This window comes from Ectothiorhodospira mobilis, from assembly GCF_016584115.1.
GTDB lineage: Bacteria > Pseudomonadota > Gammaproteobacteria > Ectothiorhodospirales > Ectothiorhodospiraceae > Ectothiorhodospira > Ectothiorhodospira mobilis.
This window is the reverse complement of the sequence record NZ_NRSK01000003.1, coordinates 55,967-109,756: the sequence shown is the minus strand read 5'-3', so window position 1 is coordinate 109,756 and position 53,790 is coordinate 55,967. Positions and strand designations below refer to the sequence as shown.

Genomic DNA, 53,790 nt, shown 5'->3' with positions numbered 1-53,790 from the left:
GCGCACCCGGGTACGCACCAGCTCCAGCAGATCGGTCCGGGTGAAATAATCCAGGCTGGAGAAGGGCTCATCCATGAGCAGCAGATCCGGTTCCATGGCCAGGGCCCGGGCGATGCCCACGCGCTGGCGCATGCCGCCGGAGAGCCGCGCAGGATACTGCGCCTCCGCCCCCTCCAGGCCCACGGCATGCAGCGCCTCCAGGGCCCGCACCCGGTCGCGACGCTGCAGCACCAGCTCCACATTACGCAGCGCCGTCAGCCAGGGCAGCAGATTGGCCTCCTGGAACACCATCCCCAGGCGCCGGTACTCGCGGCGGATACCCCCCTCGTCCGGCTGCTCGCGCCCGGCCACCAGACGCAGCAGGGTGGACTTGCCACAGCCGCTGGCACCGCAGATCCCCACCACCTCGCCACGGCGCACCACAAGGTCCACCCCCTTCACCCCCTGACCACCGGGGAAAATGCGGGTCACCCCCTCCAGGGTGAGCAGGCTCGGGGCATCGGACACCCCGTCCTCGAAGGGACAGCGGAATTCGGTCTGCAGGTCACTCATGTCGCAAGCGCCTCTCGATGCGGTGGCGCACCGGGTCGATGAGCAGGTATTCCAGGGCCAGCCCCAGCAGCACGATCCACAGGATGGTGGCGTAGACGTCGTCGATGGCCCCGTAGAGATAGCCGCCCCAGAGGGACTGCCCCAGACCGGCATCACTGGAGAAGGCCTCGGCCATGATGACACTGCGCCAGGCCACCGACAGGGCACTGGAGGCGGCCCCCGCCAGGGTCAAGGCGAGATGGGGCAGGAAGATGTACCACAGCCGCGTCCAGCGGGAGAGGCGGTAGACATGGGCCATGTCCAGCAGCCCCTGGTCCACCTGGGAGATGCCATGGGCGGTGGCCATGTAGACCAGCGGCAGGGCCATGCTCACCCCCACCAGCACGGGGGGGCCGGCCCCGATCCCCAGCCAGAGCACCGCCAGCACCAGCCAGGCGATGTGGGGTGCGGCCTCCACCACCACCACCACCGGATGCAGGGCCCGGCCCAGGGCGGGCCAGCGCCCCACCCCAAGCCCCAGGGTCACCCCGCCCAGCAGGGAGAGGAAGAAGGCCAGCAGCACGTTACGCAGGGTAACGGCCGTATCGGCCCAGAGGGCGCCCTCCCCCAGAAGGGATGCGAGCCGTCCGGCCACGACCCAGGGGGCGGGGAGGATGGCGGCGGGCAGCTGCAGGGCGGCCAGGCTCCAGAGGAGCACCAGCCCCGCCAGGCCCGCCGCCGGGGGCGCCAGGCGCCTCCACGAAGCAGAAAGACTCATCGGCTGAACAGGGCTTCCGGCGCCCGGATACCGAAGACCGAATCCAGATAGCCCTCCATGGACGCACGCTGCTCACGGGGGGAACGCAGATCCCACTGCACCCGCTCCTGAGCCAGCATATCCCGCAGGGCTGCCGCCTCCACGGGCATGTTGAAGAAATCCCGGAAGCCCCGGGCGGCGACACGGGCCGCCTCGGCGTGATGCGCCGGATCACCCAGCCAGGCGGTGACCTGCTCCAGGGCCCGGGTCAGGGCCTGCCGCGCCTCGGGAGACACCTCGTCATGCACCTGCCACAGGGCCCCCAGGGGGATCTCCCCGCCCAGGGCCCCGGCCGGGTCCATACCGACGCGCCAGCGCTGTCCCCAGTCCTGTTCCTCCTGCAGATGCAGGATCAGGCTCACCAGGGGCTCCGGTGCGGCCACCGCCGCCGGGGCCCGACCGGGGGCGCGCATCTGTGCCATCAGGGCCATGCCGCCGCCGCTGCTGCCGAAACGGGCCTCGATCCCCTGCCGTACCAGGGCCTGTTCGGTGACGATATGGGGCGGCGTGGACAGCCCCGGGGCCACCAGCACGCGCTGCCCGTCCAGCCCCGCCAGGTCATGCGTCTGCCCGGGCACCAGCAGATAGATGCCCTGCCACACCCAGGGCCCCACCAGCTGCAGCCCCTCCAGACCGCCCTGCAGGAAGCGCACGCCCCCCACGAGGTTGAAGAAGGCGAAATCCATGCGGCGCCCCACCATCATGGCCCGCATGGCCGAGGGGTCCCCCGCCGGATTGGCCACCAGTTCCAGTTCATGGTCCGGCAGGAAGCGGTCCTGGTACTCCGCCAGGACAAACACCGGCAGGGCGTTGGGGTCGGGGGGCATGGCCACGCGGATGGGATCCGCCGCCAGGGCCGGGGTGAGCCCGCCCAGCAGCACCATCAACAGCGCCATTTGCATCCATCGCACAGGACGCATCATCAGTACTCCCTGAATTGCTGATATTCGGATGCAAATGATAACGCTTTTCAGGATGACGTCAATGCACCCGAACGGGCCCCGCCCAGGGTATGCCCTGATTCAGCCGCCGTGTCCGGACGGCTCCTGCGCCGCCTGTGCATGACGGAGCCGGTAGAACAGCCCACGGGCCAGGCGCACCGGCTCCACGCGGCCGTCCGCCTCCAGGGCGCCCAGATACTTGTTCACCTCGTTGGCATGCAGCCCCAGAATCCCCTCCAGATCCTCCACGGTACAGGGGCGGCGGGCGATGGTATCCAGGATGGCCGACTCGGTATCGCGGCGGTAGGCCGGGCCCTGACGGCGGGCCACGGCGGCGATGATCTCCACCTGGTCCAGGCCCCAGTCCTGCCGGATCCGCTCCAGGGTCTCGGGGGACACCGCCTGCAGGTCGGCAAGGACTCCGGGCCGATCCAGGGTGTTGAGCTGGATGCGGTCCGGGGCGATGCGCACCAGGGCCTCACGCAGCCGCCGCAGGTCCTCAGGGTTGTCGTTGTAGCCCGCCAGGAGCATCACCTCCACCCAGATGCGCCCGGAGAATTCCCGGCGGAAGTCCACCAGCCCCTGGATGCAGTCGTCCAGGCGCACCGCGCGCACGGGGCGATCCATGCGCCGGAAGGTGGCCTCGGTGGCGGCGTCCAGGGAAGGAAGCACCAGGTCCGCCGGCAGCAGTTCCCCGCGGACCTTTGGATCGGACAGCAGACTGCCATTGGTGAGCACCGCCACGGGGATGTCCCGGGACTGGGACTTGATGAACCGGATCACCTCACCGATGCGGCTATTGAGGGTGGGCTCGCCGGAACCGGAGAGGGTGATGTAATCCGGTGCGGGGTTTTCCTCCAGGAAACGCCCCAGTTCCGCCAGCACCTCGTCCACGGGCACGTATTCATCCCGCCGTGCCGTGGGGGTGGTGGTCTTGCCGCACTCGCAATAGACGCAGTTGTAGCTGCAGACCTTGGGCGGCACCAGGTCCACCCCCAGGGACATGCCCAGGCGGCGCGAAGGTACAGGGCCGAACAGGTGTTTGTACATGCAAACCTCGCGTGACTGGAGGTGGAGCAACGCCGCCCTCACTCAAAGCGCTGCAGTTTCCCCGACTTCCAGGCCTCATAGGCCCGTTCCACCGTCATGCCACCGGCGCCGATGAAGGTCTGCACACCGGATCGCTGCAGTACGGAGGCGGCATTGCCACCGGGTCCGTTGCCGGTCACCAGGACCTGCGCCCCCATCTCGAACAGCCTGCGCGCGGTCTGCACCGCCGCGCCGTGGGCCACGCCCTCCACCTGCCGGTTGTCGCAGTGTTCATATTGCCCGCTCTCCTCATCATACACGAGCAGAAAGGCGGTGCGCCCGAAGCGCGGGTCCATGAGGGCATCCGGCGTGGTGCCCTGACTGGTGAATGCGATCTTCATGGGTGATCTCCTGTGCGTTCTGTCTCCAGCAGGGTGCGCAGCCTGGTCCAGCTCTCCTCCAGGGCCCGGGCCAGGGGGCTGCCCTGCTTCTCCACCACGGTGCAGCCCTCCACCATGGCCTCGGTGAAGGCCTCGTCGTAGGGCAGGTCCGCCAGATGGCGGATGCCCGCCTCCTGCAGAAAGGCGTGCACGTGGCGGGTCATCTCCGGGTTCAGATCGGCCTTGTTGACGATGCAGGCGGTGGTCATGTCGAAACGGCGCACCAGGTCGTGCACACGCCGCAGATCATGGAAGCCCGAGACCGTGGGCTCGGTGACGAACACCACGGCGTCCGCCCCGGAGAGGGAGGACATGACCGGACAGCCGATGCCCGGGGCGCCATCCACCAGGATCCATTCCCGACCCTGCTCGCGGGCCGCCTCCCGGGCCTCCTGCTTCACCTTGGCCACCAGCTTGCCGGAATTCTCCGCGCCGATGTCCAGACGGGCGTGGACCATGGTGCCGCCGGTGCGCAGACGGGAGCGGTACCACTGCCCCACCCTGCGTTCCTGGAGCAGGATCGCCCGCTGCGGGCAGACCCGGGCGCAATAGCCGCAGCCCTCGCAGTCCAACTCCCGTATATGGTGATGCCCGTCCACCATATGCACGGCATCGAACCGACAGACCTCGGCACAGATCCCGCATTCGTCGCAGCGCGCGGGATCGATGCGCGCCAGCAGGCCGCTGTGGAAGTCCTCGGCGTGGGCGAAATCCGGCGCCAGCAGCAGATGCAGGTCGGCGGCATCCACATCGCAGTCGGCGGTGATCACCTCCTCGCCCCCCAGCAGGGAGAAGCTGGCCGAGATGGAGGTCTTGCCCGTGCCCCCCTTGCCGGAGATCACGACGATCTCTTTCATGCCGCCCCCTCCTGCTCGATGCGTTGGATGAACTCCGCCACCATTTCCAGCTGGGCGGCCACTTCCGGGACATGGGGATGGATCCGTTCCCCCCGGGCGTAGCACCGGGCCGCCTCGCGGCTGTGGGGCAGGCGCGCCGCCACGGGGATCCCCTCCTGACGGCAATAGGCCTCCACATCGGCATTGCCCAGTCCATGGCGGTTGATCACCACGGCACAGGGCCGCCCCAGGCCACGCACGGTCTCCACCGCCAGCTTCAGATCATGCAGACCAAAGGGGGTGGGCTCGGTCACCAGCAGGACGAAATCGGCGTCCTTCACCGCCTCGATCATGGGGCAGGCGGTCCCCGGCGGGGCATCGCACAGGATCAGGGTATCCCTGGAAAAACGCTCTCCCAGGTAGTCCAGGGTGCGGGCGATGAGGGGTACCGCCTGCTCCTGCCCGATATCCAGACACCCCTGGACCAGATCCAGCGCGCCGGTACGGCGATGGGACAGATCCCCGATCTTCATGGGGGTCATGGGCAGGGCCTCCACCGGACAGAGCTCGGAACAGGCGTAACAGCTGTGGCACAGCTCCCGGAACACCATCACCTCACTGCCGGTCTCGATGAGGGCGTTGAACTGGCACACCTCCTGACAGACCCCGCAGAAGGTGCACTGATCCGCCTCCCAGGACGGGACCATGCGGTGCACCGCCTCCTGATGCACCGTTCCGGCCTGGATGAAGAGACCGGAATTGGGCTCCTCCACATCCAGGTCCGCCAACACCACGGGGCGGTGCTGCGCCAGAAGGTCTGCCAGGTTCACCGAGACGGTGGTCTTGCCGGTCCCGCCCTTGCCGCTGGCGATGGCCACCCTCATGACCGGCCCTGGCGCTTCTCGTTCAACAGTTCCTCGCGGATCATGGTGTGACCGCACTGGGGGCATTTCACCTGGGTGCAGGACATCCCCTGCTCATGGGGGATCCGGGTGCCACACTTGGCACAGATGCACTGACCGCCGGGACCAAAGGCCCCACCCACGTTGCGGCCGAGCCGCTGACCACCGGGACCCGCCCCCAGGCCCCGCCCGCGACCGTAGCCCGTACCGGCCGGACCGGTTCCATCTCCTCTTGGCATGGCGTTCACCTCCTCGACTGGACGCTGCCGCCGGGACCTCTCCCGGCACTGGAGAAGGAGGTTAGTGCACATATGATCATATCGTCAAGCGCACAGCCCCCGGGATGCCACCCCGGCAAGGGAGGCGGCATCCGGAGGCCATGGATCTCAGACGGGGCTGTCCTCGTCCCGGGCGGCCCAGGCCCGCTTCAGCCGGGCCAGGTCGCCGCGAAAGGCCTGGGCGCGGTAGCCGTCGGCCTGCAGGCGCTCGGCCAGCACCGCCGCCTGGGTTCCCCGGCTGCAATAGAGGAGATAGGGATCTTCCCTGGGTAACCGCGCGAAGCCCTCCGCCAGTTCATCGGCGGGATGGCTCTCGGCACCGGGCAGGTGCCATTCCCGGTACTGGCTGCGGGGGCGGCAGTCGAGGATGCGGGCGTGCGCAGGCAGGGTATCGGTGAAGATCCCCGGATCCACCAGTTCCTCGTCGGACAGGGCCAGGAGATCCCGTTCCCGGGCCGTCTCCACCGCGCGGCGGAGCAATGCCCCGTCCAGGCGGGCCTCGTGGTGATCGATGCGGTCCCGGCGGGTGCTCACCACCGGCCGGGCGGTGGTGAGGGCGCAGAACTCGGGGACGCCCTCGGACAGGGCGAAGGTGCCGATCTCCCGGGCCCGGTCCATGATCTCCTGCTTGTCGAAGCCGATGAGGGGGCGCAGCACCGGCAGGTCCGAGGCCGCATCGATGCTGTTGAGGTTGGACAGGGTCTGGGAGGACACCTGGCTCAGGGCCTCCCCGGTCACCAGGGCCTGGGCCTGGATGCGGTGGGCGATGCCACAGGCGGCGCGGTACATGAGCCGCTTGATGAGCACCTGCCACAACTCCTCGGGCAACGTGGCCTTGAGATCCGCCACCGGCTCCCGGAAATCCACCACGAACAGACGCGGACGCGTGCCCGCGGCCCAGCGTTCCGACAGCAGCCGCGCCACCTGCACCACCAGGTGCTCATGGGCGGCCCCGCCCACGTTGCAGAAGACGAAATCCACCGCCGTCCCCCGGCGCATGGCATACCAGGCCGCCACCGCCGAATCGAACCCGCCGGAGATCAGGGCCAGGGCCCGCCCCTGCACCCCCACCGGCAGGCCGCCGGCACCGGGGATGCGGCGGGCATGCAGATAGGCCCCATCCGGCTGCAGCTCCACCCCCACCACCACCTCCGGGTGATCCAGGTTCACCTGACCGGGACCGTCCAGCACCGCGCCGACCCGGCGCTCGATCTCCTGCGTGGAAAAGCGCTGCTCCCCCTGACGCACGCAGCGCACCGCATAGGTACGGCCCCGCACCACCCCGGTGAAGCGCTCCCGGGCCACACGGCAGATCGCCTCCACCTCCCCCGGCACCACCGCCTCCACCGGGGAGAAGGAGCTGATGCCAAAGACCCGGGGAAGCACCTCGGCGGCCATCTCCGGCTCCGGGGTACGCAGCAGCAGACGCCCCTGGTTCACCCGCAGGCTATGGGGGATATCCGCCAGGGCGGCGCGCAGGTTGCGCCGCAGGGCGTTGCGGAACTTGCGCCGCGTGCGCCAGGACTTGAGATGCATCTCCGGTGCCTGACGGATGATGATGGGGAGCGTGCTTTCGGTCATATCGTTCGGGATGGCAGCCGCCCCGGGATCAGCCCCGGGACAGGAGGGACGGGGGACACGGATCCAGGTAGGATTGCCGCCGCACCCAGGCCAGATCCAGCTCGTCGGCCAGGGCGCGCAGGCACGCCAGCACCCGCTGTCTCGGGCACCGGCCGTGCCGGTAATCCTCTATGGTCTCGCGCACCCGCGCCCGGCGCAAGGGATCCAGTCGTCCCCGCAGATGACCGCTCAGGTGCTGCAGGGCGTCCACGTGCCGTCCCCGGGTGGTGGGGCCCGCCAGGGCCGCCATGAAGCGGCGGGTGTACTCCCCGGCCAGGGCCTCCCGTGGCCAGCGACCCGCCTCGGCCACCAAGCGCCCGAGGCGGGTATAGGCCGGTCGGCCGTGCACCAGCAGGAGCATCTTCTCGCGGGCGTGGAAGGCGGCCAGGTCCCCCGGGATCCAGGCCCCTGAGAACAGCGCCCGCAGCCGGGCCCGGGCGAAGAGACGGATGCAAAAGGCCTCCCGCGCCGCCGGGTCCTCCAGGGCGTCCGCCTCCGCCCTCACCGCCTCGGGCCAATCGGTCTTTAGGGCTTCAGCGAACCTCCCCGGGATCGCTTCCCTGCCCCCCATCACCTCCACGGCCAGGCCACAGCTGGGGGAACGGGCCTTGAGCAGGCAGCCGTCCAGGGGGCCTTGCCGCAACCGTTCCAGGCTGCAGGCCACGCCCCGTTCCAGGGCGTCGGTGAAGTCCCGGCCCGAGTCATTGCCCCGCACCCGCAGGCCATCCTTGGGCGCCCATGCCAGGTGCACCGGTTCCCGCGGCACCCCCAGCCCTGCCGAGGTCTCGGGGCAGACCGCCACCAGCGCCACATGCGCCGCCAGATGGGAGACGATCCAGTCCTGCCGCCGGTGATCCCCGTCGTAACGCACGGTCTCCCCCAGGAGACAGTGGGAGACCCCCACCCTGGGAAGCGGCCGATTCATGTATCGGTCTCCAGGACATAGCCCTGGCCGCGGCGGGTGCGGATCCATCCCGGTCCCAGTTTCTCCCGCAGCCGGGCGATGTACACCTCCACCACATTGCTGTCCCGCTCGCTCTCGTATTCGTAGAGGTGTTCCGCCAGGCGGGTCTTGGAGAGCACCTGTCCCGGGTGACGCAATAGATAACGCAGCAGCCGGAACTCCGTGCCTGTAAGGGGCAGACTGCCGTCCCCCTCCGCCGCCACCAGGATCTGTCGGTCTTCATCCAGGTACCAGGGCCCCAGCCGCAGCACCGTCTCCCGGGCGGGGGCGGCGCGGCGCAGCAGGGCATGCACCCGGGCCAGGAGTTCCTCCACATGGAAGGGCTTGCCCAGGTAGTCATCAGCCCCGCGGCGCAGTCCTTCCACGCGCTCGCGCCAGCCGCTGCGGGCGGTGAGGATGAGCACGGGCACGGTGATCCCCGCGGCCCGCCATTGTTGCAGGATCTCCAGACCCGGGCGGTCCGGCAGCCCCAGATCCAGGACGATCAGGTCGAAGGCCTCCTCCGCACCCAGGTGATGACCATCCACCCCGTTGTCCACCCGGTCCACCGCCAGACCCTCCCGTGCCAGACGCGCCCGCAGGCGCGGGCCCAGTTCCGGGTCATCCTCGATGATCAATACGCGCACCCAGACCCTCCTTCAGCCCTTCAGGGATTCTTCGTCATGGCCGGGCAGCGGCAGGGTGAACTCCACCCGCAACCCTCCCAGGTCCACGGACTCGTGGTAGCGGATGTCCCCGCGATACTGATCGACGATGTCCTGCACGATGCCCAGCCCCAGTCCATGGCCGCCCCCCTCGTCCAGCACCGCCCCGGTCTGCCCGAGCCGGGCGCGGCGTCCGGCAGGGACACCGGGGCCGTCGTCCTCGATGATCCCCTCCAGGGTGTGCCGCGGCGAGAGCCACAGCCTCACCCGCACCCGGGAGGCCGCCCAGCGCCAGGCGTTGTCCAGGAGATTGCCGAAGAGCTCCAGCATGTCCTCGCCGTCCAGGGGCAATACCCCTTCGGGGGCCTCCAGATCCAGGGTCACGCCGCCGCCATGGATCCGTTCCAGAACCTCGGTCAGGGACCGCAGTTCCCCGCGCACCTGGAAGCCGGCCCCGGGATGGTCCTTGCCCGCCAGCCGGGCGCGGCGCATCTCCCGCTCCACGGTACCCGTCATGGCATTCATCTGGGTGCGCAGGGCCCGGCCCATGGCCGCATCCCCCCGTGCCTCCAGGTCATCCGCCAGCTGCCCCAGGACCGCCAGGGGGGTCTTCAGGGCATGGCTCACATTCCCCAGGGCGCGGCGGCTGCGGTTCAGGCGCAGACCATGATGGCGCACGAGGCGGTTCACCGCCTGCAGCACGGGGGCGATCTCCCGGGGGGCATGATCGTCCACCGGGCAGGCCTCCCCCGTCTCCAGGCGACGGCAGGCGGCCACCGCCGCATGCAACGGACGCAGCGAACGGCGAATGACCCAAAGCTGCAGGGCCAGGACCAGCCCCACCACCGCCACGGTGGCCCAGAGGAAGCGACGCTGCCAACGGGCCACGGCGTCCGCCAGGGGGCCCACCTCCTCGGCCACGGAGAGGGTCACCCGCCGCCCGTCGATACGGTAGGAGCGGGTGAGCACCACCAGGGATTGCTCCAGGGGACCCGGTACCCGGGTGACCCGCCGGTCGCCCACGGACACATCCGGCGTCTCCAGATCCTCGTCCCAAAGGGAACGGGAGCGCACCACCCCGCCGGGTCCCTGGATGCGGAAGTAGTGTCCCGACAGGGGGGCAGTGTAGGCCAGTCCCAGGACGGTCCCGAATTCGGCGGGGGGACGTCCGCTCTCCAACAAACGGGCATAGAGGGTATCCAGGTCATGTTCCAATCCGGACACCACATGCCCCTGCACCAGGGTGGACAGGGTGACCCGCAGGACCGCCGCCTGGGCCAGCACCAGGGCCAGCAGACAGGCGGCGGCCAGCAGGGTCAGCTTCAGCCGCAGGGAGAGCCTACGCACCGTGATCAGTCACCGGGATTGCGGCGCCGGTGCTGCAGCAACTCGCCGGTACCGGCGTCCATATAGAGCTTGTGCAGAACCCCGTCCGCGTCCAGGATCTTGAGCTCATAGACATGGCGGCCCCCTTCCCGTTCCAGTTCCGCCTCAATGAACTCGCCCCGGACCACCTGCCCCGCCCGTTCCAGCATCTCAGCCATGGGCAGGATCTCCCCGCTGGCGCGCAGCTCCAGGATACGGTCATGTTCCCTGCGGTCATCCCCATGGGACACAGCAGGCAAGAACATGGCCGTGGTCAGCAGAAGCATGGACAGAATCTTCACGATCCCCAAGGCATGCCTGGCGTGTGCTCCAGTACATTCCCAAACCCGATTCATGACCGTTCCTCCTGCGTATCTTCGTCGTCCACCTGCTTGCGCCCGGTGATCATCCCGGCCACCAGGTTCTGCCCCTGCATCAGGCTGCCCAGGAGCACACCAGCCAGATGGACCAATACCAGAGCCAGGGTGAGATTGGCAAAGAATTCATGGATCTCTTCCCAGTCCCGGCCACCGCCCTGTGCGTGGCCTTCCTCTTCATGGTCCTCATCATGATCATGATCCTCATATGCATCGTTCACATAGCGGATTTCAGACTCCTGCTCCCCGGCCACGATCCCGGCCAGGGGACCGGCCGACTCCTCGGCCGCCAGCGTCGCCATGCCACTGACGGTCAATCCGATGAGGCTCAGGAACAGGAGCACGTACACCCATCCCGCCAGTGGGTTATGGCCGGCTTCACGTTTCATCCGCCCCTGCAGCATCTCCCGGACATGGGCCATGACCTCGCCCGGGGGGCGCACGAAATCGCTGAAGCGGGCATGCCGCGGTCCGATGAATCCCCAGACGATGCGGACCCCCACCAGGGTCAGGGCTGCATAACCCGCCAGTACATGGGGCTGGTGTTCCGTGAACCAGGCCACGGCGAAGGCCGCTGCCAGCCCCCAGTGGAACAACCGCACCAGCGGATCCCAGACCTGTTGCTCTGTGGTCGCATGCATATTCCTGTACTCCTTCTCATGGGCTTGTCACACGCGGATCATTATGAGAGGAGAAACTGAAACGAACCTGAAAGACCCGGGAAACCTCCCGGCGGCTATGGACGGTGGGCCCGGTTCCGGTAGGATCACCGGGGCCGGCCGCCGGCCTTCCAACCCATCCCAGCCACGGAACGCCCCATGCGCCATTGCGACCTGACCCTGGCCTACACCGAGACCAGCGGCGGCATCCGCACCTACATCGACGCCAAGCGCCGGCACATCCAGCGGCACACCGACGACGAGCACGTGCTCATCGTGCCGGGGGCCGAGGACCGCATCATCCGGGACGGACGGCTCACCCGCATCGAGATCCGCTCCCCCCGCATCCCCGGCTGCCATCCCTACCGTTTCTTCACCCGTCCCCACCGGGTGCTGCAGGCCCTGCGGCAGACCGCCCCGGACACAGTGGAACTGGGGAGTTTCTTCACCTGCCCCTGGGCCGCCTTCCGCTACCGCGCCGCCCGCCGGCGCGCGGGCCGGCCCGTGGTGGTGTCGGCCTACTTCCACACGGACATCGCCAACGCCTACGCCGGCGCACCGGTGGCCCGGGCCCTGGCCGGGCTGCCGGGGCACTGGGGGCGCCGCATGGGGGGCATCGCGGAGGCCGCGGCCCGGCGGCTCTTCGGGGGGATCTTCCGCCGCTGCGACCTCACCCTGGCGGCCACGGCGCAGCAGGCGGACCGGTTGCGGCAATACGGCATCACGGGCACCCACATCCTCCCCCTGGGGGTGGATACCGGGCTGTTCCATCCCCGGCACCGGGACCCGGACTGGCGCACGGCCCTGGGGGTGGGCCCGGAGGATCTCCTGCTGCTCTACTGCGGCCGCCTGGACGGGGAAAAGGATGTGCTCACCCTGGCCCGGGCCTACGCCCACCTGCAGCAACGGGTTCCCGCCGGTGGACCGGGTTTCATCCTGGCCCTCATGGGGGCGGGACCCCACCGCCCGGCCCTGGAGGCCCGGGCCCGGGACCTGCCGGGGCTGGTGCTGCTGGACTACGAGGCGGACCGCAGCGCCTATGCCCGTGCCCTGGCCAGCGCCGATATCTACGTCACCGCCGGTCCCCACGAGACCTTCGGCCTGTCGGTGGTGGAGGCCCAGGCCAGCGGCCTGCCAGTGGTGGGGGTGGACGCCGGCGCCCTGCGGGAGCACGTGCGCCCCGACCGGGGTCGCCTCGCCCCGGTGGGGGACGCCGCTGCCCTGGCCGGATACATCCTGGAGGTGGCCGGCCAGCACCGGCAACTGGGGGCCGCCTCGCGGCGCTACATCCAGGAGGCCGGCTACGCCTGGGATCAGACCCTGGACCGGCTGCTGGCCCTCTACGCCGGGGCCCTGGATCTCCGCCCCGCCGCCCGCTCCAGGCCCGGACCTCGTGGGGAGGGGGCCTGGGACGGCGCCCGTCCCTGACCCCTTCACTGTGTAGGGAAACGGACACCGCCGCACCCAAATGGGGCCAATCCGCCCCGATGGGATCATGCCCGGGGCCCGGTTCTCCCGGCGCATGGCCTTTCAGGGATCAGGCATCAAGTTTGCTATGTCATGGAAAAGATGGATCGGCCCGGTCCCTGGCCGATCCCCGGAAAAGGAGAGACCATGCTCAACCCCCAGGACGCCACCGCCCTCTGGCTCACCGTGAAACTGGCCCTGATCACCACGGCCCTCCTGCTGGTGCTCTGCGCCCCCGCCGCCTGGTGGCTGGCCCACAGCCGCTGGCGCGGCAAGGTGCTGGTGGAGGCCCTGGTGGCCCTGCCCCTGGTGCTGCCCCCCACGGTGCTGGGCTTCTACCTGCTGATCCTGCTGGGCCCCCGGGGCTGGGTGGGCGGCAGCCTGGAGGCCATGGGCCTGGATCATCTGGCCTTCACCTTCACCGGCCTGGTGATCGGCTCCATGATCTACTCCCTGCCCTTTGTCATGCAGCCCCTGACCAACGCCTTTCAGGCCACCGGCCGCGGCCTGCTGGAGGCGGCGGCCACCCTGCGGGCCTCGCCCCTGGACCGTTTTGTCACGGTGGTCCTGCCCCTGGCCCGACGGGGGTTTCTCACCGCCGCGGTGCTCTCCTTCGCCCACACCCTGGGGGAATTCGGGGTCATCATCATGATCGGCGGCAACATCCCCGGACAGACCCAGGTGGCCTCCATCGCCATCTACGATCACGTGGAGGCCATGGACTATGCCGCGGCCCACCGCCTGTCCCTGGTGCTGCTGGTGCTTTCCTTCCTGCTGCTCCTGGCGGTGTATGCCCTGAATCGCCGCTTCAAGGTGATGGGGGCCAGCGCATGAGCATCCGCGCCGCCTTTCACGTGGACCGGGGGGACTTCGTCCTGGACGTGGACCTGGAGATCCCGGGCACCGGGGTCACCGCCCTGTTCGGCCGCTCCGGCTCCGGCAAGACCACCCTGCTGCGCTGCCTGGCGGGCCTGGAGGCGGCCCACAGCGGCCAGCTGATCTTCCGCGGCGAGACCTGGCAGGACGGCCCCTGGCAACTTCCGGTGCACCGGCGTCCCCTGGGGTATGTCTTCCAGGAGGCCCGCCTCTTTCCACACCTGAACGTACGCCGCAACCTGACCTACGGGCAGCGGCGCATCCCTGGCGCCCAACGCCGGGTGGCCTTCGACGAGACGGTGCACCTGCTGGGCCTGGAGGCCCTGCTGGAGCGTTCGGCCGAAGCCCTCTCCGGGGGACAGCGCCAGCGGGTCTCCATCGCCCGGGCCCTGCTCACCAGCCCGCGCCTGCTGCTCATGGACGAGCCCATGGCCTCCCTGGACGAGACCAGCAAGCAGGAGATCCTGCCCTATCTGGAACGCCTGCGGGACGAACTCTCCATCCCCGTGGTCTATGTCAGCCACGCCGTGGACGAAGTGACCCGCCTGGCGGATCATCTGGTGCTGCTGGAGGACGGCCGTATCCGCACCCAAGGCCCGTTGCCGGAACTCCTGGCCCGGGCCGACCTGCCCTTCAGCCGTTCCGGGGGGGCCGCCTCGGTGCTGCGCGCCACGGTACACCGCCACGACCCCGTGCATCAGCTCACGCAACTGGCCTGCGGCGGCGGCACGCTGCTGGTGCCGCGGTCGGCTCCACCCACCACGGACCACCTGCGCCTGCGCATCCCCGCCCGGGACGTGGCCATCGCCCTGACCCCACCGGAGGACACCAGCATCCTCAACCATCTGCCGGCCACGGTGGCAGCCATCGTGGACGATCCCCACCCGGGGCACGTCCTGGTGCGGCTGGACACCGGTGGCCAAGCCCTGCTGGCCCGCATCACCCGCCGCTCCCGGGAGCAGCTGGGGCTGGCCCCGGGCATGGCGGTGCATGCCCTGGTCAAGGCGGTGGCCCTGGATTGACCCCTTCCGGACGTATGGAGGAAGGGGAGGCACCTGGCCTCCCCCTGGGACCGGAGGCTTCCGTACCGGGCCCCCGGGATGGCCCCCTCAGGTCAGGAGGACGCGGCTTCCGGCACGGCGTAGCCCGCCGCTTCGATCACCCCACGCGCGGTATCCGAGGTCATCCACTCCAGAAACTCCCGGGCCGGGGCAAAATCCGCCGCCCGCTGCAGCAGCACCCGCTGCTGCTGGATGGGCGCATACAACTCCTCCGGGGGGATCCAGTGGCTTCCCGGCACCGAACCGTCGGGCCGGCGCACCTGGGAGAGGGCCACAAAACCCAACTCCGCCGCACCGGAGGCCACCTGACTATAGGTCTGGCCGATGGATCGGGCCCGGATCAGACGCCCCTCCTCCTGCAGCCGCGTCCACATCCCCATGGATTGCAGGATCTCCCGGGCCGCCTCCCCATAGGGGGCATTGCGCGGATCCGCCACGGACAGGAAGCGGTAGTCCCCCTGCCCCAGCAGGGCCCGGGGGTCTTCCATGTCCATCTCCCCCGCGGACCAGAGCACCGGCACCCCCACGGCATAGGTTTTGCGGGAATCAGGCACCGCCAAGCCCTCGTCCACCAGGGCCCTGGGACGGCGGTCATCGGCGGAGAAGAAGACATGGAACGGGGCCCCGTGGACGATCTGGGCATACAGGGCCCCCGAGGACCCGGCACTGAGCACCAGGTCGTGGCCGCTCTCCTGTTCAAACAGCGGCACCAGGCGCTCCAGGGTGCCGAGGAAATTGGCGGCCACCGCCACACGGATCTCCTCCGCCACGGAGGCCGGGGCCGCGACAAGGCCCGCCCACAGGGAAAAAACGACGAAAAGGCGTTTCATATTGCATCTCCTTGCGCTGGTTTTCAGATCAAAGGACCGTACCCGTACCCGTCCGCGGCAGGCCCCGGGAGGGGAAAGCAGGATCCAGGCCATCCCCTGCTCCTGTGCAGATCAGGCCCGTGAGCTTCCCGTATGAAGTGTTCTGTCCCAAACCCCACACAACGGAATCCCCCGATGTAGGACACCGCCCACCCGATGCCCCGGGACACCGGATCACGGCCCCCATACTTCCGGTCCCTATCTTGCTTACGATCAACGCCCCCCGCAAAGGGGATGTCATTCGATCCAGGGAGCCCACACCATGATGCCTGTTCTCAGTGATGAAACCCTCCATGACCTGCTGCGGGAGGACGCCCCCTATGGCGACCTCACCACACGGGCCCTGGAGATCCCCCGTGGAAGTGCATGGATGCATTTCACGGCCCGGTACGCCATGACGGCCTGTGGCCTGGAGGAGGCCGCCCGCCTGCTGCAACTCCTGGGCTGCAGCGTCACGCTCAAGGCGCGTTCCGGTGACGCGGTGCCGGCGGACGCCCCCCTCCTGGAGGTCCGCGGCCCCGCTGAGGCCCTGCTGCTGGGCTGGAAGGTCACCCAGACCCTGGTGGAGTGGGCCTCGGGCATCAGCACCGCTGCCGCGCGCATCACCCGGGCCGCACAGACCGCCGATCCCGGGGCCATCGTGGCCTGCACACGCAAGACCGTTCCCGGCACCCGGGCCCTGTCCCTGAAGGCCATCACCGCCGGTGGTGCCGAGATCCACCGCACCGGACTCTCGGATACGCTGCTCCTGTTCCCTGAGCACCGCCGCGTGGCCGGCCCGCGGGCAGGGCTGGAGATGCAGATCCGCAGGCTCAGGGCGCGCTGCCCCGAGCGCCGCGTGGTGGTGGAAGTGGATTCCCATGAAGAGGCCCTGCAGGCAGCCCAGGCGGGCGCGGAGGTGATCCAGGCGGAGAAGTTTTCCCTGGACGCCCTGGCCCGCCTGGCGGACGCACTCTCCGATTTCCCCGGCGTACGCCTGGCCGCCGCCGGGGGCATCCATGCCGATAATGCCACCGAACACGTCCGCGCCGGGGCGCGCATCCTGGTCACCTCGGCCCCTTACACCGCCCCGCCCCGGGATGTCAGCGTACGCATGGCCCCCGGGGGCTGAGGCCGCACAAAAGTCCCAGAACGCAAAAAACCCGCACCTCCAGGGAGGATGCGGGTCTTTTGCTGGATATGGCGCGCCCGGAAGGATTCGAACCTCCGACCTTTCGGTTCGTAGCCGAATGCTCTATCCAGCTGAGCTACGGGCGCTGCGTTGGAAGCGCGTATTATCTTGATCCATGCCCCCGGCGTCAACCCCCTATGCGACCCGCATCGGGGAACGGCTCGCACCGGGGCACACTATTGATAATTATCAAATAATAGCTTTTGACTATCCACTGTATCGCGACATACAATTAGACACGATTTAAGAATGGAATTAGTCTTAATCCCGTCGAGATCGCAATTCACCCACATCCCATCGAGGAGCACGACATGGAAAACCAGGAACAGACCCCCGGCTTCCCCCAGCTGAACGCCCCGGCCCCCCACTTCAGGGCAGTGACCACCCATGGCGAACGTTCCCTGGAGGACTATCGCGGCAAGTGGCTTGTGCTGTTCTCCCACCCGGCGGACTTTACCCCCGTGTGCACCACCGAGTTCATCGGCTTCGCCGAGCGGGCCGGGGAATTCGCCAAGCGCAACTGTGAACTGCTGGGCCTGTCCATCGACAGCGTCTTCTCCCACCTGGCCTGGACGCGCAACATCCAGGAGAAGTTCAATGTGGAGATCCCCTTCCCCATCATCGAGGACCTGAAGATGGAAGTGGCCCGGGCCTACGGCATGATCCACCCCGGCGCCGCCGACACCTCCGCCGTGCGGGCCACCTTCCTCATCGATCCGGAGGGCATCCTGCGGGCCATGGTCTACTACCCCATGAGCAACGGCCGCAGCGTGGATGAGTTCGTGCGCCTGCTGGATGCCCTGCAGACCTCCGACGCCAACGGCGTGGCCACCCCGGAGGCCTGGTGCCCCGGCCAGCCGGTGATCGTGCCGCCGCCCAAGACCGCCGAAGGCGCCAAGGCCCGGGAGAACGAAGGCTTCGACTACGTGGACTGGTACTTCTCCCGCAAGTCCCTTTGACATCCTCCCCGCCCTAAAAGACGAGGATTCCTACCGCGCTCCACCCGCAACAGCGGGTGGAGTCGCCTCGGTGGGTTCCTGCTTAATTCCTGATTCTCAAAGGGATTGCGACGATTCACTGCGGGCCGCCAGCAGTGCGGGGATCTCCGCGGCGGGCACCGGCCGGCTGAAGAGATAGCCCTGGGCCCGATGGCAGCCCATGTCCAGCAGGCTCTCCCGCTGCGCCTCCGTCTCCACCCCCTCCGCCAGCACCTCCATGCCCAGACTCTCCCCCAGGGTGTTGATGGCCCGGGCAATGGCGATGTCGTGGTAGTCCCCTGGGATGCCGCGGATGAAGCCCTGATCAATCTTCAGGGTGTTGAAGGGCAGCCCCTTGAGATAGGACAGGGACGAATAGCCGGTGCCGAAGTCATCCACCGCCAGTTGCACCCCCATGGACTTGAGTTCCCGGAGAAAACCCGCCGCGCCCCGGCGCCGGTCCATGACGAAGGTCTCGGTGATCTCCAGTTCCAGGAGCCCCGAATCCAGTCCGGTTTCGGAGAGGCTGTTCGCCACCGTCTGCACCATGTCGCTGCGCTGCACCTGCACCCCGGAGACGTTCACGGCCACGCTGCCGAACTCCAGGCCGGCCTCGGTCCAGGCCCGGGCCTGACGGCAGGCCTCGGTGAGCACCCAGCGCCCCAGGGGCAGGATGAGCCCCGTCTCCTCCGCCACGGGGATGAAGCGGGCCGGGGAGATCATGCCCCGCTCGGGATGGTGCCAGCGCACCAGGGCCTCCAGGCCCACCACCCGGCCGTCGATGAGGTCCACCTGGGGCTGGTAGTGCAGTACCAGTTCATTCCCCTCCAGGGCCCTGCGCAGCTCGGCCGCCAGGGTGACCCGCTCCCGGGCGTAATCGGTGAGATCCTCGGTGTAGTGGCAATAGGTGTTGCCACCCAGGGCCTTGGCATGGTGCATGGCGGCATCGCTGAACTGCAGCAGCTGCCTCATGTCCCGCCCATCCCGGGGAAAGTCGGCGATACCGATGCTGGCGGTGACGAAGATCTCGTGCTCGCCGATCTGGGCCGGAGTCTGCACCACCTGGCGCATGGATTCCGCCACCAGATCCGCCCGGCAGCTGCCGCTCTCCTTCTCCTGCAGCAGGACAGCGAACTCATCGCTACCCAGGCGGGCCAGGACCTCACTGCCCTGCAGGACCCCGCTGAAACGCGCCGCCATCTCGGAAAGCAGGGCATCCCCGACGCCGATGCCCAGGCTGTCGTTGATGTGCTTGAACCCGTCCAGGTCCGCCAGCACCACCGACAGTTCACCCCGGTGTTCGCGGCACCATCCCAGGGCCTGTTCCAGCCGGGCCTGGAAGAGCAGACGGTTGGGCAGGTTGGTGAGGGCATCGCGATGGGCCAGGCGATCGATCTGCTCCCGGCTCTGCTGGATGTCGGAGAGATCGGAGAACACCCCGACGAAATGGGTCAGTTGGCCCGTCTCCGAGCGCACGGCATTGATGGCGGTCCACTGGGGATACATCTCGCCGTTCTTGCGCCGGTTCCAGATCTCCCCGCGCCAGTGACCATGGAGGCTGATCTCGTCCCAGAGGCGGCGGTAGAACAGGCGGTGATGCCGGCCCGAGCGCAGCAGCGCCGGCGTGCCCCCCGTCACCTCGGCCTCGCTGTAGCCGGTGATGCGGGTGAAGGCGCGGTTCACCGCCAGGATGCGGGCATGGGCGTCGGTGATGACCACCCCCTCACTGGTGGCCTCGAACACCGTGGCCCACTGCCGCAGGCTCTCCTCGCTGCGCTTGCGCTCGGTGATGTCCTGATAGGCCCCCTGCAGGCGGGTGATGCGCCCCTGTTCGTCGCGCACGGCCTGGGCCAGGATACGTACACAGAGCATGTGGCCCCGGGCCGTGTGCACCCGCACCTCCTCGTCACAGGACCGTCCCGATTCCGCGCAGGCCCGCAGCGCCGACTCCAATCGGTCCCGATCCGCGGGATCCACCATATCCAGGGCCGTCTTTGGGGTGATCTCCGTCCCCGGTGGCAGACCATGGATGCGGCAGGCCTCGTCGGACCATTCCAGACGTCCGTCAGGCAGGTCCATGGCCCAACCCCCCAGATGGGCCATGCGGGAGGCCATGCCCAGGAGCCGTTCCCGGTCCCGCAGCTTGCGTTCGGCCTCCATGCGCTCGCTGATGTCGTGGACGATGGAATACAGCAGGGTACGACCCTGGAAGAGGATAGGCCCGCTGTAGACCTCCACATCCTTGACGGAGCCGTCCGCCCGGCGGTGACGGAAGGCGAAATAGTGTTGCGCCGTGGCCCGGGCCCGGTCCATTTTCCGCTGGAGTTCCTCCGGGGAGGCCTGGTTGATCTGGCGGACATGCATACCGCAGAGGGTCTGCCGGTCCCAGCCATAGAAGCGGCAGGCGGCGGGATTGGCATCGATGATGCTGCCGGTCTCCGGATCCAGCAGCATCATGATGGAATGATTGTTCTCGAACAGGGCCCGGTAGCGGGCATCACTCTCCCGCAGGGCCTGCTCCGCGGCCCGCTCCGACTCGGCCCGCTGCGCCTGCAGGGCCAGGTCCTGCAGGCGCCCCTGCTGCCGCCAAACCAGCAGCAGGGCCAGCCCGATGAGCCCCGCCCCGCCGAAGGTGAGGGCCGTGATCCAGAAGACCAGGGTCTGCAGGGGCTGGAGCACCTCGTCCCGGCGCATTCGGGTCACCAGCCGCCACTGGGTACCGGGCACCAGGCGCTCCGCCTGCAGCCAGCGCCCGTCGTACCCATCGCGGGCAGGCTCGGAGGTGATGCGCCCGTCCCCGTGCAGCCGTTGCCAGCCGCCATCGGGCAGGGGTCGCAGCAGCAGCGTCTCCCCGTGCTTCATCAGGGAGGACCAGTCCCCGAGCACCCCCTGCAGGAGGGATTCCAGGGGCATGCGCAGGACAAGATACCCCACCGGCGTATGGGGGGGCTGCGGTGTCTGGTAGAGAGGAACAAGGAAGTCCGCATGGGGCGCGGCCTCCCCGGAAAGGGGCGCGGGACCATGGACCGGCCCCCGCCGCCCGGCGGCCTCCCGCAGCAGTTCCGGGGAGATCTCCGTGGTCCACGGGCCTGTCGCCAGCACCCGTTTGCCGTCGGCATCCAGGATCCCCACGCCACGGTAGCCGTAATACCGCCGTACCGCCTGCAGGCGCGTGCGCAGATCCTCGCGCCGGGACTGGTGGTGGCCTCCCGGGGTCTCCCCGAGCAGGGCGGCCGCCTGGGCCACGAAACCGGGATGCCCCGCCAGGGCCTGCCCATCGCTGTAGCGCTCCTGCACCCACTGCTGCACGTGGCGCACCTTCTGCCCGGCCATGGCTTCCAGATCGTCCCGGGCCTCGTGCAGCAAATGGGGGGCGTGGATGCGGTGCACCATGAGCCCCAGGGCCGGGGCCAGCAGCATGAGGGTGAGCAGAATCAGGGACAGGCCCACGGTGGCCCGGGCGAAGCGGGGCGGGTGCACGGAGAACGCCGCCGGATCCGGGCGCTGCCGCTCCTGCCAGGTGCGCAGGAGAAAGAACAGCAGCACCGCGGTGGCCACCACAAAGCCCAGCCCCTTGATCAGCTCCAGGCGGGCCAGCAGCTCCGGATCGGTGACCGCCATGGCCAGCAGGCGGCCGGAGAAGAGGATCCATATCCCGGCCAGGACGGCATACAGCAGGGTAATCCGGACCGCCAGGGAAGACGGGAGAATCGCGTGCCACCGGTTTGCTTTGAAGGTCTGCGGGATGATCGCAGGTCTCCCCGTTGCCGCCTGCCTGGGACCTCCCCTTGCCGGGCACATGGCGCATTCCGGTGCCGGGGATTCTCAAACCAGTCTAGATGATAGCCCTGGAAACGAGGCAATGGCCATCCTTACGGCAGGGAGATCCCCCAAAGGCCCCGGCAGCCACGGCGGCGTCAGCGGCGGATCAGATGATCGAAGGCCCCCAGGGCCGCCCGGGCGCCCTCCCCCATGGCGATGACGATCTGCTTGTAGGGCACGGTGGTCACATCGCCGGCGGCAAAGACCCCGGGCACCGTGGTCATGCCATGGGCATCGGTGACGATCTCCCCGCGCCCGGAGAGCTCCACGGCGCCCCCCTGCAGCCATTCGGTATTGGGCACCAGGCCGATCTGCACGAAGATCCCGTCCAGGGAAAGGGTGTGCACGGCATCGGTATCCCGGTCCTTGTAGGTCAGCCCCGTCACCCGGCTGCCATCCCCCTCCACCCGGGTGGTCTGGGCATGGCGGATCACCTGCACGTTGGGCAGGGTGTGGAGCTTCTCCTGCAGCACGGCATCGGCCCGCAACTCGTTCATGAACTCCACCAGGGTGACCTGGGCCGCCATGCCCGCCAGGTCGATGGCCGCCTCCACACCGGAATTGCCGCCGCCGATCACCGCCACCCGCTTGCCCTTGAACAGGGGACCGTCGCAGTGGGGGCAATAGGCCACCCCGCGGCCCCGGTAGTCCCGTTCCCCGGGCACCCCCATCTCCCGCCAGCGGGCCCCGGTGGCCAGGATCACGCTCTTGCTGCGCAGGCAGGCCCCGGACTCGAAACGCACCTCGTGCAGGCCGGAGGCATCCGCCGCCGGCACCAGGGCCACCGCCCGCTGCAGGTTCATGAGGTCCACGTCGTACTGGCGCACGTGGGCCTCCAGGTCGGCGGCCAGCTTCGGCCCCTGGGTGTGGGGCACGGAGATCAGGTTGTCGATCCCCTGGGTGTCCAGCACCTGGCCGCCCAGGCGCTCCGCCGCCAGACCCGTGCGCACCCCCTTGCGCGCGGCGTAGATGGCCGCCGCCGCCCCGGCGGGCCCCCCGCCCACCACCAGTACATCGAAGGCGGACATGGCGTTGAGACGTTCCGTCTCCCGCGCCGTGGAGGCGGTATCCACCCGGGCCAGGATCTGATCCAGGGTCATGCGCCCCTGGTCGAAGGGCTCGCCATTGAGGAAGACAGCCGGGACCGACATCACCTCCCGCGCCGACACCTCCTCCTGGAACAGGGCCCCGTCGATGGCCACGTGGCGCACGCGGGGATTGAGCACCGCCATCAGATTGAGGGCCTGCACCACGTTGGGGGTGGAAAAAATAATTGAGACTGAGGCGTGAGACTCGGGGGATTTGGCGTCGCGGGGGTGCGCGGGGCGCAAATGCCCGTGTGGAGCGGGCTCGCGGGGAGCTGGGCCGCGCTGAGTGCGTCCGATTTGGCGGGGCGTGGTTTGGCTTAGATTATTTGCGACTCGCTAGCGCGGGATTGCGGTGGGCGCAATATCCCTTGCTTAGCCGGCCTGGTCTTGCAGCTTGGCGACGGCTTGGCGGAGTGCGTCTAGTTCCGCCAGCTCTTGAGCGCGCGCGAACAGGTCCTGCATGGCGGCCGCCCGCCGGTCTTCGTCTTCTATGCCCTCCACCATCTCGATGAGCTTTTCCCAGCGCGCGGCGGCCTGGGGCTGGGCTGCCGCGGCCGGCTCCTCTCGCGCGAGCTCGCGCTCCTGCTCGCCGTCATCCGCACCCTCTCCCGCAGCACCAGCTCGCATCTCCCCGTCTCCCGTCAGGAGCCAATGGACGTTCACGCCCGTGGACGCAATGGCTTGCAGAGCAGAGGCTCCAGGGGCCTGCACCTCCCCTTCGTATTTCCTCACCATGCCGACATGCATACCGATAAGTGATGCGAACTGCCCCTGGGTTAACCCTAGGGCACTCCTCCACCTCTTCAGCCGGTCTCCAATGCCGGTGCTTTCCGCTTCTTCCGCCAAGCGTAAACCTCAAGCGTAAAGTTGCCACTTCCGGGGTATCGCTCGTAACCCGTTGAGGCGCAAAAGGAATCACTCCTAGGCCCGAGGCCTTGAAGCGTAAACCACCCGAAGGATCACCTTTAGGTGTTGACCTCACCTAAAGGTGCTTCTAAGCTATCCACCAATTCCACGGTTTTACGCGGTATTCCACGAACGTAGCACCAAAGGGTGATGCGGTGAAGACAAAGACGAGAGAACAGGTGCGCCGGGGCTTTATACGGCGGGGACAGACCATCCGGGAGTGGGCGCGCGAGCACCAGATCCCTGAGCGGACTGTGTACGAGGTGCTGGCCGGCCGGAAGCAGGGCCTCTATGGAGACGCCCACCGAGCTGCCGTGCTGCTGGGCCTGAAAGAAGGTGTCGCCTGATGAGCCTGGGGCTCGAAGAGCTGGCCGAAGCGCTAGGGGTGACCAAGCAGGCTGTCTCTGCTCGCGCCCGCCGCGAGGGCTGGCCGTACCAGGAGGAGACGTGCCGGGGCGGGCGGCGTCGGGTGTATCCGCAGCAGTCGTTGCCGGCGGAGGTGCGCAAGGCGGTGGTGCGGCAGCAGGCCGCGGCGTATGCGCCGGAGGCCCCAGCCGGTGGGCAGGCGGTTGCGCCGGCGGAGCCGGCGGGGCTGCCGGCGGGGATTACGCCGGGGGCGGCGATGGATGGGCGCGGGCTGACGGAGCGCCAGCGGGCGAAGGCGAACGAGCGTCTGCGGATCATCACGCCGCTGCTGCGGCTGGAGCCGGGTTCGAGGGATCGCAAGGCCCTGGCGCAGGGGATTTCGGCGACGGAGGGGCCGTCGGTGGCGACGCTGTACCGCTGGGAGAAGGCGTACCGCGAGGGCGGGCTGGCGGCGCTGGCGCCGAAGGCGCGCCGGGATCGCGGGCAGTCGCGGGAGCTGGTGTCCCGCGATTGGCACCGGGCGGCCCGGGCGGCGGGGATCTCGAAGTCGGAGATGGCGGCCATCGATGCGGAGCTGACGGACAAGATCCGGGGCTTGTGGGCGCAGGGTGCGCCGTCGATCCGGCAGTGCCAGATGCTGGCGCGGGCCTGGTTAGTGGACCGGGCGGCGCAGGCGGGCATGGAGATGGCCACGGCGATGGCGGTCTGCGAGGTGCCGAAGCACCGGGTGGAGCGGGAGCAGGATTTCCGCCTGGTGGCGCAGTACGAGCGGGATGCGAAGGGCGTGTACGACCACGTGGAGCCGGGCATCCGGCGGACGCGGGCGGGCCTGGCCCCGGGGGATGTGGTGTTCGGGGATGTGTCCCCGGATGACATTCCGGTGTACCGGCCGGACGGCTCGGTGGCCTATCCGCGCCTGATTGTGTGGCAGGACGCGGCGACGAACTGGCTGCACGTGAGCGCGTTCCTGGCGGAGAAGGGCGAGAACGTGCGCCGGGAGCATGTGGCGCTGGCGTTCACAGATATGGCGGAGAACGCGCCCTTCGGGCTGCCGGCCCATCTCTATCTGGACAACGGCCAGGAGTACCGCTGGGAGGAGATGCTTTCGGGCTGGTCGGAGCTGGCGCGTCTGGCGGGCCGGGTGAAGGTCTATGCGGATGCGGGGACGGTGACGCGGACGCGGCCGTACCGGCCCCGGGCGAAGGCGCTGGAGGGGCAGTTCTCGAACCTCGCCTACTACTTGGGCTGGCACCCGTCCTTCCAGGGCGGCGACCGGATGCGCAAGAAGGCGGCCAACCTGGGCCAGGCGCCGCAGCCGATCCCCTATGAGGAATACCTCCAGCAGCTCGCGGACGCGGTGGCTTCCTACCACGCGACGCCGCAGTCTGGGCACCTGGGCGAGCGGAGCCCGAGCCAGGCCATCGAGGCGGCCCTGGAGGGTGGCTGGTCGCCGGTGCGGGCGGATCAGGCGGCGCTGATGCTGGCCTTCAGCGAAGAGAAGGAACGCTGGGTGCGCTCGGGCCGGGTGCAGGTGGGCGGCCGCTACTACTACGCGGACGAGCTGGTGGGCGTGGAGCGCAAGCTCCGGGTGCGCTGGCCGATGCACGACCCGCGCTGCTGCTTCGTGTTCGACCAGGGCGCGCTCCAGGCGGTGGCGCTGCCGGAGACGGAGTTCGGCTTGATGGATGCGGCCGGGGCGGCCGAGGAGAAGCGGCGCCGGAAGCTGGTGCGCGAGGTGGTGCAGGTGCGCCGCGGCCAGGTGGCGGATGTGCGGGTTCAGGACCTGGTGCGCCGCCACGCGGAGCTGGGCGGCTCGGATGCCGCGGTGGAGCGGGCTATCGAGTCGGACGGGGCGCAGATTGCGATCTCGGACGAGGCGCAGCAGATGAAGGAGGCCCTGGCCCAGCAGACGCAGCAGGCGCTGACGGCGGCCCACCAGCGGGAGGACCCGAGCCAGCTCAGCCAGTGGCAGGCCTCACGGGCCTATGAGGAGGACCCGGAGATGGCGCGGTATCGGGCGATGTTCGCCGACGAGGATGAGGACGAAAACGACCCGCCGAGGGCGGCGGGCCTTTCCGGTTAACGATCATCAAAGACGAGGAGTGACCCATGGTAGCACAGGCGATGCAAGAGACGAAGGCGGTGACGGAGGCGCTGGAGCTGGCGGAGATGCTTCAGACGCTGGAGCCCTCGCCCATCGGCGAGGTGGTGGGTGAGACGGGCACGGGCAAGAGTGCGATTGCGCGGCACCTGGTGCGCTCTTCCGGGGCGCTGCGGGTGGCGGCGTATGAGGGCATGACCCGCCACCAGCTCCTGGGAGCGGTGGCCCGGGCGGCCGGTGTGGAGGGGCCTTCGACGCTGTGGCTCCAGGGGCTGGTGGAGCTGGGCGAGTCCGCCGAGGAGGCGGACGGCCGGCGGCCGCTGCTGGTGGTGGATGAGGCGAACAAGCTGCGCTGGCAGGCGCTGGAGCTGATCCGCTATCTCGCGGATGAGGCGGGCTGGGCGGTGCTGCTGGTGGGCACGGAGCTGTACGAGCGCCAGTTCCAGGCGGCGCGGACGCGGCCGATGCTGCTTCAGCTCGGGCGGCGGATTGGGGCGAAGCGGGTGCGCTGCGGGCATCTGGACCGGGCGGAGATGATGCGCTTCGTGCTGGAGCCGCGCTTCGGAGAGGTGCCGAAGAAGGTGGCCACGCGCTTCTGGCAGGGCACGCGCCGGGGCAACTGGGGCGAGGCCATGGAGCTGGCGGCGGCGTGCCAGCGGCTGATGCACGCCAATGGGGTGAGTGAGCTGACGGAGGCGACGCTGGAGGCGGCGCTGTCCTGGCAGGCCAACCGGCGGGAGGTGGGCTGATGCCTGGGATATTCGAGCCGCGCGCGGCGCTGGAGCGGCAATCGGCCTCCCGGGCCCAGTGGGTGACCTATCTGTGGCGGGACACGCAGTCGATTGACCGGGTGGTGCGCGAGTGGGCCTGGCGGTCGCTGTCCGGGGTGGCCTGCTGGGTGGAGCAGGGGCAGCCGGCGGACTACGAGCTGGCCGACGAGCTGCAATTCCTGGCCGATCTGGCCATGCGGAAATCGGAGGGTTAGCGCGTTGATGACGCTGGACGATATTTGCCGGGTGCTTGCGGTGAGCAAGCCGACGGCGAGTCTTCTGCGGGCGGGGAAGTACCCGGCCGGGGATGGGCGCCTGGCCCAGCAGTACCAGGCGCTGGAGCGGGTGGTGGGCGCGGCCCGGGGCGCGGACCCCGCGGAGCTGTGCCTGGAGTGCCCCCGCGATGATTGCTCGGGGTGCCGGATCTTCGAGCTGCAAACCCAAAACCTCAACCAAGAGGAGGTGTAGCCATGGGACAAGCCCAGGCGAAGAAGGAGCCGACCCCCAAGGGGGAAATCACCAACCGGACCACCGGGGAGGTGATCAAGGCGCCGAAGAAGCTGGTGAAGAAGGTGGAGCGCGGCTTCGCCATCAAGCGGGAGATGGATGCGCTCAAGGAGGAGCTGGACGGCATCAACAGCCAGCTCATCGAGGAGATCGGGCCGAATCACACCATCGAGGTGGAGGGCCTGGTGAATGCGTCGATCAGCGAGTCCCAGCGGGTGAAGGTGGCGCAGCCGGATGTGCTGCGCGGCGTGCTGGGGCAGCGGTTCGAGGACCTGGTGCGCCAGGAGACGCGCTACGAGCCGGAGCCGCGGCTGAAGGATATGGCCTTCTCCGGGGATGACGCGCAGGCGGACAAGATCCGCGATGCGCTGACGATCTCCACCAGCCGCTCGGTGAGCTACAGGGCGGCGTGATGCAACCGGCGGCCCTGCGGGGCCGCCATTCCAGGGCGCCGGCGGACGGCGCCGCGGAATGGCGAAGGCCGATAGCGACAGGAGGCGAGGATGAGTGGCTGGCTGGTATTCCATCCCGATTCCGGTCTGTATGCCGGGAAAGCGCAGTGGCTTGGCAATGAGGCGTGGGTGCAAGAGCCGGAGAGGGCGCAGCCCTGGAGGGATCGTATCGGCGCGTCGGCGGCGATGTACGACCTGGGCGTGAGTGCATCCGCGCGAACGGTCCGAGCGAAGGGGTATAGCGATGAGCAAGCGCAAGCCTGACGCCCGCCGGCGCACGCTGCTGGGTCTGGCGCACCAGGCGGCGGTGCAGCTCGGGTGGGATGAGGAGTTCCGGCGCCAGCGGCAGCAGGAGGTGACGGGGCATGCGTCGTGCCGGGATATGACGGATGCGCAGTTGCTGGGGTGGTGCTGGCACTTGAAGGACCTGGGGGCGGATATCGGGATTCCGGGGCCGCCCCGGCGCGGCGGGGCGCGGCCGAGCCGGCCGACGCGCTCGCAGCTGGCGGCCCTGGAGCATTTCGCCCAGCGCCTGGGCTGGACGGACGGTCTGGAGGATGAGCGCCTGCGGGGGTTCGTCCGGCGCACGGCGGGGGTGAGCGATGTGCGCTTTCTGACGCGCGGCCAGGCGACGCAGGTGATTACCGGGATGAAGCGGTGGGCGTACCAGCGGGAGGGCGTGGAGTGATGCGCTATGCGCGGCTGGAGAACTCGCGGCGCTTGCAGCGGGTGGCGGCGCTGCTGCGGGACGGGCGGCCCCGGACGACGCTGGAGATTATCCAGGGGGCGCGGGTGTGCGCGGTGAACAGCATTGCCGCCGAGCTGCGGGCCAATGGGCTGAATGTGCAGTGCCGGCGGGACGGCGACTTGTGGTGGTACTGGCTGGAGGGTGGTCATGCGGATTAAGTGCCCGGCCTGCCACGGGGAGTTCAATCTGGAGGCGGCGTTGGACGATGCCGCCGGCCGGGAGCTGATGGCGGTGCTGGCGGATATGCCGGCGGAGGCGTCGCGGCCGCTGGTGGCGTACCTGGGGCTGTGGCGCTCGAAGACGCGGGCGCTGTCCTGGGATCGCGCCCTGCGGCTGACCCGGGAGGTGCTGGCGCTTGACGGGGATTATTTGCGACTCGCGGCGGCGCTGGCGGAGACGGTGGAGGCCATCCGCGGCAAGCGTGAGCGGGGCGAGGATACCCGGGCGCTGCGCTCGCACCAGTATCTGATGCGGGTGCTTGAGGGGACGCCGGCGGGTGGCGGGCGCGCGGCGGCCCAGGCGCCGGCGCCGGCGCAGGGCGGGGGCGCGGCCCCGGCCGGTGGTGGCCAGCCGAGCCGGTCCATGGCGGGGCTGGCGGCGCTGAACCAGGTGCGTGAGTACTATGACGAGTAGCAGTATCGGGCGGCCCCGGCGCTGGTTCGCCGACGCCATCACGGACGGGCTCATGCGGCTGCATGTGCTGGGCCTGGAGAGCCGACCGGCGGCGGACCAGGTGGCGTACTGCGCGCAGACGTGGATCGAGGCGCTGTGGCCGGCGAAGGCGTGGGCGGAGGAGGTGGACCGGGAGCGGATCGAGCAGGGGTTTGCGTACCTGGCGCGCACCTGCGAGCGCTGGCCGGCGCCGACGCACTTGCTGGGCGCCCTGCCCGCCCGGGCGGAGCCGAAGAAGATCGGGCGGGTGTCGATGAGCGAGGAAGAGAAGGCCCGCAATCGGGCGCGGGCCCAGGAGCTGGTGGCGCTGGTACAGGGGGATAGCTGAGTGCAGTGCCCTGCGTGTGGGTCGGAGCTGATCCGGGTGGTGGATAGCCGACGATGGATTGCGGGGTCGTCGGGCATGGTGCGCCGCCGGCGCTGGTGCATGGCGTGCGGCGCGGAATGGGTAACCTGGGAGGAATGGGATGGACGAGTCCCGAGACGGTCTGCGCGGGCGCTTGATCGCGCGGATCATCAAGGAGAGTGATGCGTTCGAGGTGCTGTACCGGCGCCTCCAGGATGCCTACACCCGGGCCTGGAATCAGGGCCTGGAGGGGGCGTTCCAGGGCGCGCTGGAGGAGCTGCGCGCCCGGCCGCGGGAGAGCGTGACGGCCAGCGATGCGCGGGCGCTGTTGTCGCGGATGGAGGCGAGCCTGGGGTCCAAGGCCATGCGCTCGGCCTTGAAGGGGCCGGTGGTGGAGCTGGTGCCGGCGCTGTACGGCGCCGGCGGGCAGGAGGCCACGTCGTCGGCGGGGGTGGATTTCCGCTTCGGGCAGCCGGACAAGAACGCGGCGCAGGTGCTCGCCCAGGGTGAGCTGCACTGGGTGGGCAATAGCTGGAACACGCACACGGCCAAGCTGCTGGACAAGGCCCTGATGGATTACTTCGAGCGGGGCATGACCCGGGAGCAGTTGGCCCAGCGGATGCGCGAGGATTTCGCGGGGCTGCACGAGCGCGGGCAGCATTACTGGACCCTGCTGGCGGACCACGCGGCGACGAAGACGCGGGAGATGGGCCGGGTGTCGGGCTATGAGCAGGCGGGCATCGCGCAGGTGCAGGTGCGGGCCCACCTGGACGAGCGCACCACGGCGATCTGCCGGGCCATGCACGGGCGGATCATCCCGGTCTCGCGGCTGCGGGGCCAGGTGGACGATTACGTGGCGGCGGTGCAGCGCCGGGATATGGAGGCGGCGAAGCGGTCCTGGGCGATGCACAGCAATGATGCCGGGCTCCAGGGCGTGGCCACCGGGGACCTGCCGGCGAACACGGGCTCGCCGCCCTACCACTTCCGCTGTCGCACCATTACGGTGGCCTACCAGGGCGGCGCCCCGGAGGGTGAGGTGGACCGCTGGCGCCGGGCGGCGCAGGATCGGCGCCAGCTCACCAAGGAGGAGGTGGGCCAGCTCATCGAGCGCGCCAAGGGGGCACGCTGGGGGTCGGAGGAGGCCCTGAAGAAGCATGCCGCCAAGCACGGCCAGGACATGGCCAGCTATAACCAGCAGGCGGTGGACCGGGTGCGCAAGGGCAACCGGGATGTGTACCTGGCGAGCCAGGGCGAGGAGCCGGTGGCGGTTTTCGATGAGCCCTATACCAATAAGCGGGGCACGCCGAAGCACCAGGTGACGGTGGTGTCGCTGGCCTCGCAGCGGATCTTGACTTCGCACACGCGGCCGGTACTCGAAAGCAAGACCTACGATGTGCAGCCGCTCAAGCAACCCGGCCGGGGGATTCAGAAATGGCTTACAAACTTGTTGACGGCGATGAAGAAGAGTTCGACGGGATAACCTTCGAGGAGTGGCTGGTGTCCCGCTTCTATGACGTGATCGGGGATGAGGCGGTGGATTGGTCCTTAGATATCGACCACGTATTGCACGCGCGCAGCGCCCTGGAGCTGGTGCGGGACCAGTACCCGGCCCAGCGCATGGCCATCCTGGACGAGGCGGATGCCTTCTGGCGGGCGCGGCCGCAGGCCTTCAATCACGATTTCCGCTACCAGCACGCGCGCAAGAAGGTGGGCGAGGAGCTGGAGGGGTGGGTGATCGATGACGAGGGGCACACGCCCCGCATCCCGCTGACGCATTGGTGGTGGTGGCCGCTTGAGGAATCCGAATGAGCCGGAACATCGACCATTTTGACCAGTACGCAGCGCAGGTGCTCGGAACGATTACGGGCCGCCTGGTGTAGGCGGCCCGCTTTGCCCTCCCCTTTCCTGCCGGCGGCCTAGCCGCCCTTGATGGCCTTGATGGCCTTCGTGATCCCGCCTTCCGTCTCGCCGGCCAGCGTCCGGCCCATCTTGCCTTCCTGATAGCCCGCTACGCCCAGCACGACCATGTAGACGTACCACACCGGTCCCAGCGCGGAGACCACCGCGGGGATGTGCTCGATGAGCGCCGGGCGCTCCAGGGCGATGGCGGCGCCGGCCAGGGCGAGCACTCCCAGGACCATAAGCGGCACCACCACGGCCAGGGACCAACCCACCGCCCGGCGCCACAGCACGCCGGCCTGATAGCCGGTCTGGATGGTGTCGTTGACGGCGGCCTGCCGCGCGGTCACCTGCTGGTCGCGGCTGGCGGCGGCCTCGGCGCGGATGCGCTCCAGCTCCTGCTGGTGCTGGGCCTCGATCTGCTTGAGCTTGGCGGCCGCTTCCGGGTCGGACTTGAGCGCCTGGGCGATGGCGTCGGGGTCCTTTTCCGTGCCCAGGGCCTGGGCCACCTGGTCGGCGATCATGCCGGCGCCGGGCACGGGGATCACTTCCCCGAGTATCTTGGCGCCGGCTGAGGCGATCTGGCTTCCGAGGTCGCTCCAGTTCATGCCTTGCCCTCCAGGATGTGGCGGTGCAGCTCGAAGAGGCGATTGAACCAGCCGCGCAGGAATGCGGGGTTGTCGGTGCGGGCGTAGCGCACGGCGCGGTAGCCCAGCACTCGCTCGGCGAGGGGGTGGGGGTCGTGCTCGGCGACGGCGCCGAGGGTGTTGGGGCCGACGATGCCGTCGGGGGTCACACCCAGCGCGGACTGGAGGGTCTTCACGGCGGCGGTGGTGCCCTGGTTGACGGCGGCGTCGAAGACGACGTGGTCCACCGGCGCCGGCAGCTCGCCGCAGGAGACGGCGTCCCAGTAGTCGCGGCGGTAGATCGCGGCGGCGCCGTCGCGGGTGAGGTTGGCGATGTCCACGCCCGGGTGGGCGCGCTTGGAGATGCCGAAGTTGGTCTCGCCGCCGGGGTCGCGGGGGTCGTTCACGTAGCCGCCCTCGGCGTCGAGGATCTGCGCCACGCAGGTGGCGAAGCGGTCCTCGCCCTGCGAGGTGTCGTCGGCCTGGTCGGCCTTTTTGGTCTGGCTCTTGCTGGTGGCCATGGGGGTTCTCCTTGGTTGCACGTCTCAGATAATCCCGGTCAGCCCCGGGAAACGGTGAGGCCCTGGCGGCGGAGGTCGGCCTCGATGGCGTCGGCCACCTCGTCGCCGACGCGATTGCGGATGCCCTCGGGTACGCCGTCCCGGGCCAGCTCTTCGGCGGCGCGGGACAGGAAGGGGTTGCCCTTGCGCGGGGGCTGGTGAACCTTCTTCACGGGGTGGGCGGCGCCCTGCCAGGAAAGGGCCTTGCCCTTCTTGGGCTTGATGGTGACCGCCGGGCGGCCGTCGTGGACGGCGCGGGCGTAGGGCAGGTTGGAGCCGACCCAGGCCCGGCCGAGGGCGCCCTGCTGGGCGACGATGGATTTGCGCAGATCGCCGGTGCGAAAGGGGATGTTGCCCTGGCAGGTGGCGATCTCGCGCAGGTGCTCGGCCAGCGACAGGGCGATGGCGTTGCGGTCGATCATTACCACACCTCCACGGCGGCGCGCCGGGTCTCGGGGAAGCTGCGCTCGCAGGCCAGGGCCAGGGCCCAGAAGGCGTCGGCGTGGCCGCGGCTGTCGCGCGGGGCGTCGAAGCGGATGCCGGTGTTGGTGGCCTGGCGCTCGACGCTGTGCAGCCGGGCCATGAAGTCGGGGTCGCGCGGGATGGCGAGGTGGTGGCTCTCCGCCAGGCGCAGCACACCCAGGGCCAGGCGCTCCTTGAGGGCGGCGGTGAAGGCGCGGGGCTCCACCAGGGAGGGGAAGTCCCCGGCCAGCTCTTCGGCGAGCTGCATGCCCAGGCCGGTGCGGTCGATGGCGACGCGCTCGATGGGGTAGCTGGCCACCCAGTTGGCGATCTCGGCGCGCTGGGCGGCGAAGGTCTGCCCGGCGAGCTCGTGCCAGCGCAGGACGCGCAGCTTGCCGGTGAAGGCGCCGGTGACGGGGTCGCACTCCTCGCCCACCAGCACCAGGGCGGTGCGGTCGTTGACGCGGCCCACGTCCACGCCCAGGGCCAGGCGGCCGAAGCGGTCCACGCGCGTGCGGGATTTCCCGGCCCCGGGCTCTTCCAGGGGGTCCTCGGGGCTGCCGATGGTCTCCAGCAGGGACCACGGCAGCAGGTTGGAGCCGTCCTCGGCCCACTGGCACTCGTAGAACAGGGCCCAGGTGGCGGCGTCGAAGTTGAGCCGCAGCTCCTCGATGCCGCCGGGCATGGGCATGCCCTGCGCCACGGCGTCGTGGATGGTGATCTTGTGGCGGCTGAAGTGCTCCCACTGGCCCTTGTGGTTCTCGGCGATCTTCCAGAACAGGGAGCCGGGGGTGAACGGCGTGGAGCACACGGTGATGCGCCCGCCCACGCGGGTGATGGCCGGGGTCACGGCGCCCCATAGCCGGTCGGGGCGCGGCGCCCAGGCGAACTCGTCGAACCACACGTCGCCGGTGTAGCCCTGGGCGGTGCGCCAGTTTGTGGACAGGGCCGTGGCCCGGGCGCCGGCGACGCGCACTTCGCGGTCCTTGCCCTCCTCGATGGGCACCTCCAGGCGCTCGGCGTGGTGGAGGATGTTGCCCATGACCAGCTTGGCCTGGTCCTCGGAGGCGGAGACGATCACCTGGTCGCGGCCGGCGGCCATGCCGAGTACGGCGGACAGGCCGATGAGGTAGGTGAAGCCGATCTGCCGCGCCTTGAGCACCACGCGGTAGCGGGATTCGTCCTGGAGAAATTCTTTCTGGTACGGCAGCAGGCCGTAGTCGTCGGACAGGGCCTTGGCCAGCAGGTCCTCGCGCATGGCCTGGGCGACGATGGGCCGCGGCTTGGGCTGGGGCTTGGCCTTGCGCATCTTGTCCAGGGTCTTCTGGAGCATGGAGAGCTGCACGGTCTGGGCGTAGGTCAGCTCGCCCTCGCCGGCCTTGGCGGACAGGCGCGCGATCTCGGCTTCCAGGTGCTCGGGGGATTGGCGCAGCCGCGCCCGCTCGGTGTTCCAGTCGCCCTTGCGCACCCAGTTGCGCACGGTGGCGGCGCTGGCGCCGAGGTCGCGGGCAATCTCGGCGGCGTTGTCGCCGGCGATGTAGCGCTCATAGGCGTGACGGCGGTCGGCCTCGGACCACTTGCTGGGGCGGGCCATGCGTTACAGCTCCTCCAGGATTCGGCTCAGGCGCTCGGCCATGGAGGCCTCGTCGGGCTCATCGCCGGCGCTCTTGGTGAGGCCGTGGGATTCGAGGTCGGCCATGGCGCGGGCTTCCTCGACGGAGACGATCCCGGCGGAGACCAGGTCCGGCAGGTCGCTGCGGTTGTCGCCGGCGGGGGTGAGGTCCACGCCCTGGAGGGCCACTTCGTCCGGCCGCGCGCCCAGCTCGGTGGCCACGTCGCGCAGCCAGTTGTTCAGCAGCCGGCGGCGCGGGGCGAGGCTGAAGGTCTCGAAGGCCTGCATCTGGCCGGTCATCTCGCCGGAGCCGCCGAGCTGGCCGGAGGCGACGATGCCCAGCAGGCGCGGGGGCACGCCGTGGGCGGTGGGTAGCAGGTCCCGGGCCATCTTCATGAGGTCGAGGAACTTGCCGTCGCCGTCCTGGCTGACGGCCTGGAAGTTGATCTCTTGGCCTTCGGGCAGGGACAGGAACAGGGTCTTGCGGCTGTTCTCCACGCCACGCAGCTCGCGGGTGAAGAAGTCGCGGATGGCGGCCTGCTGGTCCCGGCTCATCTCCGGGCCGGAGTGAGTGATGACGTGCTCGGGGACGGCGCCGGCCTCGAAGAAGCGCTGGTTGTAGCGGGTGATGGCGTGCAGGAGCTGGACCACGCCCTCGGCGGCCAGGTAGCCGGGGAGGCTGTAGTGGCCGCCCAGCGGGCAGGGCGCCCGCAGCATGGCGATCTGCTTTTCCTTGAAGTTGGTGGTCTTCTCGCGGGTCTGCTGCCACAGGCGCTGCCGGTAGCCGCCGCCGGCCTTGCGCGCCATGGACCAGGCGGGCAGCCGGTGCAAGCCGGTGAGCTTGCCGGTGCGGTCGCGCACCCGCTCCACGAAGGCGTTGCCGTACACCTCCAGGTCCAGGGCGATGCTCACCAGGTCCTCGGTGGCCAGCACGTCCGCCAGGGCCTCGGCGTCGTCGCCGGCCAGGCCGCCGCCGGCCACCCCTTCGGCCTTCACCTGGCAGGCCCGGGCGTGGGTGGGGTCCATTTGGTAGAGCTGCGCCAGGGCGTGCGGGCTCACCGGCCACGGCCGCTCATCGGCGGCGGCCGCCTGGCCATCCAGCTCCAGTCCGTGTACCGATTTCATCACTTGTGCGCTCATGCCCCGTAGGGTATCGGAGCGCACCCGCCTTTTTGCGTCCTCCATACGGCCTTACCACTACATGTAGTGCCGACCCCCTCCACGGCCCGGCCGGGCCGCCGTAGGCTTTGCGGCATGGCAAAGCTAATCGATCTCAACGTCCGCTGGATTTCGCTGGTGCGCCGCCCGGCCAACGGCGAGGGCCTGGTCCTCAAGGCCGAGGACGGCGGCGCGGGCATTGTTTTGTCCCACCTGAAGGCCGAGCCCGCCATGCAGCGGCTGTTCGGCGTCATCTACGCCCCCGACGTGGAAGACGCGCAAGGCGATTGGGCCGATGCGGAGACCATCCGCCGCGCCGCGGATGCGTTCATGCGCGCCGGCCGCACCATCGCCGTGGACCGGGAGCACGACTTCGATCCGGTGGGTGCGTACGTGGCGGAGAGCTGGATCGTGCGCGCGGGCGACGCCTACTTCCCGGAGCTGGAAGGCGCGTGGGCGGTGGGGATTCAGGTGGAGGATGGCGAGCTGTGGTCGGCCATCGAGCGCGGCGACATTTCCGGGCTGTCCCTGGCGGGGACGGCCGGAACGAGCGACGAGCCCGCCCCGCGCAAGGGGGTGCTCCGCAACTTTTTCGAGACGTTCCGCAAACCCGAGCAGGAGAAGGCAATGGATGAAGAGCGGCTGAAGTCCCTGGTGGCCGACCAGGTGCGGGCCACCCTGGATGAACGCGACCGGGCCGAGCAGGCCAAGTCCGACCGGGAGGCCGAGAAGGCCGAGCGGGAAAATCTCCAGCAGTCGGTCTCCGATCTGACCGAGACGGTCAAGTCCCTGAAGCAGGACGTGGAGGCCATGAAGAAGTCGGAGCCCGCCGGGGACGGTGAAGGCGAGCCCGGGGCCGGCGACGACGATACCGGCAACTTCCTCTAAGGAGACGCGACCGTGGCTAACGAACTGGAACAAATCGCCAAGGGCATGATCGGCCCCGGGGACCTGAATCCGGGCGGCGCGCTGCGGCCGCAGCAGGCGGAGCGCCTGATCTCCATGGTGTTCAGCAATGGGCTCATGGAGAAGGTGACCACCCGCCGCATGCGCCGCACCCAGGCGGACGTGGCGGTGATGGACATCGCCAACCGCTCGCTCACCCGTGTGCCGCAGGGCTCCGAGCCCAGCGATGCGCAGCGCATCGGCGCCAATGAGCACGGCACCACCCTGCACGCCCTGCCGGTGCAGCTTTTCCCGCAAATCGGCCTCGATTACCTGCGCGACAACGCCGACAACAAGGAGCTGGTCTCCGAGGTGGAGGCGGGCTTCGCCACGCGCATGGAGGCGGAGCTGGAGGACCTGGCGTTCAACGGCATCGACGACACCTTCGTCGAATACGACAGCGCCAACCCCGACACCACCGGCTGGGTGACCCTGAACAAGGGCTGGATTCAGGTGGCCACCGACAGCGCCGACACCAAGACGGCCAGCATCGACCCGGGCACTAATGGCTGGCAGGACAGCCTGAAGACGGCCCGCGATGCCCTGCCGGAGATGTATCGCCCCAACGCGGCCATCTTCATGAACACCGCCGACGCGGATGCCTACGCCTACGAGCTGGGGCAGCACGTGACCGGCACGGCCCTGACCGCGGATTCGCCCCTGCGGCGCTTCCTGGGCTCGCCGATCATCACCTCGCCCTATATCCCGGCCGGCACCGTGCTGGTGACCCCGCCGAAGAACCTGGTGTTCGGCCTGACCACCGAGATCTGGCGGCAGAAGCGCTGGGACTACGACGCCCGCGCCCTGCGGTACACCTTTGATACCGCCTGCGACTACGAGATCGCGGTGAAGCAGGCCTGTGTGCTGGCGCAGTAATGACGCCCGCTGAGCTGCGCACGCTGATGGGCTGGCCGGCGGAGGTCCCGGAGGACCTGCTGGCCCGCCATATCGCATCCGCCGAGCGGGCCTTGCGCCCGCGCCTGGCGGGGGAGCCGCCCGCCGAAGGGGCGGACGGCCGCCAGGACTGGGTGGACGCGGTGCTGTGGCGGGCGGCGGCGTCGGTGGTGCCGACCATTCACACCTTCGCCCTGACCGGCGCGGCCAAGGTGGGCCGGCTGGAGGGCAACGTGGAGTGGCGGTTCCTGGGGCCGGAGGAGGCCCGCTCCCTGGCGGAGGACCTGGAGACGCGCTCGGAGGCCGCATTGGGGCGGCTGATCGAGGCGGCGGACGAGACGCCTTTGTCAGGCGCTTTTCTGTCCAGCGTGTAGGCAGGCCGGGGAAACCGTATGAACGGCTCACACAGCGGCGATTAAACGGCGTTAAACGGGGTGACAATGGGTGAGGAGAGCATCGAACGGCTGGGGCGGATCGAGGAGCGTCTGGAGGCCCAGCAGCGGGAGCTGACCCAGATTCGGGGTCTGTTGTCGCGGATGGTCCGCGTGGAGGAGCGCATGGGCGGCATCGACAACCGCATGGAGCGCCTGGAGGGGCGCGTGGCCAAGACGGAGAACGCCGTGGATGAGTATCGCACGGGCCACCGGGTCATGTCGTGGATGGCGGGCCTGGCTAGCTCCGGCCTGGCGGCCTTCCTGGGCTGGTTTCTGGGGGCCGGGCTATGAGGCAGGCGGTGGCGAACTGGGTGGCCGGCGCCCTGGAGGCCGTCGCCCCGGAGCTGTTGGGCGACGTGTGGGGCCGGCGCGAGGTGACGGTCATGGTGGACCGGCTGTCGCTGTCGCGCCCCAGCGCGCATACCAACGGGGTGCTGGCCGTGGAGGGCGAGGTGGTGGCCCTGCTGTGGGCGGACACCCCGGACGCCATGGACTGGGTGGCCATTGCTGACCGCCTGGTGGATGGCCTGACCCTGGACGCGGAGCCGGCTGAGGGCGAAGTGGCCTTCATCGGCCAGGCCGTACCCACCGAGTGGCGGGAGCGCCTGAACGAGGGGGCGGCCATTACGGAGATTCGCCTGGCGTTGGCCGGGGATGTGGTGCGGGGTGGACCGGATTACGGCGACCTGACCGAGCTTTACGCCGGGTGGGACGCGCAGTCTGCCGAGGACTACTCGAAGGTGGGTGACGCCGATGGATGAGGCCATTCTGGAGTCCCTGGCCTACCGGGTGGCCGAGCTGGAACGCCGCCTGGGCAATGTGGTGCGCCCCGGCGTGATCGCCGAGGCGGACTACCCACAAGCCCGGGTGCGGGTGCGGGTGGGCGAGCTGGTTACTGGCTGGCTGCCCTGGCTGACCCGTCGCGCCGGGGGCGATGTGGATTGGTGGGCGCCGGAGGTGGGCGAGCAAGTGGTCATGGTGGCGCCATCCGGCGAGCTGACCGCGGCCTGGGTGCTGCCGGCGGGGTATTCGGACGCGGTGCCGGCCCCGGCGGATACGGCGGATGTGTGGGTGGTGCAGCTCGCCGACGGGGCGGAGCTTCGCTACGACCGCGCCGCCAGCCAGCTCACGGTGACCCTGCCCGGGGATGCGCAGGCGGTCATCGATGGGGATGCCGCGGTTTCTGTGGGCGGGAGCGCCACGGTGGATGTGGGCGGCGACCTGGCGGCCACGGCTGGCGGGGAGGCCACGGTGGATGCGCCGAGCATCCACCTCAACGGCGGAACCGGCGTGGTGACCGGCGCCAGTATCTGTCACTTCACCGGCAGCCCGCACGGCGACGTGTCGGCGACGGTGACCGCGGGGAAGTGAAATGGCGCTATCCGCGAGCACGCTGGAAGGGCTGATCCTCCAGGAGCTGGAGGCGAACGGCATTGTTACGACCGGGCAATACGCCCGCACGCAGGAGCTGGCGGAGGCCATCGCCACGGCGGTGGTGGAGCATATCCAGGCGGCCGCGGAGGTGCCGGTGACGGGCGGCAGCTCCGCCGGCACCTACCCCGTGCAATAGGGAGACGGGAATGCGCTACGAGATTCTGAAGGACGCGCCGGCGCTGGGCCGGGCCGGCGAGACGGTGGAGCTGACCGAGCGCCAGGCGAAGTACCGCCTGAAGGCGGGCCAGATTCGCCCGGCGCCGGCCGCGCCCGAGCGGGGACGCAAGCGAAAGCGGGTCGCAAATAGCGCCGGACAGGAGGCGGGCGGCGAATGATCGGCACGAGCGCTGCCACCGGCCGCGCCCTGGATGGGCTGGACCATCTGGACCAGTCCGTGGCGGACATCCTGGCCACGCCCATCGGCAGCCGGCCCATGCGCCGCGAGTACGGATCGCGCGTGCCGGACCTGCTGGATGCGCCCATGAACAGCGAGACGCGGTTCGAGGTGGTCGCGGGCGTGGCGGAGGCGCTGCGCCGCTGGGAGCCGCGCTTGGGCGTGGACCGGGTGCGGGTAGTGGAGGCGGCGGCCGGCCGCCTGGTGGTCCGCATCGAGGGCGCCTACACGCCCACCGGGGAGCCGGTGGTGCGTGAGGTGCCGGTGGGAGGTGCTGCGTGACCGCTATCGACCTTTCCAAGCTGCCGCAGCCGACGGTGGTGGAGCCGCTGGACTTCGAGACCATCTTCCAGGCCGCCAAGGCGGACGCCATCAGCCGCTACCCGGATCTGGCCGACGCCCTGGATCTGGAGTCCGAGCCGGCGACCAAGCTGCTGGAAGTCTTCGCGTACCGCGAGCTGCTGGTGCGCCAGCGGGTCAACGACGGCGCGCTGGCGGTGATGCTGGCCTACGCCGGCGGGGCGGACCTGGACCAGATCGCCGCCCGCTACGGCGTGGCGCGCCGGGATGGCGAGACCGATGCCGAGCTGCGCGAGCGCGTCCAGCTCGCCCCGGAGAGCCTGAGTGTGGCCGGCCCAGTCGGGGCCTACGAATACCACGCCCGCAGCGCGGACGCGCGCGTGGCCGACGTGGCGGTGGCCAGTCCCGGCCCGGGCATCGTGCGGGTGACCGTGCTGGGGGATGAGGGCGACGGGGTGCCGCCGGCGGACCTGTTGGATGCGGTGCGGTCCGCCCTGGACGACGAGCGGGTGCGCCCGCTGTGCGACTCGGTGGAGGTAGTGGCCGCCACGGTGACCACCTACACGGTGCAGGCGGTGTTGGAGGTTGGCGACGGCCCCGATGCCGAGGCCGCCCGCGCCGCTGCCGAGGCGGCCGTGACCGATTACGTGGCCGAGCGCCACCGCCTGGGTGCCCCGGTGACCCTGTCCGGTCTTTATGCCGCCTTGCACGTCGGCGGCGTGGTCCGGGTGCAGCTCGACAGCCCGGCGGCGGATATCGAGGTGGCGGCCGACGAGGCCGCCTACTGCGAGGCGGTGACCGTGGAGGTGGCCAGTGGCTGACGACTTGCTGCCGCCCAACGCCACCCCGGCCGAGCGCGCCCTGGCCAGTGCCGCGGCGCGGGTCTCGGATGTGCCGGTGCCCGTGGGCGACCTGTGGGACCCGTGGTCCTGCCCCGCGGAGCTGCTGCCCTGGCTGGCCTGGGCGCTGTCGGTTGATGAGTGGGACTCGCAGTGGCCGGAAGAGACCCGGCGCGAGGTGGTCGCGCGCTCCATCGAGCTGCACCGGCACAAAGGAACCGTGTGGGCGGTTCGCCGGGCGCTGGAGGCGCTGGGTGTCGAGCCGGAGATCGTGGAGTGGTGGCAGCCGTCTGGAGGCGACCTGGCGCCGTTCGAGTTCGGGCTGCGGGCTGTTCTTCGGCGACCGATCACGCCGCACCAGCTGCTGGGCGAGAGTACGGCGGACGAAATCCGGCCCCGCATCGACAACTACAAGCCCGCCCGATCCCACCTCGCCTGGATTGCGTTCGCCGTGCGTCTGCCGGTGGGAATGCCGGCGCCGGCCCTGACCGGTGCCCGCCGGGTGCGCCGCCGCTCGGGCCTGGGGGTTCCCATCCTGCCGACCCTCGACGCCTGGGGCCTGGACGGCGCCCGGCTGGATCGACGCGCTTTGGGCCAGTCCCGGCGAGTGGCTGTGTCCACGGCGGCGCCGGTGCGCCTGGGGCGCCAGAGCACCCTGGACCAGGGCCTGCATCTCGACAGCGACGGCCTGGACGGCCAGGCCATGGACCGCTGGCTCCTGTACCGCGAGGCCGGCCGCATCCCGCCCCTGGCCCGGCTGGGGGTCACGGCGGCGGCCCGCTCCCCGGCTCCCGCCGGCGGGGCTGCGGCTAAGGCCTGGCCGGCGGCCCGGGCGCGGTCGCTGGCGCCGATGGCGGCGGAGGCGATGCACCACCAATCCCTGACCGCCCATTCGGCCGCGGCCGTGCGCCGCCCAATGATCCGCGGCCTGGACCACCTGCCTACCCTCGATGCGGCGCCGGTGGATGCCGCGCCCTTGGACATTTCGATGGAGACCGTCAATGGCTGACATCTGGAAACAGGCCCGCGTGCTCGGGGCCTTTTATGACCGCTTGGCCGAGGGGGTCGCGGGGCAGACGGCCTGCCCGCAGATCCAGTCCTTCGGCGTTTGCTACGGCTGGATCGATACCAGCGGGGAGACGCCGGTGCCCGAGGAGCCCCCGTTCGATGCCGCCTCCCTGCCGGGGACGCTGATCCATTCTGGGCTGGTGACGGCGGAGCCGTCGGGCAAGTCCGTGCTGGCTACGGCTGTGATCCCGGAGGGGGCTGTGGCGGAGCCGACGCAGGTGACCGCCATCGGCCTGTATGACCAGACCGACACGCTCGTGGCGGCTGTGAGCTTCCTGCCGGAGTGGATCACCCCGGACAAGCGCTACGAGCACCTGATCCACATGACGTTCCCGGAGGAGTGACCGATGGCGCTGACCGCCGATGTGCAGTGGCGTGAGCAGTACGCCAGCCACGCCCTGAACCGCAAGATGGCCGGGGTGGTGGAGGCCGGCGTCTATTGGGGCTTCCACGTGACGCCGGCCGGCGGGCTCCAGGTGGAGGTGGGGCTGGGCAGCGACCCGGATTATCCGGTTTCCGTGGCGGTGGTGGAGCGGGACGGGTACTCGCTCACTGTGCGCATGGATACACAGGAGCTGCTGGAGGTCCCGGAGGTCGGCCGCGCCTACGACCTGGTCCTGGAGGCGAGTTATGTCCTGGGCCAGCAAACGGAGGCGCGGCTGAAGCTGGTGACCGAGGCTGCCGACCACCATGTGGTGCTGGCGCATGTGGATGTGCCGGCCGACGCCACCGCCGTGACGGAGGCGATGATCGCGACCGACCGGCGGGATGTGGCCAATCCGGCCCTCAACGCGGCCCGCATCCTGACCCAGATCACGCAGCTAACCACATCCCTGATCGATGCCCGCGACCGGCTGAACAACCTGGAAGCGTGGGCGGAGACCCAGGGCTACACGCCCTAGCGAGGAGGTAGACGATGGGCAAGATTCTGACCGAGGTCGCGGCCGCACAGCAGGCTGTGGAGCAGCTCCGCCAGCGGGTGGACCTGCTGCTAACCGCCTACGGCGAGGACGCGATCGATGCCGACAAGATCCAGGAAGACATCGAGCAGGCGACGCAGGACGCCATCGACTCGGTGCTCGCCCAGCTCAGCGGGCTGGATGTATCCGACCTGAAACTGCGCAGCGAGTTGCAGCGCCAGCTGCTGGGCCTGCAAAACGCCTACGGCGAGCAGAAGTTCTTCTTCGAGTTCTTCGATCCGCTCTACGCTGCATCCGATGTCGTGAGCGTGGACGGGGTGGAGACGGTTGCCGGCGACAACAGCGTGGACATCAGCTCCACGGCGGAGCTGGTAGTGGGCCGCGAGTACGTCATCGAGACCGACCAGGCGCAGGAGGTCGTGGAGGTGGCGGAGGTGTTGTCGGATACCCGATTCACCACCACGAAGGACCTGACGGCCACCCTGAGCGGCGCCACTCTGCGCCGGACCAACTGGGCCATCACCGACGGCAAGGCAACCGCCGAGCCGGGCCAGGTTTACTACAGCCGGCCGCTGGCCCTGGGGCAGGAGGATACCGACAAGGCGGTGGTAGTGCGCCGGGGAAGCACCGGCGCGGTGCGGCTGTACTACACCGACGAGACCACCGGCAGCTGGACGGAGGTGCCCTGGGAGTGGCGCCGCGACAGCGACACCGCTATGACGGACCTTGGGCTGGTGGACGGCGGCGAGGATACGGGCCGCGTGGATGTGGAGTTCCGTCTGCCCGCGCGCGGCACGTTCGAACTGAAGCTGGTCGCCGAGGGCGACACGGTGACGGTGCACCACGTCGTCGGCATCGATCAGCCCACCCTGCTGGGCGGCGATCATCATCCGCCGGTGCAGCCCACCAACGACAACCCGGCCGACGGCGCCACGCAGATCGCGGAGACGCCGACCCTGGCGCTGGCGGATTACACCTCGCCCACGGGCACGCCGCAGGCGGCGCTCCAGGTGCAGGTTACCGGCACGCCCGGCGATTACAGCACCCCGCTGCACGATAGCGGCACGGTGTCCGGCGGCCTGTCCTGCCAGCTCCCGGCCGGCGTGCTCACCGAGGGTGCGACCTATGCTTGGCGAGCGCGGGTCCAGGACGCCGAAGGGGCCTGGTCGGCGTGGTCGGCGGAGACCACCTTCGCGACCGACAGCGCCTGGGAGTTCGTTGAGTCGCCCACGAACCAGGCGCCGAACGCCGGCGCCACGGATATCCCCAGCCAGCCGACCCTGGCGGTCAGCGCCTTCGGCGTGCAGGGATTTGACCCGGTCAATCTCAACGACGGCAGCTCGGACCTGTGGACGGAGAGCACCTCGACTGCCGGGGAGTACTACTACACCGGCTCCGCTCTCGCCGCCGAGCCGAACCGGCTGTTGGCGGACGGCACCGAGCTGGCACAGGGCACGCTGGGCAGCCTGACCGCCGGTGAGTGGGCCTGGGGCGACAACGACAGTCTGGGTGCGCCCACGGTGTACGTGAATCTATCCGCCGGGGACCCAGATGCCCAGGCCGGCGGGTATGTGCAGGCGGGCGAGAGCCACGTAGCCACGCAGTGGCAGCTGCGCGCAGCCGATGGCACCTATGATTCCCCGCTCTGGGATAGCGGATCCACCAGCACCGACCTGACCACCATCGTGGTCCCGGACGGCGTGTTGGCCGACGGGCAGACCACTTACTACTGGCGCGCACGCCACGAGGGGCAGCACATCGGCTGGTCGGAGTGGTCGGAAGAAACGAGCTTCACCACCAAGGACCTGTTCGCGCAGATCATCGGGCTGGCCCTGGTCAGCAGCGGCGGCGGCGCCGGGAGCTGGCAGCGCGTGGACGCCGACGGCAACAACCTGACGGTGGACACGGCTTATTTCGATAACCATCCGGTCTTCGGCGCCATCAAGGACGTGGTGATCGATGGCCAGTACATGGTCGAGATCCCGAAGTTCTACTACCAGGTCGGCCAGGCCCCGGCAGGATCGGACCAGGACGGCAACAAGGTGTTCTGGATCTCCGATGTCGCTGCCGACGGCTTCGAGCTCCATCCCGCGTTCATGGACGGCGGCGCTGAAGTCGCGCAGTTCTACGTTGGCAAGTACCAGGCCGTTGACGATCCGAACGCCGCCGGCACCAAGGCGGCCAGCCTGCCGGGTTACCAGCCGCTGGTCAGCATCGACTTCACCACGTTCCAGACCCGGTGCGCTGAGCGCAACACGGCCAGCGGGGTGGACGGGTTCATGTTGTGGTCCATGTACCAGCGCTCCGCGATCCTCATGCTCATGATGATCGAACACGGCGGCGCCGACGGCCAGAGCCTCATCGGCCAGGGGCGGGTGAATCAGTCCAGCGCCGCCAATGTGGACGCCACTGACGTGGCCGAGGCCACGTATCGCGGCATCGTCGGCCTGTGGGGCAACGTGCGCCAGTGGGTAGACGGCCTGGAGATCGACGGCAGCCACGTGGTGAGCGTGTGGGACCAGCAGGGCAATCAGAGCTGGGTCGCCACCGGCGTCACCACCGCCAGCACCGACGGGTGGCCGACGGCGATGCACGAAGAGTCCGGCACGGACTACGACCTGTCCCCGCTCATGCTGCCGAGCGCGACCGACGGCACCGAGTCGAACGGCACCTACGGCGACTACCTGTGGGCCAGCGACAGCGTGGGGGTCAACGTCCCCAACCACGGCGGCGCCTGGGGCGACGGCTCGCGGGCGGGGCCTTTCTGCCTGTACTGCCTCCACGAGGCGTCGCGCTCCGACAGCGGCCTCGGCGGCCGCCTCGCAAAGGTGTGACTGCAACCTGATACCTGGCGTTCTGAAGGGTCGCGCGGTAGCGCGGCCCTCCCAACAGGAGAACAGCGATGAAGATCGGAAATCGAGTCCAATGGGCCAAGATCGACAGCCTGGGTTTGCCGGCTTTGGATCGGAGCGTGCCCCAGTCGGAGTACCGGCAGGAAGTGCGGGTCTACAAAGTGCCCAAGGATGTGGATGCGGGACGCTATTTCGTGAGCGCTACCCCGGCCAACGCCATCGAGGAGCGGCCGCCGAGCCGGGTGCGCGAGACGGACCTGTTGTGCCGCTTCACTCTACAGCCGGACGGCGAGGCGCGTCTGGTGTATGCCCGTGACGAGGTGCGGGCGGCGTAGTCGTGGCCAGCACGCTCGACGGCCTGAAGATCCTGGCCAAGCTGGAGGAGCTGCACGCGTACAGCCATCAGGCCACTCATCACTTCCCGAAGTACGAGCGGCACGTGCTGTGCGCGGATATCCGCCACCGCTGCCAGTCTATGCTGCACCTGGCCGTGCGAGCGGCGAAGAAGTACCACAAGAAAACCACCTTGCAGGACCTGGATATCGAGGTGGAGATGATGCGCTCGCTGGTACGACAAGCGCACCGGATGCGATACATCAACGACCACCGCTATGAGGTCTGGTCCCGCCATATCGATGAGGTGGGGCGGATGGTGGGCGGCTGGATTCAGTCCAGCAAGAGCACAGGGTGATGGCCTGTTACGGCGGCAACTGGAGCAACGGCTCGCAGGCGGGGCCTTTCTGCCTGAACTGCAACAACGAGGCGTCGAACTCCAACAGCAACATCGGCGGCCGCCTCGCAAGAGGAATTGGCCAGAAGGCGCTAGCCCACGGGCGGCGTCCAGCGCCCTCATCTTGGGGCCGTCATCCTCGCCTCCCGGAGGCGAAAGATAGACCCGCGGCCGCGGCGAGTAGTGCGAGCGAAAGTGGCGGCCGCCCATATTCCGAAGGGGGAACGGTGCCGAAGACGGTAAAAAATCTGTGGCCGCAGGTAGCCGCTTTCCCGAACTTGCATGCGGCGTACCTGGAGGCACGCAAGGGTAAGCGCTACACCGGGCCCTGCATGGAGTTCGGTTGGGGGCTTGAGGGCCGTCTCCTGGATCTGGAGCGCAAACTGGACGCCGGAACCTGGCAGTCGTCGCCACCCTATGAGTTTGGCGTGGTGGACCCGAAGCCTCGACGGATCCAGGCCCCACCATTCGCCGACCGGGTTGTGCATCACGCCCTGGTCCGGCAGATAGAGCCTCATTTTGAGCGCCGCTTCATCGCTGATAGCTACGCCTGCCGCGTCGGCAAAGGCAGTCATGCGGCGGTGGACCGGCTCCAGGATTTCTTGCGCCTGGGGCAGGGCCGCTGGGGCGAGCCCTGGGTGCTCAAGGCGGACGTGCGCAAGTACTTCCCCTCCATCAATCACAGCCGGCTGCTGCGCGCTATCGGGCGGGTTATTGGGGATCGGCGAGTCCTTGCGCTGGCGGAGCGGATCGTCGGCGGATATGGCCACGCCCAGGGGGTCGGCCTGCCTATCGGCGCCCTCACCAGCCAGCTGTTCGCCAATGTGTACCTGGACCAGCTGGACCACTACGTGAAAGACCAGCTTGGGGTGGGGCCCTATGTACGCTACATGGACGACTTTGTGGTCATCGGGCCAAGCAAGGAAGCGCTGTGGGAGGCCCACGACGCCATCGCCGCTTATCTCCGCCAGGACCTGGGGCTCCAGCTAAACCACAAGACCGACGTGTTCCCTGCCCGTCACGGGGTGGATTTCTGCGGCTACCGCACGTGGACGACTCATCGTCTTCCCCGCAAGCGGACGGTGAAGCGAGCCCGCCGGCGATTCCGGCGCTTGGCCCGGTTGTACCGGGAGGGTCGGATCGGCCTGGAGGACATCCGGCCGCAGGTGATGAGTTTTATCGGCTACATGCAGCGGTGTGATGGGCGGCGGACTTTGAATGGGGTGTTATCCGACTTTGCGCTCACTCGGGCGCGCTAACGCAGGAGAGGATCATGGCTGAGAGCTTTTTACACGGCATTGAGGTAACCGAGGTTACCGACGGCCTGCGGCCCATCCAGACCGCGCGGTCGTCGGTGATCGGCGTCATTGGTACGGCACCGGCGGCGGCCGCGGAGGACTGGCCACTGAACACGCCGGTCCTGGTGACCGGGCCTCGGCAACTGGAGGGAATCGGTGATGAGGGAACCCTGAAGGACGCCCTGACGGGCATCTATGACCAGGCGGGCCCCGCGGTCGCTGTGGTGCGGGTCACCGAGGGCGCCGATGACCTGGAGACCCTGTCCAACATCATCGGCGACGCCACCATGGGCACCGGGGTGCATGCCTTCCTGGCGGCGGAGTCGGAGATCCACGTGACCCCCCGCATCCTGTGCGCGCCCGGGCATACCTCGATGCGCCCCACCGGGGTGTCGGAGATCACGGTGGACACTCCCGGGTCGGGCTACACGGAGGCGACGGTGACCCTCGACGGCGACGGCCAGGGCGCCGAGGCGGAGGCGGTCATCGAGGACGGCTCCATCACCGCCATCAACGTCACCAGCGCGGGCTACGGCTACACCAGTGCCCCCACGGTGACCATCTCCGGCGACGGGGACGGCGCGGCCGCGGCTACCGCCGCCATCGACAGCGCTGCCAACCCGGTGGTGGCGGAGATGCAGGGCATCGCCGAGCGGTTGCGGGGCGTGGTGGTCGCCGACGGGCCGAATACTACGCTCACCGAGGCCATCACCTACCGCAACGACTGGGGCTCGGACCGCATCTACGTCGTGGACCCGTTCGTGACGGTGTGGGACACCACCACGGACAGCGCGGTGGCCGAGCCGGCCTCGGGCCGGGTGGCGGGCCTGATGGCGTTCGTGGATAACGAGCACGGCTTCTGGTGGTCGCCGAGTAACAAGATCATCAAGGGCATCGTGGGCACGGACCGGGCGGTGCAGTTCGGCCTGAGCGACACCTCCAGTCAGGCGCAGCTCATGAATGCCGATGAGGTGGCCACCATTATCCACAAGCGCGGCTATCGCCTGTACGGCAACCGCACCACCAGCGCGGACCCGCAGTGGGCCTTCCTGAGCGTGCGGCGCACGGCGGATATGGTCTACGAGTCCGTGGAGGAGGCCTTCCTGTGGGCCCTGGACCGCCCCTTCTCCGAGCACCTGATCCGGGATATTCAGGAGTCCGTGAACGCCTATCTGCGGAGCCTGGTGAACCGGGGGGCGTTGCTGGGCGGCAAGTGCTGGTTTGACCCGGCGCTCAATACCAAGGACCAGCTCATGGCCGGGAAGCTGACCATGGACTTCGACCTGGAGCCGCCGGCTCCGCTGGAGCGCCTGACCTTCCGCGCTCATCGCGAGGCGGACTACTACACCGAGCTGGCCGAGGCGGTGGCGAGCTAAACCGAGAGGAGACGCATCATGGCATTGCCCAAGGTACTCAAGAACTTCACCTGCTTCGTCAACGGCTTCGGCTACGCGGGGAAGGTGGACGAGATCGAGCTGCCCAAGATCACCCTTCAGACGGAGGACCACCGGGCCGGCGGTATGGACACCCCGGCCAAGCTCGACATGGGCACGGAGCCCCTGGAGGCCACCATTACCTTCGCCGAGTACGATCCCAAGCTGTTCCCCATGTTCGGTCTGGTGGATGGCGCTTGGGTGGGCCTGGTCTTCCGGGGCGCCCAACAGTCCGGCGACGGCGAGGCGGAGCCGGTGATGGTGGTGCTGCGCGGGGCGCTCAGCGAGCTGGATATGGGGTCCTGGAAGAGCGGCGAGAAGAACCAGTTCAAGGTGTCGGTCTCGGCGATGTATTACCTGCTCACCGTCAACGACATTCCGATGGTGGAGATCGACGTGGAAAACATGCGGCGCGTCATCGGCGGCGTGGATCAGCTCGCCAGCCAGCGCCGGGCGATGGGGGTGTAACCGATGGAAGAGATCAAGCTGGAGCACCCGATCACGGCCGACGGCCAGGAGGTGCAGAGTCTCAAATTGCGCCGGCCAAAGGTGCGCGACCTGGAGGTGATGGAGGCGGCCGGGGATCGGGATATCGCCCGCTCGGTGTCGCTCATTGCCAACCTGGCGGAGGTGTCCCCGGACGCCCTGCGGGAGCTGGACGCCGGCGACTTCATGCGCGTGTCGGAGACCGTGGCCGGTTTTTTGGGGCAGAAGTCCCTGACGTGATGGACGGCCTGGAGGTGCTGGCGGTCGCCTACGGGTGGCCGCCGCACGTGGGCCGGGATCTTCCGGTGACGGAGTTCGCGGAGTGGGTGTCGCGCGGGCAGCGCTGGATCAGGAATCGCTTCGGTGCCGGCGACGCCTAGCCCGCTGCCAGAAGGAGCCCGGGGTGTCCGGGTCGATGGCGGCGACGGGCAGTCCGGGTAGCGCGATGAGCGCGCCGAGTCCGAGGGCGATGAAGGCGACGGTGGGCCCGAAGGCATACCAGATGCCCACGAAGGGTGCGGCCACCAGGCCGAGCACGAACACCGCGAATAGCAGGTAGGCCGCCAGCAGCAGGAGCTGGCCAAACAGGGTCAGAATCTGGCCGAGCAAGCGAGGGACCGGCATGCAGGACCTCAATCTATCGCTGATAGTGCGCGCCACCGACCGGGTGAGCCGGCCGGTGAAGCAGATGCAGCAGCGGTTCAACCGCTCGCTGTCCAGTATGCGCGAGTCCATGGACCGTTTCCACCGCTCCATGGAGCGGGCGGCCAATATCTCCCTGGCGGCGCAGGGGGTGCAGTCCTTCGCCACTCAGGCGCGGACGGCGCTGGCGGCTCCCGTGCAAGCGGCCATGGACTTCGAGAGCGCCATGGCCGACGTATCCAAGGTGGTGGACTTCGAGGGCGCCGATGGCGCCGAGCGCTTGGGCAATGAGCTGGAGCGGTTGTCCACCCGCATCCCGGTGGCCGCCACGGGCCTGGCCGATATCGCGGCCGCCGGCGGGCAGCTCGGCATCGCGGCCGACGACCTGCCGGACTACACGGAGACGGTGGCGAAGATGGCCACCGCCTTCGATATGGTGCCGGACCGGGCCGGCGAGGCCATGGCCAAGCTGTCCAACATCTTCGGCATCCCCATCCAGGAGCTGCAAGGGCTCGGGGATGCGGTGAACCACTTGTCCAACAATATGGCGGCCAAGGCGGACGAGATTGTGGCCGCCACCCAGCGGGTGGGCGGGTCCGCCAAGCAGTTCGGGCTGTCGGCGCAGCAGACCTCGGCGCTGACCGGGTCGCTGATCGCCTTGGGCAAGGAGCCCGAGGTGGCAGCCACCTCCATCAAGGCCATGCTGACGCGCCTTCAGGCGGCCGACACCCAGTCCAAGCAATTCCAGGAAGCCCTGGACGAGCTGGGAATCAGCGCTCAACAGGTACAGCAGTCCATCGCCAACGATGCACAGGGCGGCCTCATGGCCTTTCTGGAGCGGCTGGAGGGGCTGGACAGCCAGGCGCGCACCAGCGTGATTGCGCGCCTTTTTGGCCAGGAGCACGTGGACAAGGTGTCGGCGCTGGTGGGGTCCCTGGATAAGTACCGGGGCGCACTGGGGATGGTCTCGGAGGAGAGCGAGTACGCCGGCAGCATGCAGGCAGAGTTCGAGGCTAGGGCTGGCACGGCGTCCAACGCCATCCAGCTCCTCCAGAACATGGTGAGCCGGGCGAGCCGCGCCCTGGGGGATGCCCTGCTTCCGAGCATCAAGGAGCTGGCGCCGCAGGTGGGCCAGGTGGTGGACCGCATCACCGGATGGATCAAGGCGCACCCGGAGCTGACCAAGGGCATCATGATGACCGCGGGCGCCCTGACCGCTGTGGCCACGGTGGCGGCTCCGGTGCTCATGGGGCTGGCCGGGCTGACGGTGGCGGCGGGAGGCGTATCCGCCGCGTTCGGTGTCGTGTCCAGCCTGCTGGGTGCCTTGCCGGGCGGTCTGGGCGCCCTGGCTGGCGGCCTGCGGACGGCCACGGTTGGGGCGCAAGGTCTGGCCGGCGTGGTGTCCTCCCGGATGACCAACGCGCTGCGGTCGCTTGCGGTGCGCCTGTATCTCGCCGTCGGCGCCACCAGTGCCTGGACCCGGGCGAATTGGCGCTCGGCGTTCAGTCTGCGCGCCCTGGCCGCCGGCGCCGCCTCCCGTGCCATGGCCGGCCTGCGCGGTATCGTCGGCGCCTTGCGCGCGGCCACCCTGGGAGCGCGGGCGTTCACGGTGGCGCTGCTGACCAACCCGATCACCTGGATCGGCGTGGCCATTGCCGGCGTGGCGGCGCTCATCTATCGGTATTGGGAACCTATCAAGGCCTTCTTCTCCGGGTTCTTTGCCGGATTGAGCCAGGCGCTGGCACCGCTGGCGGCGCAGTTCCGCGCGGCCCTGGGGCCGGTGGTCTCGTTTTTCCAGCCGGTGCTGCGGGCGCTGGGCAGCCTGTGGAGCTGGCTGCGCTCCCTCATAACGCCCATCGAGTCCACGGGCGGCGCGGCCCAGTCCCTGGGGCGCCAGGTGGGCGCGGCCGTGGGCGGCATGGTGCGCGCTATTGTCGGTGCCCTGGGCTATCTCCTCAGTCTTCCGGGCAAGATATTCGACGCGGTGAGCGGGGCGGTGCAGAAGGTGGGGCAGGCCCTGTCCGGGCTCAACCCGCTCCAGCTCCTGAAGCAGGCCTTCACGGGGGCATTGCAGTGGCTTGGCGGGTCGCTGCCGGCCAAGTTCGCCGCCATGGGCAAGGACGTCCTGTCCGGGTTGGTGGGGGGATTCACGGAGCGCATCGGAGCGGTCAAGGAGAAGATCCAGTCCGTCGCCGAAGGGGTGAAGGGTTGGTTCGCGGACAAGCTGGGGATCTCGTCGCCGTCCAAGGTGATGGCGGAGGCCGGCGGCGAGGTGTCTGCCGGCGTGGCCGTGGGAATGGAAAAAGGAGCGCGCAGGGTCCGGCAGGCGGCCGCCGGCGTCTCCGCGGCAGCGATGGTGGCGGCGCCAGCCGCCGCCGAGGTGCCCTCCCCGGCAATCCAGACACCGGCCCCGGTCCAGGTGCCGGCGCCGTCCGTGGAGGCCGCGACGCCTTCCCCGGTACGGGTGCCCTCCCCGGCGGTCCAGGCACCGGCCCCTGCGCCTGTGGCGGCACCCAGCGCAGCCGGGCCGGCTGCGGGCGGCCAGGGGGGTGAGGCGGTGACGATCCACGCGCCGATCACGATCCACACCACCGAGGGCATGGACGAGCGGGCGGTGGCGGAGGAGGTGCGCCGCGAACTGGACGCCGCCGGCCAGTCCGCCCGGGCGCGCCGCAGGGGGGCGCTATACGATGGCTGAGGTGATGATGGGGCTGGGGGATTTCCGCTTCAGCCTGGACACGGCCGCCTGGCAACAGCTACGGCGATCCAGCGAGTACCGCTGGCGCTCCCAGGACCGCATGGGCCGCGAACCGGCCACTCAGTATGCCGGACCAGGGCAGGAGCGCATCACCCTCAACGGCACCATCTATCCGCATTTCAAGGGCGGGCTGGACCAGGTGAGTCGCATGCGGGAGATGGCCGGCGCCGGCAAGCCCATGATGCTGACCGATGGTGAGGGTCTGGTCTACGGGGATTACGTCATCCAACGCATCGAGGAGACCCAGACCAAGCCGCTTCCGGGCGGTGCTCCGCGCAAGATGGAGTTCCGCCTGACCTTGCTTCGGTATGGCTCGGATGAGGAGGGTGCGCCGTGAATACCTATCGCACCGTGGACGGCGAGATGTTGGACGATATCTGCTGGCGGGTATACGGCCGGGAGTCGGCCGTGCCGGACGTTTTGGAAGCCAATCGGCACCTGGCG

General features: G+C 69.2%; 65 protein-coding genes and 1 tRNA gene (2 of these 66 only partly in view). 41 read left to right on the top strand and 25 right to left on the bottom strand.

Translation table 11 applies throughout. The annotated features are described in order from the left end of the window. The 14 genes from CKO33_RS02450 to CKO33_RS02385 form a co-directional block, all read right to left on the bottom strand. Window positions 1-552: the 5' portion of an ABC transporter ATP-binding protein gene (locus CKO33_RS02450; protein ID WP_200178968.1), read on the bottom strand. Its footprint begins 279 nt before the window's first position; the window shows 552 of its 831 coding nt (coding positions 1-552); it begins with the start codon at window positions 550-552; its stop codon lies off the left edge, out of view. Next, window positions 545-1,309 carry an ABC transporter permease gene (locus CKO33_RS02445; protein ID WP_200178962.1) on the bottom strand — a complete coding sequence of 255 codons (765 nt, stop codon included), beginning with the start codon at window positions 1,307-1,309 and terminating at the stop codon, window positions 545-547. The genes CKO33_RS02450 and CKO33_RS02445 overlap by 8 nt, the downstream gene beginning before the upstream one ends. Continuing rightward, on the bottom strand, window positions 1,306-2,244 hold the full coding sequence (locus CKO33_RS02440; protein ID WP_200178960.1) for a substrate-binding domain-containing protein: 939 nt from the start codon (window positions 2,242-2,244) through the stop codon (window positions 1,306-1,308). Before CKO33_RS02440 ends, CKO33_RS02445 begins: the two co-directional genes overlap by 4 nt. Window positions 2,245-2,370: 126 nt before the next feature. Further along, window positions 2,371-3,339, bottom strand: coding sequence for a radical SAM protein (locus CKO33_RS02435; RefSeq protein ID WP_200178958.1), 969 nt, complete (start codon window positions 3,337-3,339; stop codon window positions 2,371-2,373). 38 nt (window positions 3,340-3,377) lie between these two features. After that, window positions 3,378-3,719, bottom strand: coding sequence for a NifB/NifX family molybdenum-iron cluster-binding protein (locus CKO33_RS02430; protein WP_200178956.1), 342 nt, complete (start codon window positions 3,717-3,719; stop codon window positions 3,378-3,380). Continuing rightward, window positions 3,716-4,615, bottom strand: coding sequence for an ATP-binding protein (locus CKO33_RS02425; protein WP_200178954.1), 900 nt, complete (start codon window positions 4,613-4,615; stop codon window positions 3,716-3,718). Before CKO33_RS02425 ends, CKO33_RS02430 begins: the two co-directional genes overlap by 4 nt. After that, window positions 4,612-5,478: a nucleotide-binding protein gene (locus CKO33_RS02420; protein WP_200178952.1), complete on the bottom strand. Its 867-nt coding sequence runs from the start codon at window positions 5,476-5,478 to the stop codon at window positions 4,612-4,614. The genes CKO33_RS02425 and CKO33_RS02420 overlap by 4 nt, the downstream gene beginning before the upstream one ends. Then, on the bottom strand, window positions 5,475-5,735 hold the full coding sequence (locus tag CKO33_RS02415; RefSeq protein ID WP_200178950.1) for a hypothetical protein: 261 nt from the start codon (window positions 5,733-5,735) through the stop codon (window positions 5,475-5,477). Before CKO33_RS02415 ends, CKO33_RS02420 begins: the two co-directional genes overlap by 4 nt. A gap of 147 nt (window positions 5,736-5,882) precedes the next feature. Continuing rightward, entirely contained in the window at window positions 5,883-7,355 is a 1,473-nt protein-coding gene (gene thiI / locus CKO33_RS02410) for a tRNA uracil 4-sulfurtransferase ThiI (RefSeq protein ID WP_200178949.1), read from the bottom strand. Window positions 7,356-7,383: 28 nt separating this feature from the next. After that, window positions 7,384-8,319 carry a YbgA family protein gene (locus tag CKO33_RS02405; RefSeq protein ID WP_200178947.1) on the bottom strand — a complete coding sequence of 312 codons (936 nt, stop codon included), beginning with the start codon at window positions 8,317-8,319 and terminating at the stop codon, window positions 7,384-7,386. Then, window positions 8,316-8,984: a winged helix-turn-helix domain-containing protein gene (locus tag CKO33_RS02400; RefSeq protein WP_200178945.1), complete on the bottom strand. Its 669-nt coding sequence runs from the start codon at window positions 8,982-8,984 to the stop codon at window positions 8,316-8,318. The genes CKO33_RS02405 and CKO33_RS02400 overlap by 4 nt, the downstream gene beginning before the upstream one ends. Before the next feature lie 12 nt (window positions 8,985-8,996). Continuing rightward, window positions 8,997-10,349: an ATP-binding protein gene (locus CKO33_RS13440; RefSeq protein ID WP_200178944.1), complete on the bottom strand. Its 1,353-nt coding sequence runs from the start codon at window positions 10,347-10,349 to the stop codon at window positions 8,997-8,999. 5 nt (window positions 10,350-10,354) lie between these two features. Then, the gene (locus CKO33_RS02390; protein ID WP_200178943.1) at window positions 10,355-10,654 is read right to left on the bottom strand and encodes a PepSY domain-containing protein; all 300 of its coding nucleotides are present in this window, start codon (window positions 10,652-10,654) and stop codon (window positions 10,355-10,357) included. Between the two features lie 65 nt (window positions 10,655-10,719). Further along, window positions 10,720-11,385, bottom strand: a complete 666-nt coding sequence (locus tag CKO33_RS02385) for a cytochrome b/b6 domain-containing protein (RefSeq protein WP_200178942.1) — start codon at window positions 11,383-11,385, stop codon at window positions 10,720-10,722. A gap of 177 nt (window positions 11,386-11,562) precedes the next feature. Between CKO33_RS02385 and CKO33_RS02380 the strand changes: the two genes are divergently transcribed. From CKO33_RS02380 to modC, 3 genes are all read left to right on the top strand, one after another. Further along, window positions 11,563-12,831 carry a glycosyltransferase gene (locus tag CKO33_RS02380; RefSeq protein WP_200178941.1) on the top strand — a complete coding sequence of 423 codons (1,269 nt, stop codon included), beginning with the start codon at window positions 11,563-11,565 and terminating at the stop codon, window positions 12,829-12,831. 186 nt (window positions 12,832-13,017) lie between these two features. Next, the gene (modB, locus tag CKO33_RS02375; protein ID WP_200178940.1) at window positions 13,018-13,704 is read left to right on the top strand and encodes a molybdate ABC transporter permease subunit; all 687 of its coding nucleotides are present in this window, start codon (window positions 13,018-13,020) and stop codon (window positions 13,702-13,704) included. After that, window positions 13,701-14,768 carry a molybdenum ABC transporter ATP-binding protein gene (gene modC / locus CKO33_RS02370; protein ID WP_200178938.1) on the top strand — a complete coding sequence of 356 codons (1,068 nt, stop codon included), beginning with the start codon at window positions 13,701-13,703 and terminating at the stop codon, window positions 14,766-14,768. The genes modB and modC overlap by 4 nt, the downstream gene beginning before the upstream one ends. A 92-nt stretch (window positions 14,769-14,860) precedes the next feature. Here the strand turns inward: modC and modA are convergent, their stop codons facing one another. After that, window positions 14,861-15,637 (bottom strand): molybdate ABC transporter substrate-binding protein, encoded by a 777-nt coding sequence (gene modA, locus CKO33_RS02365; RefSeq protein WP_200178937.1) that lies wholly within the window; start codon window positions 15,635-15,637, stop codon window positions 14,861-14,863. Window positions 15,638-15,938: 301 nt separating this feature from the next. On the opposite strand from modA, the gene modD reads away from it, so the two are divergent. After that, window positions 15,939-16,787: a ModD protein gene (gene modD / locus CKO33_RS02360; RefSeq protein ID WP_200178935.1), complete on the top strand. Its 849-nt coding sequence runs from the start codon at window positions 15,939-15,941 to the stop codon at window positions 16,785-16,787. 69 nt (window positions 16,788-16,856) lie between these two features. Here modD and CKO33_RS02355 read toward each other — a convergent pair. Then, window positions 16,857-16,933: transfer RNA gene (locus CKO33_RS02355), tRNA-Arg, on the bottom strand. Window positions 16,934-17,158: 225 nt separating this feature from the next. Here CKO33_RS02355 and CKO33_RS02350 point away from each other — a divergent pair. Beyond that, window positions 17,159-17,806 carry a peroxiredoxin gene (locus CKO33_RS02350; RefSeq protein WP_200178934.1) on the top strand — a complete coding sequence of 216 codons (648 nt, stop codon included), beginning with the start codon at window positions 17,159-17,161 and terminating at the stop codon, window positions 17,804-17,806. A 96-nt stretch (window positions 17,807-17,902) separates the two neighbouring features. On the opposite strand, the gene CKO33_RS02345 is transcribed toward CKO33_RS02350, so the two are convergent. From CKO33_RS02345 to CKO33_RS02335, 3 genes are all read right to left on the bottom strand, one after another. Next, complete coding sequence (locus CKO33_RS02345; protein ID WP_200178933.1) at window positions 17,903-21,445, bottom strand: bifunctional diguanylate cyclase/phosphodiesterase; 3,543 nt, start codon at window positions 21,443-21,445, stop codon at window positions 17,903-17,905. A gap of 296 nt (window positions 21,446-21,741) precedes the next feature. Then, window positions 21,742-22,899, bottom strand: coding sequence for an alkyl hydroperoxide reductase subunit F (gene ahpF, locus CKO33_RS02340; RefSeq protein WP_338081720.1), 1,158 nt, complete (start codon window positions 22,897-22,899; stop codon window positions 21,742-21,744). A gap of 207 nt (window positions 22,900-23,106) precedes the next feature. Beyond that, window positions 23,107-23,580, bottom strand: a complete 474-nt coding sequence (locus tag CKO33_RS02335; protein ID WP_200178932.1) for a helix-turn-helix domain-containing protein — start codon at window positions 23,578-23,580, stop codon at window positions 23,107-23,109. Window positions 23,581-23,795: 215 nt separating this feature from the next. On the opposite strand from CKO33_RS02335, the gene CKO33_RS13975 reads away from it, so the two are divergent. The 13 genes from CKO33_RS13975 to CKO33_RS02275 all read left to right on the top strand — a co-directional run bounded on the left by CKO33_RS13975 (window position 23,796) and on the right by CKO33_RS02275 (window position 31,411). Beyond that, window positions 23,796-23,987: a DNA-binding protein gene (locus tag CKO33_RS13975; RefSeq protein ID WP_200178931.1), complete on the top strand. Its 192-nt coding sequence runs from the start codon at window positions 23,796-23,798 to the stop codon at window positions 23,985-23,987. Continuing rightward, window positions 23,987-26,089 carry a helix-turn-helix domain-containing protein gene (locus CKO33_RS02325; RefSeq protein WP_200178930.1) on the top strand — a complete coding sequence of 701 codons (2,103 nt, stop codon included), beginning with the start codon at window positions 23,987-23,989 and terminating at the stop codon, window positions 26,087-26,089. Before CKO33_RS13975 ends, CKO33_RS02325 begins: the two co-directional genes overlap by 1 nt. Window positions 26,090-26,130: 41 nt before the next feature. After that, the gene (locus CKO33_RS02320) at window positions 26,131-26,856 is read left to right on the top strand and encodes an AAA family ATPase (RefSeq protein WP_200178928.1); all 726 of its coding nucleotides are present in this window, start codon (window positions 26,131-26,133) and stop codon (window positions 26,854-26,856) included. Continuing rightward, complete coding sequence (locus CKO33_RS02315; RefSeq protein ID WP_200178926.1) at window positions 26,856-27,092, top strand: hypothetical protein; 237 nt, start codon at window positions 26,856-26,858, stop codon at window positions 27,090-27,092. Before CKO33_RS02320 ends, CKO33_RS02315 begins: the two co-directional genes overlap by 1 nt. 40 nt (window positions 27,093-27,132) lie before the next feature. Then, window positions 27,133-27,345: a hypothetical protein gene (locus tag CKO33_RS02310; protein WP_200178924.1), complete on the top strand. Its 213-nt coding sequence runs from the start codon at window positions 27,133-27,135 to the stop codon at window positions 27,343-27,345. A gap of 2 nt (window positions 27,346-27,347) precedes the next feature. Continuing rightward, a complete protein-coding gene (locus CKO33_RS02305) occupies window positions 27,348-27,797 on the top strand; it encodes a hypothetical protein (RefSeq protein WP_200178922.1) in 450 nt (149 codons plus the stop codon). 283 nt (window positions 27,798-28,080) lie between these two features. Beyond that, window positions 28,081-28,524 carry a regulatory protein GemA gene (locus CKO33_RS02300; protein ID WP_200178920.1) on the top strand — a complete coding sequence of 148 codons (444 nt, stop codon included), beginning with the start codon at window positions 28,081-28,083 and terminating at the stop codon, window positions 28,522-28,524. Next, window positions 28,521-28,742 (top strand): hypothetical protein, encoded by a 222-nt coding sequence (locus tag CKO33_RS02295; RefSeq protein ID WP_200178918.1) that lies wholly within the window; start codon window positions 28,521-28,523, stop codon window positions 28,740-28,742. Before CKO33_RS02300 ends, CKO33_RS02295 begins: the two co-directional genes overlap by 4 nt. Further along, window positions 28,732-29,217, top strand: coding sequence for an HI_1489 N-terminal domain-containing protein (locus CKO33_RS02290; protein ID WP_200178916.1), 486 nt, complete (start codon window positions 28,732-28,734; stop codon window positions 29,215-29,217). The genes CKO33_RS02295 and CKO33_RS02290 overlap by 11 nt, the downstream gene beginning before the upstream one ends. After that, entirely contained in the window at window positions 29,207-29,584 is a 378-nt protein-coding gene (locus tag CKO33_RS02285; RefSeq protein ID WP_200178914.1) for a hypothetical protein, read from the top strand. The genes CKO33_RS02290 and CKO33_RS02285 overlap by 11 nt, the downstream gene beginning before the upstream one ends. Continuing rightward, window positions 29,585-29,785, top strand: coding sequence for an NrdR family transcriptional regulator (locus CKO33_RS14005; protein ID WP_439099411.1), 201 nt, complete (start codon window positions 29,585-29,587; stop codon window positions 29,783-29,785). Beyond that, complete coding sequence (locus CKO33_RS02280; RefSeq protein ID WP_200178912.1) at window positions 29,724-31,082, top strand: structural protein; 1,359 nt, start codon at window positions 29,724-29,726, stop codon at window positions 31,080-31,082. Before CKO33_RS14005 ends, CKO33_RS02280 begins: the two co-directional genes overlap by 62 nt. Next, complete coding sequence (locus CKO33_RS02275) at window positions 31,034-31,411, top strand: hypothetical protein (protein WP_200178910.1); 378 nt, start codon at window positions 31,034-31,036, stop codon at window positions 31,409-31,411. Before CKO33_RS02280 ends, CKO33_RS02275 begins: the two co-directional genes overlap by 49 nt. Before the next feature lie 107 nt (window positions 31,412-31,518). On the opposite strand, the gene CKO33_RS02270 is transcribed toward CKO33_RS02275, so the two are convergent. The 5 genes from CKO33_RS02270 to CKO33_RS02250 are packed head-to-tail and all read right to left on the bottom strand — an operon-like array spanning window position 31,519 to window position 35,901. Continuing rightward, window positions 31,519-32,109 carry a hypothetical protein gene (locus CKO33_RS02270; RefSeq protein ID WP_200178908.1) on the bottom strand — a complete coding sequence of 197 codons (591 nt, stop codon included), beginning with the start codon at window positions 32,107-32,109 and terminating at the stop codon, window positions 31,519-31,521. Further along, window positions 32,106-32,669, bottom strand: a complete 564-nt coding sequence (locus tag CKO33_RS02265) for a glycosyl hydrolase 108 family protein (protein ID WP_200178905.1) — start codon at window positions 32,667-32,669, stop codon at window positions 32,106-32,108. Before CKO33_RS02265 ends, CKO33_RS02270 begins: the two co-directional genes overlap by 4 nt. 17 nt (window positions 32,670-32,686) lie before the next feature. Beyond that, the gene (locus tag CKO33_RS02260) at window positions 32,687-33,109 is read right to left on the bottom strand and encodes a hypothetical protein (RefSeq protein ID WP_200178903.1); all 423 of its coding nucleotides are present in this window, start codon (window positions 33,107-33,109) and stop codon (window positions 32,687-32,689) included. Then, entirely contained in the window at window positions 33,109-34,743 is a 1,635-nt protein-coding gene (locus CKO33_RS02255) for a terminase large subunit domain-containing protein (RefSeq protein WP_200178901.1), read from the bottom strand. Before CKO33_RS02255 ends, CKO33_RS02260 begins: the two co-directional genes overlap by 1 nt. Before the next feature lie 3 nt (window positions 34,744-34,746). Next, window positions 34,747-35,901 (bottom strand): phage portal protein, encoded by a 1,155-nt coding sequence (locus CKO33_RS02250; protein ID WP_200178899.1) that lies wholly within the window; start codon window positions 35,899-35,901, stop codon window positions 34,747-34,749. Between the two features lie 114 nt (window positions 35,902-36,015). On the opposite strand from CKO33_RS02250, the gene CKO33_RS02245 reads away from it, so the two are divergent. The 20 genes from CKO33_RS02245 to CKO33_RS02150 all read left to right on the top strand — a co-directional run bounded on the left by CKO33_RS02245 (window position 36,016) and on the right by CKO33_RS02150 (window position 50,186). After that, window positions 36,016-36,807, top strand: coding sequence for an XkdF-like putative serine protease domain-containing protein (locus CKO33_RS02245; RefSeq protein ID WP_200178897.1), 792 nt, complete (start codon window positions 36,016-36,018; stop codon window positions 36,805-36,807). A 12-nt stretch (window positions 36,808-36,819) separates the two neighbouring features. Continuing rightward, the gene (locus tag CKO33_RS02240) at window positions 36,820-37,740 is read left to right on the top strand and encodes a phage major capsid protein (RefSeq protein ID WP_200178895.1); all 921 of its coding nucleotides are present in this window, start codon (window positions 36,820-36,822) and stop codon (window positions 37,738-37,740) included. Then, a complete protein-coding gene (locus CKO33_RS02235) occupies window positions 37,740-38,132 on the top strand; it encodes a hypothetical protein (RefSeq protein ID WP_200178893.1) in 393 nt (130 codons plus the stop codon). The genes CKO33_RS02240 and CKO33_RS02235 overlap by 1 nt, the downstream gene beginning before the upstream one ends. A 66-nt stretch (window positions 38,133-38,198) precedes the next feature. Beyond that, window positions 38,199-38,483, top strand: coding sequence for a hypothetical protein (locus tag CKO33_RS02230; protein ID WP_200178891.1), 285 nt, complete (start codon window positions 38,199-38,201; stop codon window positions 38,481-38,483). A gap of 8 nt (window positions 38,484-38,491) precedes the next feature. Then, a complete protein-coding gene (locus CKO33_RS02225) occupies window positions 38,492-38,953 on the top strand; it encodes a hypothetical protein (RefSeq protein WP_200178890.1) in 462 nt (153 codons plus the stop codon). Then, window positions 38,946-39,563, top strand: coding sequence for a phage baseplate assembly protein V (locus tag CKO33_RS02220; RefSeq protein ID WP_200178889.1), 618 nt, complete (start codon window positions 38,946-38,948; stop codon window positions 39,561-39,563). Before CKO33_RS02225 ends, CKO33_RS02220 begins: the two co-directional genes overlap by 8 nt. 1 nt (window position 39,564) lies before the next feature. Beyond that, the gene (locus tag CKO33_RS02215) at window positions 39,565-39,762 is read left to right on the top strand and encodes a hypothetical protein (RefSeq protein WP_200178888.1); all 198 of its coding nucleotides are present in this window, start codon (window positions 39,565-39,567) and stop codon (window positions 39,760-39,762) included. Between the two features lie 10 nt (window positions 39,763-39,772). Then, window positions 39,773-39,961 carry a hypothetical protein gene (locus tag CKO33_RS02210; RefSeq protein ID WP_200178887.1) on the top strand — a complete coding sequence of 63 codons (189 nt, stop codon included), beginning with the start codon at window positions 39,773-39,775 and terminating at the stop codon, window positions 39,959-39,961. After that, entirely contained in the window at window positions 39,958-40,302 is a 345-nt protein-coding gene (locus CKO33_RS02205) for a GPW/gp25 family protein (RefSeq protein WP_200178886.1), read from the top strand. The genes CKO33_RS02210 and CKO33_RS02205 overlap by 4 nt, the downstream gene beginning before the upstream one ends. Next, on the top strand, window positions 40,299-41,141 hold the full coding sequence (locus tag CKO33_RS02200) for a baseplate J/gp47 family protein (RefSeq protein ID WP_200178885.1): 843 nt from the start codon (window positions 40,299-40,301) through the stop codon (window positions 41,139-41,141). The genes CKO33_RS02205 and CKO33_RS02200 overlap by 4 nt, the downstream gene beginning before the upstream one ends. Further along, window positions 41,134-42,168 (top strand): phage tail protein I, encoded by a 1,035-nt coding sequence (locus CKO33_RS02195; RefSeq protein ID WP_200178883.1) that lies wholly within the window; start codon window positions 41,134-41,136, stop codon window positions 42,166-42,168. Before CKO33_RS02200 ends, CKO33_RS02195 begins: the two co-directional genes overlap by 8 nt. Beyond that, on the top strand, window positions 42,161-42,571 hold the full coding sequence (locus tag CKO33_RS02190; protein WP_200178882.1) for a hypothetical protein: 411 nt from the start codon (window positions 42,161-42,163) through the stop codon (window positions 42,569-42,571). The genes CKO33_RS02195 and CKO33_RS02190 overlap by 8 nt, the downstream gene beginning before the upstream one ends. A gap of 3 nt (window positions 42,572-42,574) precedes the next feature. Further along, window positions 42,575-43,129, top strand: a complete 555-nt coding sequence (locus CKO33_RS02185; RefSeq protein ID WP_200178880.1) for a hypothetical protein — start codon at window positions 42,575-42,577, stop codon at window positions 43,127-43,129. A gap of 14 nt (window positions 43,130-43,143) precedes the next feature. Beyond that, a complete protein-coding gene (locus CKO33_RS02180) occupies window positions 43,144-45,981 on the top strand; it encodes a glycoside hydrolase family 78 protein (protein ID WP_200178878.1) in 2,838 nt (945 codons plus the stop codon). A 137-nt stretch (window positions 45,982-46,118) separates the two neighbouring features. Beyond that, window positions 46,119-46,334, top strand: coding sequence for a hypothetical protein (locus tag CKO33_RS02175; protein WP_200178876.1), 216 nt, complete (start codon window positions 46,119-46,121; stop codon window positions 46,332-46,334). Between the two features lie 2 nt (window positions 46,335-46,336). Continuing rightward, window positions 46,337-46,690 carry a diversity-generating retroelement protein Avd gene (gene avd / locus CKO33_RS02170; protein WP_200178874.1) on the top strand — a complete coding sequence of 118 codons (354 nt, stop codon included), beginning with the start codon at window positions 46,337-46,339 and terminating at the stop codon, window positions 46,688-46,690. Window positions 46,691-46,956: 266 nt separating this feature from the next. Then, the gene (locus CKO33_RS02165) at window positions 46,957-47,988 is read left to right on the top strand and encodes a reverse transcriptase domain-containing protein (RefSeq protein ID WP_200178873.1); all 1,032 of its coding nucleotides are present in this window, start codon (window positions 46,957-46,959) and stop codon (window positions 47,986-47,988) included. Window positions 47,989-48,002: 14 nt separating this feature from the next. Continuing rightward, the gene (locus CKO33_RS02160) at window positions 48,003-49,403 is read left to right on the top strand and encodes a phage tail sheath C-terminal domain-containing protein (protein WP_200178872.1); all 1,401 of its coding nucleotides are present in this window, start codon (window positions 48,003-48,005) and stop codon (window positions 49,401-49,403) included. Between the two features lie 18 nt (window positions 49,404-49,421). Beyond that, window positions 49,422-49,928 carry a phage major tail tube protein gene (locus CKO33_RS02155; protein ID WP_200178871.1) on the top strand — a complete coding sequence of 169 codons (507 nt, stop codon included), beginning with the start codon at window positions 49,422-49,424 and terminating at the stop codon, window positions 49,926-49,928. Between the two features lie 3 nt (window positions 49,929-49,931). Next, window positions 49,932-50,186 (top strand): phage tail assembly protein, encoded by a 255-nt coding sequence (locus CKO33_RS02150; RefSeq protein WP_200178870.1) that lies wholly within the window; start codon window positions 49,932-49,934, stop codon window positions 50,184-50,186. Between the two features lie 108 nt (window positions 50,187-50,294). On the opposite strand, the gene CKO33_RS02145 is transcribed toward CKO33_RS02150, so the two are convergent. Further along, entirely contained in the window at window positions 50,295-50,555 is a 261-nt protein-coding gene (locus tag CKO33_RS02145; RefSeq protein ID WP_200178869.1) for a hypothetical protein, read from the bottom strand. Between the two features lie 13 nt (window positions 50,556-50,568). Here CKO33_RS02145 and CKO33_RS02140 point away from each other — a divergent pair, with 13 nt between their 5' ends. The 3 genes in view from CKO33_RS02140 to CKO33_RS02130 are tightly spaced (each overlapping or abutting the next) and all read left to right on the top strand, a layout consistent with a single transcriptional unit that may run on beyond the window. Next, window positions 50,569-53,286: a phage tail tape measure protein gene (locus tag CKO33_RS02140; protein ID WP_200178868.1), complete on the top strand. Its 2,718-nt coding sequence runs from the start codon at window positions 50,569-50,571 to the stop codon at window positions 53,284-53,286. Continuing rightward, complete coding sequence (locus tag CKO33_RS02135) at window positions 53,279-53,683, top strand: phage tail protein (RefSeq protein WP_200178867.1); 405 nt, start codon at window positions 53,279-53,281, stop codon at window positions 53,681-53,683. The genes CKO33_RS02140 and CKO33_RS02135 overlap by 8 nt, the downstream gene beginning before the upstream one ends. Next, a protein-coding gene (locus CKO33_RS02130; RefSeq protein WP_200178865.1) for a tail protein X crosses the window boundary here: on the top strand, window positions 53,680-53,790 show its 5' portion. 93 nt of this gene lie beyond the right edge of the window; only the first 111 of its 204 coding nucleotides appear in the window; it begins with the start codon at window positions 53,680-53,682; its stop codon lies beyond the right edge, outside the window. The genes CKO33_RS02135 and CKO33_RS02130 overlap by 4 nt, the downstream gene beginning before the upstream one ends.

Coding starts and splice junctions, on each gene's coding strand:
- CKO33_RS02305 (WP_200178922.1), top strand. CDS start 27,348: ATGGGACAAGCCCAGGCGAAGAAGGAGCCGACCCCCAAGGGGGAAATC.
- CKO33_RS02350 (WP_200178934.1), top strand. CDS start 17,159: ATGGAAAACCAGGAACAGACCCCCGGCTTCCCCCAGCTGAACGCCCCG.
- CKO33_RS02285 (WP_200178914.1), top strand. CDS start 29,207: ATGACGAGTAGCAGTATCGGGCGGCCCCGGCGCTGGTTCGCCGACGCC.
- CKO33_RS02220 (WP_200178889.1), top strand. CDS start 38,946: ATGGATGAGGCCATTCTGGAGTCCCTGGCCTACCGGGTGGCCGAGCTG.
- CKO33_RS02140 (WP_200178868.1), top strand. CDS start 50,569: ATGCAGGACCTCAATCTATCGCTGATAGTGCGCGCCACCGACCGGGTG.
- CKO33_RS02135 (WP_200178867.1), top strand. CDS start 53,279: ATGGCTGAGGTGATGATGGGGCTGGGGGATTTCCGCTTCAGCCTGGAC.
- CKO33_RS02300 (WP_200178920.1), top strand. CDS start 28,081: ATGAGCAAGCGCAAGCCTGACGCCCGCCGGCGCACGCTGCTGGGTCTG.
- CKO33_RS02385 (WP_200178942.1), bottom strand. CDS start 11,385: ATGCATGCGACCACAGAGCAACAGGTCTGGGATCCGCTGGTGCGGTTG.
- CKO33_RS02215 (WP_200178888.1), top strand. CDS start 39,565: ATGGCGCTATCCGCGAGCACGCTGGAAGGGCTGATCCTCCAGGAGCTG.
- CKO33_RS02290 (WP_200178916.1), top strand. CDS start 28,732: ATGCGGATTAAGTGCCCGGCCTGCCACGGGGAGTTCAATCTGGAGGCG.
- CKO33_RS02345 (WP_200178933.1), bottom strand. CDS start 21,445: ATGGCGGTCACCGATCCGGAGCTGCTGGCCCGCCTGGAGCTGATCAAG.
- CKO33_RS02430 (WP_200178956.1), bottom strand. CDS start 3,719: ATGAAGATCGCATTCACCAGTCAGGGCACCACGCCGGATGCCCTCATG.
- thiI (WP_200178949.1), bottom strand. CDS start 7,355: ATGACCGAAAGCACGCTCCCCATCATCATCCGTCAGGCACCGGAGATG.
- CKO33_RS02275 (WP_200178910.1), top strand. CDS start 31,034: ATGGCTTACAAACTTGTTGACGGCGATGAAGAAGAGTTCGACGGGATA.
- CKO33_RS02435 (WP_200178958.1), bottom strand. CDS start 3,339: ATGTACAAACACCTGTTCGGCCCTGTACCTTCGCGCCGCCTGGGCATG.
- CKO33_RS02325 (WP_200178930.1), top strand. CDS start 23,987: ATGAGCCTGGGGCTCGAAGAGCTGGCCGAAGCGCTAGGGGTGACCAAG.
- CKO33_RS02380 (WP_200178941.1), top strand. CDS start 11,563: ATGCGCCATTGCGACCTGACCCTGGCCTACACCGAGACCAGCGGCGGC.
- CKO33_RS02390 (WP_200178943.1), bottom strand. CDS start 10,654: ATGCTTCTGCTGACCACGGCCATGTTCTTGCCTGCTGTGTCCCATGGG.
- CKO33_RS02185 (WP_200178880.1), top strand. CDS start 42,575: ATGGCGCTGACCGCCGATGTGCAGTGGCGTGAGCAGTACGCCAGCCAC.
- CKO33_RS02250 (WP_200178899.1), bottom strand. CDS start 35,901: ATGAGCGCACAAGTGATGAAATCGGTACACGGACTGGAGCTGGATGGC.
- CKO33_RS02245 (WP_200178897.1), top strand. CDS start 36,016: ATGGCAAAGCTAATCGATCTCAACGTCCGCTGGATTTCGCTGGTGCGC.
- CKO33_RS02235 (WP_200178893.1), top strand. CDS start 37,740: ATGACGCCCGCTGAGCTGCGCACGCTGATGGGCTGGCCGGCGGAGGTC.
- CKO33_RS02280 (WP_200178912.1), top strand. CDS start 29,724: ATGGACGAGTCCCGAGACGGTCTGCGCGGGCGCTTGATCGCGCGGATC.
- modC (WP_200178938.1), top strand. CDS start 13,701: ATGAGCATCCGCGCCGCCTTTCACGTGGACCGGGGGGACTTCGTCCTG.
- CKO33_RS02210 (WP_200178887.1), top strand. CDS start 39,773: ATGCGCTACGAGATTCTGAAGGACGCGCCGGCGCTGGGCCGGGCCGGC.
- CKO33_RS02415 (WP_200178950.1), bottom strand. CDS start 5,735: ATGCCAAGAGGAGATGGAACCGGTCCGGCCGGTACGGGCTACGGTCGC.
- modA (WP_200178937.1), bottom strand. CDS start 15,637: ATGAAACGCCTTTTCGTCGTTTTTTCCCTGTGGGCGGGCCTTGTCGCG.
- CKO33_RS02405 (WP_200178947.1), bottom strand. CDS start 8,319: ATGAATCGGCCGCTTCCCAGGGTGGGGGTCTCCCACTGTCTCCTGGGG.
- CKO33_RS02420 (WP_200178952.1), bottom strand. CDS start 5,478: ATGAGGGTGGCCATCGCCAGCGGCAAGGGCGGGACCGGCAAGACCACC.
- CKO33_RS02320 (WP_200178928.1), top strand. CDS start 26,131: ATGCAAGAGACGAAGGCGGTGACGGAGGCGCTGGAGCTGGCGGAGATG.
- CKO33_RS02270 (WP_200178908.1), bottom strand. CDS start 32,109: ATGAACTGGAGCGACCTCGGAAGCCAGATCGCCTCAGCCGGCGCCAAG.
- CKO33_RS02315 (WP_200178926.1), top strand. CDS start 26,856: ATGCCTGGGATATTCGAGCCGCGCGCGGCGCTGGAGCGGCAATCGGCC.
- CKO33_RS02150 (WP_200178870.1), top strand. CDS start 49,932: ATGGAAGAGATCAAGCTGGAGCACCCGATCACGGCCGACGGCCAGGAG.
- CKO33_RS02255 (WP_200178901.1), bottom strand. CDS start 34,743: ATGGCCCGCCCCAGCAAGTGGTCCGAGGCCGACCGCCGTCACGCCTAT.
- CKO33_RS02260 (WP_200178903.1), bottom strand. CDS start 33,109: ATGATCGACCGCAACGCCATCGCCCTGTCGCTGGCCGAGCACCTGCGC.
- CKO33_RS02160 (WP_200178872.1), top strand. CDS start 48,003: ATGGCTGAGAGCTTTTTACACGGCATTGAGGTAACCGAGGTTACCGAC.
- CKO33_RS02190 (WP_200178882.1), top strand. CDS start 42,161: ATGGCTGACATCTGGAAACAGGCCCGCGTGCTCGGGGCCTTTTATGAC.
- modD (WP_200178935.1), top strand. CDS start 15,939: ATGATGCCTGTTCTCAGTGATGAAACCCTCCATGACCTGCTGCGGGAG.
- CKO33_RS02205 (WP_200178886.1), top strand. CDS start 39,958: ATGATCGGCACGAGCGCTGCCACCGGCCGCGCCCTGGATGGGCTGGAC.
- CKO33_RS02445 (WP_200178962.1), bottom strand. CDS start 1,309: ATGAGTCTTTCTGCTTCGTGGAGGCGCCTGGCGCCCCCGGCGGCGGGC.
- CKO33_RS02230 (WP_200178891.1), top strand. CDS start 38,199: ATGGGTGAGGAGAGCATCGAACGGCTGGGGCGGATCGAGGAGCGTCTG.
- CKO33_RS02425 (WP_200178954.1), bottom strand. CDS start 4,615: ATGAAAGAGATCGTCGTGATCTCCGGCAAGGGGGGCACGGGCAAGACC.
- CKO33_RS02180 (WP_200178878.1), top strand. CDS start 43,144: ATGGGCAAGATTCTGACCGAGGTCGCGGCCGCACAGCAGGCTGTGGAG.
- CKO33_RS02155 (WP_200178871.1), top strand. CDS start 49,422: ATGGCATTGCCCAAGGTACTCAAGAACTTCACCTGCTTCGTCAACGGC.
- CKO33_RS02440 (WP_200178960.1), bottom strand. CDS start 2,244: ATGGCGCTGTTGATGGTGCTGCTGGGCGGGCTCACCCCGGCCCTGGCG.
- modB (WP_200178940.1), top strand. CDS start 13,018: ATGCTCAACCCCCAGGACGCCACCGCCCTCTGGCTCACCGTGAAACTG.